This window comes from Deinococcus malanensis (assembly GCF_014647655.1).
In the GTDB taxonomy this organism is placed as follows: domain Bacteria; phylum Deinococcota; class Deinococci; order Deinococcales; family Deinococcaceae; genus Deinococcus; species Deinococcus malanensis.
This window is the reverse complement of record NZ_BMPP01000009.1, coordinates 110,501-165,399: the sequence shown is the minus strand read 5'-3', so window position 1 is coordinate 165,399 and position 54,899 is coordinate 110,501. Positions and strand designations below refer to the sequence as shown.

58 protein-coding genes, 3 tRNA genes and 1 riboswitch (1 of these 62 cut by a window edge) are annotated in these 54,899 nt (G+C 64.6%); of the genes, 39 read left to right on the top strand and 22 right to left on the bottom strand.

Annotation, left to right across the window (positions count from 1 at the left end):
• Positions 1 to 24 precede the first annotated feature (24 nt).
• The gene (locus IEY49_RS12210; RefSeq protein ID WP_189008919.1) at positions 25 to 186 is read left to right on the top strand and encodes a hypothetical protein; all 162 of its coding nucleotides are present in this window, start codon (positions 25 to 27) and stop codon (positions 184 to 186) included.
• A gap of 415 nt (positions 187 to 601) precedes the next feature.
• On the opposite strand, the gene IEY49_RS12205 is transcribed toward IEY49_RS12210, so the two are convergent.
• Positions 602 to 1,804 (bottom strand): vWA domain-containing protein, encoded by a 1,203-nt coding sequence (locus tag IEY49_RS12205; RefSeq protein WP_268239043.1) that lies wholly within the window; start codon positions 1,802 to 1,804, stop codon positions 602 to 604.
• A gap of 357 nt (positions 1,805 to 2,161) precedes the next feature.
• Here IEY49_RS12205 and IEY49_RS12200 point away from each other — a divergent pair, with 357 nt between their 5' ends.
• Positions 2,162 to 2,797, top strand: a complete 636-nt coding sequence (locus IEY49_RS12200; RefSeq protein ID WP_189008913.1) for a hypothetical protein — start codon at positions 2,162 to 2,164, stop codon at positions 2,795 to 2,797.
• A gap of 320 nt (positions 2,798 to 3,117) precedes the next feature.
• Complete coding sequence (locus tag IEY49_RS12195; RefSeq protein ID WP_189008910.1) at positions 3,118 to 4,047, top strand: YDG/SRA domain-containing protein; 930 nt, start codon at positions 3,118 to 3,120, stop codon at positions 4,045 to 4,047.
• A 234-nt stretch (positions 4,048 to 4,281) separates the two neighbouring features.
• On the opposite strand, the gene IEY49_RS12190 is transcribed toward IEY49_RS12195, so the two are convergent.
• Positions 4,282 to 5,040 (bottom strand): hypothetical protein, encoded by a 759-nt coding sequence (locus IEY49_RS12190; RefSeq protein WP_189008907.1) that lies wholly within the window; start codon positions 5,038 to 5,040, stop codon positions 4,282 to 4,284.
• A gap of 74 nt (positions 5,041 to 5,114) precedes the next feature.
• Positions 5,115 to 7,868, bottom strand: coding sequence for a COG1361 family protein (locus tag IEY49_RS12185; protein WP_189008904.1), 2,754 nt, complete (start codon positions 7,866 to 7,868; stop codon positions 5,115 to 5,117).
• A gap of 369 nt (positions 7,869 to 8,237) precedes the next feature.
• A riboswitch (cyclic di-GMP riboswitch) is annotated at positions 8,238 to 8,321 on the top strand.
• Positions 8,322 to 8,369: 48 nt separating this feature from the next.
• On the opposite strand from IEY49_RS12185, the gene IEY49_RS12180 reads away from it, so the two are divergent.
• Together IEY49_RS12180 and IEY49_RS12175 are read left to right on the top strand one after the other, a co-directional pair.
• A complete protein-coding gene (locus tag IEY49_RS12180; protein WP_189008901.1) occupies positions 8,370 to 8,936 on the top strand; it encodes a hypothetical protein in 567 nt (188 codons plus the stop codon).
• 58 nt (positions 8,937 to 8,994) lie between these two features.
• Positions 8,995 to 9,465 (top strand): hypothetical protein, encoded by a 471-nt coding sequence (locus tag IEY49_RS12175; protein WP_189008898.1) that lies wholly within the window; start codon positions 8,995 to 8,997, stop codon positions 9,463 to 9,465.
• Positions 9,466 to 9,516: 51 nt separating this feature from the next.
• Here the strand turns inward: IEY49_RS12175 and IEY49_RS12170 are convergent, their stop codons facing one another.
• From IEY49_RS12170 to IEY49_RS12155, 4 genes are all read right to left on the bottom strand, one after another.
• On the bottom strand, positions 9,517 to 10,584 hold the full coding sequence (locus tag IEY49_RS12170) for an RNA-guided endonuclease InsQ/TnpB family protein (RefSeq protein ID WP_229780773.1): 1,068 nt from the start codon (positions 10,582 to 10,584) through the stop codon (positions 9,517 to 9,519).
• Positions 10,585 to 10,950: 366 nt separating this feature from the next.
• Positions 10,951 to 11,373: a hypothetical protein gene (locus IEY49_RS12165; protein ID WP_189008895.1), complete on the bottom strand. Its 423-nt coding sequence runs from the start codon at positions 11,371 to 11,373 to the stop codon at positions 10,951 to 10,953.
• 991 nt (positions 11,374 to 12,364) lie between these two features.
• A tRNA-Gly gene (locus tag IEY49_RS12160) sits at positions 12,365 to 12,438 on the bottom strand.
• 30 nt (positions 12,439 to 12,468) lie between these two features.
• A tRNA-Pro gene (locus IEY49_RS12155) sits at positions 12,469 to 12,545 on the bottom strand.
• 77 nt (positions 12,546 to 12,622) lie between these two features.
• Between IEY49_RS12155 and mqnP the strand changes: the two genes are divergently transcribed.
• The 6 genes from mqnP to IEY49_RS12125 all read left to right on the top strand — a co-directional run bounded on the left by mqnP (position 12,623) and on the right by IEY49_RS12125 (position 17,415).
• On the top strand, positions 12,623 to 13,507 hold the full coding sequence (gene mqnP / locus IEY49_RS12150; protein ID WP_189008892.1) for a menaquinone biosynthesis prenyltransferase MqnP: 885 nt from the start codon (positions 12,623 to 12,625) through the stop codon (positions 13,505 to 13,507).
• Complete coding sequence (locus IEY49_RS12145) at positions 13,489 to 13,815, top strand: hypothetical protein (RefSeq protein WP_229780767.1); 327 nt, start codon at positions 13,489 to 13,491, stop codon at positions 13,813 to 13,815. Before mqnP ends, IEY49_RS12145 begins: the two co-directional genes overlap by 19 nt.
• Positions 13,816 to 13,837: 22 nt before the next feature.
• Positions 13,838 to 14,269, top strand: coding sequence for a hypothetical protein (locus IEY49_RS12140; RefSeq protein ID WP_229780766.1), 432 nt, complete (start codon positions 13,838 to 13,840; stop codon positions 14,267 to 14,269).
• Between the two features lie 74 nt (positions 14,270 to 14,343).
• On the top strand, positions 14,344 to 14,928 hold the full coding sequence (locus tag IEY49_RS12135) for an adenylate/guanylate cyclase domain-containing protein (RefSeq protein WP_189008885.1): 585 nt from the start codon (positions 14,344 to 14,346) through the stop codon (positions 14,926 to 14,928).
• 119 nt (positions 14,929 to 15,047) lie between these two features.
• A complete protein-coding gene (locus IEY49_RS12130; RefSeq protein WP_010887388.1) occupies positions 15,048 to 15,725 on the top strand; it encodes a response regulator transcription factor in 678 nt (225 codons plus the stop codon).
• Between the two features lie 103 nt (positions 15,726 to 15,828).
• Complete coding sequence (locus IEY49_RS12125; protein WP_189008882.1) at positions 15,829 to 17,415, top strand: sensor histidine kinase; 1,587 nt, start codon at positions 15,829 to 15,831, stop codon at positions 17,413 to 17,415.
• 78 nt (positions 17,416 to 17,493) lie between these two features.
• Here IEY49_RS12125 and argR read toward each other — a convergent pair whose 3' ends face one another.
• Both argR and coaBC read right to left on the bottom strand, forming a co-directional pair.
• Entirely contained in the window at positions 17,494 to 17,967 is a 474-nt protein-coding gene (gene argR / locus IEY49_RS12120) for an arginine repressor (RefSeq protein WP_189008879.1), read from the bottom strand.
• A gap of 31 nt (positions 17,968 to 17,998) precedes the next feature.
• Entirely contained in the window at positions 17,999 to 19,240 is a 1,242-nt protein-coding gene (gene coaBC, locus IEY49_RS12115) for a bifunctional phosphopantothenoylcysteine decarboxylase/phosphopantothenate--cysteine ligase CoaBC (RefSeq protein ID WP_268239042.1), read from the bottom strand.
• 185 nt (positions 19,241 to 19,425) lie between these two features.
• Between coaBC and hemC the strand changes: the two genes are divergently transcribed.
• The 16 genes from hemC to IEY49_RS12035 all read left to right on the top strand — a co-directional run bounded on the left by hemC (position 19,426) and on the right by IEY49_RS12035 (position 33,044).
• On the top strand, positions 19,426 to 20,361 hold the full coding sequence (gene hemC / locus IEY49_RS12110) for a hydroxymethylbilane synthase (protein ID WP_189008876.1): 936 nt from the start codon (positions 19,426 to 19,428) through the stop codon (positions 20,359 to 20,361).
• A gap of 18 nt (positions 20,362 to 20,379) precedes the next feature.
• Entirely contained in the window at positions 20,380 to 20,562 is a 183-nt protein-coding gene (locus IEY49_RS12105) for a hypothetical protein (protein ID WP_189008874.1), read from the top strand.
• 31 nt (positions 20,563 to 20,593) lie between these two features.
• The gene (locus IEY49_RS12100; RefSeq protein ID WP_189008871.1) at positions 20,594 to 21,550 is read left to right on the top strand and encodes an asparaginase; all 957 of its coding nucleotides are present in this window, start codon (positions 20,594 to 20,596) and stop codon (positions 21,548 to 21,550) included.
• A 108-nt stretch (positions 21,551 to 21,658) separates the two neighbouring features.
• Positions 21,659 to 22,120, top strand: a complete 462-nt coding sequence (locus IEY49_RS12095) for a MarR family winged helix-turn-helix transcriptional regulator (RefSeq protein ID WP_189008868.1) — start codon at positions 21,659 to 21,661, stop codon at positions 22,118 to 22,120.
• Positions 22,117 to 23,373 (top strand): cytochrome P450, encoded by a 1,257-nt coding sequence (locus tag IEY49_RS12090; RefSeq protein ID WP_189008865.1) that lies wholly within the window; start codon positions 22,117 to 22,119, stop codon positions 23,371 to 23,373. Before IEY49_RS12095 ends, IEY49_RS12090 begins: the two co-directional genes overlap by 4 nt.
• A gap of 23 nt (positions 23,374 to 23,396) precedes the next feature.
• Positions 23,397 to 23,690: a nucleoside triphosphate pyrophosphohydrolase gene (locus tag IEY49_RS12085; protein WP_189008862.1), complete on the top strand. Its 294-nt coding sequence runs from the start codon at positions 23,397 to 23,399 to the stop codon at positions 23,688 to 23,690.
• 58 nt (positions 23,691 to 23,748) lie between these two features.
• A complete protein-coding gene (locus tag IEY49_RS12080; protein ID WP_189008859.1) occupies positions 23,749 to 24,927 on the top strand; it encodes a thiolase family protein in 1,179 nt (392 codons plus the stop codon).
• 87 nt (positions 24,928 to 25,014) lie between these two features.
• Positions 25,015 to 25,329: a YciI family protein gene (locus tag IEY49_RS12075; protein WP_189008856.1), complete on the top strand. Its 315-nt coding sequence runs from the start codon at positions 25,015 to 25,017 to the stop codon at positions 25,327 to 25,329.
• 3 nt (positions 25,330 to 25,332) lie between these two features.
• The gene (locus IEY49_RS12070; protein WP_189008853.1) at positions 25,333 to 25,659 is read left to right on the top strand and encodes a hypothetical protein; all 327 of its coding nucleotides are present in this window, start codon (positions 25,333 to 25,335) and stop codon (positions 25,657 to 25,659) included.
• A 125-nt stretch (positions 25,660 to 25,784) separates the two neighbouring features.
• Entirely contained in the window at positions 25,785 to 26,621 is an 837-nt protein-coding gene (locus tag IEY49_RS12065) for a 3-hydroxyacyl-CoA dehydrogenase family protein (RefSeq protein WP_189008850.1), read from the top strand.
• Positions 26,622 to 26,732: 111 nt separating this feature from the next.
• Entirely contained in the window at positions 26,733 to 27,128 is a 396-nt protein-coding gene (locus IEY49_RS12060) for a hypothetical protein (RefSeq protein WP_189008847.1), read from the top strand.
• Positions 27,129 to 27,365: 237 nt separating this feature from the next.
• Positions 27,366 to 29,660 carry a DNA polymerase III subunit gamma/tau gene (gene dnaX, locus IEY49_RS12055; protein ID WP_189008844.1) on the top strand — a complete coding sequence of 765 codons (2,295 nt, stop codon included), beginning with the start codon at positions 27,366 to 27,368 and terminating at the stop codon, positions 29,658 to 29,660.
• A gap of 77 nt (positions 29,661 to 29,737) precedes the next feature.
• Complete coding sequence (locus tag IEY49_RS12050; RefSeq protein ID WP_189008841.1) at positions 29,738 to 31,339, top strand: family 10 glycosylhydrolase; 1,602 nt, start codon at positions 29,738 to 29,740, stop codon at positions 31,337 to 31,339.
• A 77-nt stretch (positions 31,340 to 31,416) separates the two neighbouring features.
• Entirely contained in the window at positions 31,417 to 31,902 is a 486-nt protein-coding gene (locus IEY49_RS12045) for a flavin reductase family protein (protein ID WP_189008838.1), read from the top strand.
• A gap of 52 nt (positions 31,903 to 31,954) precedes the next feature.
• Complete coding sequence (locus IEY49_RS12040) at positions 31,955 to 32,230, top strand: hypothetical protein (RefSeq protein WP_189008835.1); 276 nt, start codon at positions 31,955 to 31,957, stop codon at positions 32,228 to 32,230.
• Positions 32,231 to 32,294: 64 nt separating this feature from the next.
• Positions 32,295 to 33,044: a metallophosphoesterase family protein gene (locus IEY49_RS12035; protein WP_189008832.1), complete on the top strand. Its 750-nt coding sequence runs from the start codon at positions 32,295 to 32,297 to the stop codon at positions 33,042 to 33,044.
• A gap of 151 nt (positions 33,045 to 33,195) precedes the next feature.
• On the opposite strand, the gene IEY49_RS12030 is transcribed toward IEY49_RS12035, so the two are convergent.
• From IEY49_RS12030 to IEY49_RS12000, 7 genes are all read right to left on the bottom strand, one after another.
• Positions 33,196 to 33,993, bottom strand: coding sequence for a VC0807 family protein (locus IEY49_RS12030; protein ID WP_189008829.1), 798 nt, complete (start codon positions 33,991 to 33,993; stop codon positions 33,196 to 33,198).
• Complete coding sequence (gene prmC / locus IEY49_RS12025) at positions 33,990 to 34,844, bottom strand: peptide chain release factor N(5)-glutamine methyltransferase (RefSeq protein WP_189008826.1); 855 nt, start codon at positions 34,842 to 34,844, stop codon at positions 33,990 to 33,992. Before prmC ends, IEY49_RS12030 begins: the two co-directional genes overlap by 4 nt.
• Positions 34,845 to 34,910: 66 nt before the next feature.
• Complete coding sequence (locus IEY49_RS12020) at positions 34,911 to 35,495, bottom strand: Jag family protein (RefSeq protein ID WP_189008823.1); 585 nt, start codon at positions 35,493 to 35,495, stop codon at positions 34,911 to 34,913.
• 5 nt (positions 35,496 to 35,500) lie between these two features.
• Positions 35,501 to 36,016 carry a low molecular weight protein-tyrosine-phosphatase gene (locus IEY49_RS12015; protein WP_229780765.1) on the bottom strand — a complete coding sequence of 172 codons (516 nt, stop codon included), beginning with the start codon at positions 36,014 to 36,016 and terminating at the stop codon, positions 35,501 to 35,503.
• Positions 36,013 to 36,954, bottom strand: coding sequence for an acetyl-CoA carboxylase carboxyltransferase subunit alpha (locus IEY49_RS12010; protein WP_189008820.1), 942 nt, complete (start codon positions 36,952 to 36,954; stop codon positions 36,013 to 36,015). Before IEY49_RS12010 ends, IEY49_RS12015 begins: the two co-directional genes overlap by 4 nt.
• The gene (gene accD / locus IEY49_RS12005; RefSeq protein WP_189008817.1) at positions 36,951 to 37,841 is read right to left on the bottom strand and encodes an acetyl-CoA carboxylase, carboxyltransferase subunit beta; all 891 of its coding nucleotides are present in this window, start codon (positions 37,839 to 37,841) and stop codon (positions 36,951 to 36,953) included. Before accD ends, IEY49_RS12010 begins: the two co-directional genes overlap by 4 nt.
• A gap of 134 nt (positions 37,842 to 37,975) precedes the next feature.
• On the bottom strand, positions 37,976 to 38,419 hold the full coding sequence (locus tag IEY49_RS12000) for a LapA family protein (protein WP_189008815.1): 444 nt from the start codon (positions 38,417 to 38,419) through the stop codon (positions 37,976 to 37,978).
• Between the two features lie 115 nt (positions 38,420 to 38,534).
• Between IEY49_RS12000 and cutA the strand changes: the two genes are divergently transcribed.
• The 4 genes from cutA to IEY49_RS11980 all read left to right on the top strand — a co-directional run bounded on the left by cutA (position 38,535) and on the right by IEY49_RS11980 (position 43,124).
• The gene (gene cutA / locus IEY49_RS11995) at positions 38,535 to 38,855 is read left to right on the top strand and encodes a divalent-cation tolerance protein CutA (RefSeq protein ID WP_189008812.1); all 321 of its coding nucleotides are present in this window, start codon (positions 38,535 to 38,537) and stop codon (positions 38,853 to 38,855) included.
• A 255-nt stretch (positions 38,856 to 39,110) separates the two neighbouring features.
• On the top strand, positions 39,111 to 39,875 hold the full coding sequence (locus IEY49_RS11990; RefSeq protein ID WP_189008808.1) for an SDR family oxidoreductase: 765 nt from the start codon (positions 39,111 to 39,113) through the stop codon (positions 39,873 to 39,875).
• Between the two features lie 538 nt (positions 39,876 to 40,413).
• Positions 40,414 to 41,811, top strand: coding sequence for a S8 family peptidase (locus tag IEY49_RS11985; protein WP_189008805.1), 1,398 nt, complete (start codon positions 40,414 to 40,416; stop codon positions 41,809 to 41,811).
• A gap of 71 nt (positions 41,812 to 41,882) precedes the next feature.
• Positions 41,883 to 43,124 carry a S8 family peptidase gene (locus tag IEY49_RS11980; protein WP_229780764.1) on the top strand — a complete coding sequence of 414 codons (1,242 nt, stop codon included), beginning with the start codon at positions 41,883 to 41,885 and terminating at the stop codon, positions 43,122 to 43,124.
• 407 nt (positions 43,125 to 43,531) lie between these two features.
• Here the strand turns inward: IEY49_RS11980 and IEY49_RS11975 are convergent, their stop codons facing one another.
• The 3 genes from IEY49_RS11975 to IEY49_RS11965 all read right to left on the bottom strand — a co-directional run bounded on the left by IEY49_RS11975 (position 43,532) and on the right by IEY49_RS11965 (position 44,591).
• A complete protein-coding gene (locus IEY49_RS11975) occupies positions 43,532 to 43,879 on the bottom strand; it encodes a hypothetical protein (RefSeq protein ID WP_189008799.1) in 348 nt (115 codons plus the stop codon).
• A gap of 337 nt (positions 43,880 to 44,216) precedes the next feature.
• Positions 44,217 to 44,292 (bottom strand) — tRNA-Trp (locus tag IEY49_RS11970).
• Between the two features lie 77 nt (positions 44,293 to 44,369).
• Positions 44,370 to 44,591 (bottom strand): hypothetical protein, encoded by a 222-nt coding sequence (locus IEY49_RS11965; protein WP_189008796.1) that lies wholly within the window; start codon positions 44,589 to 44,591, stop codon positions 44,370 to 44,372.
• A gap of 107 nt (positions 44,592 to 44,698) precedes the next feature.
• Here IEY49_RS11965 and nth point away from each other — a divergent pair, with 107 nt between their 5' ends.
• The 4 genes from nth to IEY49_RS11945 all read left to right on the top strand — a co-directional run bounded on the left by nth (position 44,699) and on the right by IEY49_RS11945 (position 48,960).
• Positions 44,699 to 45,367 (top strand): endonuclease III, encoded by a 669-nt coding sequence (gene nth, locus IEY49_RS11960; protein WP_189008793.1) that lies wholly within the window; start codon positions 44,699 to 44,701, stop codon positions 45,365 to 45,367.
• Positions 45,364 to 46,581, top strand: a complete 1,218-nt coding sequence (locus tag IEY49_RS11955) for an MFS transporter (RefSeq protein ID WP_189008790.1) — start codon at positions 45,364 to 45,366, stop codon at positions 46,579 to 46,581. The genes nth and IEY49_RS11955 overlap by 4 nt, the downstream gene beginning before the upstream one ends.
• A 128-nt stretch (positions 46,582 to 46,709) precedes the next feature.
• Positions 46,710 to 47,432, top strand: coding sequence for a zinc ribbon domain-containing protein (locus IEY49_RS11950; protein WP_189008787.1), 723 nt, complete (start codon positions 46,710 to 46,712; stop codon positions 47,430 to 47,432).
• Between the two features lie 25 nt (positions 47,433 to 47,457).
• Complete coding sequence (locus IEY49_RS11945) at positions 47,458 to 48,960, top strand: Ppx/GppA phosphatase family protein (RefSeq protein ID WP_189008783.1); 1,503 nt, start codon at positions 47,458 to 47,460, stop codon at positions 48,958 to 48,960.
• Here the strand turns inward: IEY49_RS11945 and IEY49_RS11940 are convergent.
• Positions 48,947 to 50,011, bottom strand: coding sequence for a DmpA family aminopeptidase (locus tag IEY49_RS11940; protein WP_229780763.1), 1,065 nt, complete (start codon positions 50,009 to 50,011; stop codon positions 48,947 to 48,949). The two genes, IEY49_RS11945 and IEY49_RS11940, sit on opposite strands and share 14 nt — an antisense overlap.
• 136 nt (positions 50,012 to 50,147) lie before the next feature.
• Between IEY49_RS11940 and pdxY the strand changes: the two genes are divergently transcribed.
• Complete coding sequence (pdxY, locus tag IEY49_RS11935; protein ID WP_189008778.1) at positions 50,148 to 51,071, top strand: pyridoxal kinase PdxY; 924 nt, start codon at positions 50,148 to 50,150, stop codon at positions 51,069 to 51,071.
• Positions 51,072 to 51,083: 12 nt separating this feature from the next.
• Entirely contained in the window at positions 51,084 to 51,605 is a 522-nt protein-coding gene (locus IEY49_RS11930; RefSeq protein WP_189008775.1) for an ankyrin repeat domain-containing protein, read from the top strand.
• Between the two features lie 29 nt (positions 51,606 to 51,634).
• Here IEY49_RS11930 and IEY49_RS11925 read toward each other — a convergent pair whose 3' ends face one another.
• Both IEY49_RS11925 and IEY49_RS11920 read right to left on the bottom strand, forming a co-directional pair.
• Positions 51,635 to 52,069: a response regulator gene (locus tag IEY49_RS11925; protein WP_189008772.1), complete on the bottom strand. Its 435-nt coding sequence runs from the start codon at positions 52,067 to 52,069 to the stop codon at positions 51,635 to 51,637.
• On the bottom strand, positions 52,066 to 53,703 hold the full coding sequence (locus tag IEY49_RS11920; RefSeq protein ID WP_229780762.1) for a sensor histidine kinase: 1,638 nt from the start codon (positions 53,701 to 53,703) through the stop codon (positions 52,066 to 52,068). The genes IEY49_RS11925 and IEY49_RS11920 overlap by 4 nt, the downstream gene beginning before the upstream one ends.
• Before the next feature lie 138 nt (positions 53,704 to 53,841).
• On the opposite strand from IEY49_RS11920, the gene IEY49_RS11915 reads away from it, so the two are divergent.
• Both IEY49_RS11915 and IEY49_RS11910 read left to right on the top strand, forming a co-directional pair.
• Complete coding sequence (locus IEY49_RS11915) at positions 53,842 to 54,582, top strand: enoyl-CoA hydratase-related protein (protein WP_189008769.1); 741 nt, start codon at positions 53,842 to 53,844, stop codon at positions 54,580 to 54,582.
• 25 nt (positions 54,583 to 54,607) lie between these two features.
• Positions 54,608 to 54,899, top strand: the 5' end (the start) of a protein-coding gene (locus tag IEY49_RS11910; RefSeq protein ID WP_189008767.1) for an SDR family oxidoreductase. It continues 563 nt past the right edge of the window; only the first 292 of its 855 coding nucleotides appear in the window; its start codon is at positions 54,608 to 54,610; its stop codon lies beyond the right edge, outside the window.

Sequence of the window (54,899 nt, the reverse complement as noted above, 5' to 3'; positions counted from 1 at the left end):
TTCTAACACAGGATGGTAAAAGACATGAAAGTCCCAGAAAAGCTGTTTGAAAGAATCATGCAGTGGTTTGTTAAGAACGTTTGGCCGCCGGTACAGGAGAAGATCTGGCCTCGTATACAACAGCAGATCGAAGACATCATCGTCCCTGTGATAAGCAAGAAGATCGAACAATATTTGATGACCTGATCAACCGGAGAAGTCGGGCATCTGAGCGAGCAGAAGACTTTTCTAAGCGGGCAAGTGCTGCTGCCACAGAGGCTAGCGAGCCAGCTGTCTCAGAGGCTCATCTGAAAGAGTCGGCCCGATGGCATGAGGAGGCTGAAAGGCTGCGAGCAGAGGTGGACGACCTTAAAGGGCGACTGGGAAGCCTTATCGAAGAACTCAGGCGGGAAGTCAAAGCAGACCTTGAAAAGTCGAATCTGGACATCAACATGACAGTGGATGGGAAGGGTCGCATCCTTCTCGACGGTCGCCCCACGGGACCTGTCCCTCCAGTCCCCAAAGACCTGTAGGGGGCAGTTAGGGCTTGGGCTGAACATCGTTATCGAGACGATGTTCAGCCCAAGCCCTAACTGGTGTGGAGGTGTCCACTGCTCAAGTTTTAGCCTTCTCGGCCACTCTGCTTGGCGTATGACTGCTTGCGTGCCAGTTTGCTAGCAGCGCTCCGGTTGTTCTGCCGCAGGCGACGTTCCACTTCGCCCAACTGATGAAGCTCAGAGGTGAGGGAAATTGCCGACCGCAGGCTCTCGACCTGCAGGCGGTTCCTGATGCTGCTCAGTGCCAGCAGCGCTCCACTCAGATCGCCGATGTCGGCAAGTTGGGCGGCCGTACGCTGCGCTCTCGCAGCCAGCAGCCCTTCTCTCACACGGACCACCTCTGCCTGTTCCAGCTCATTAAAGCCCTGTGGAACCGCCAGGAAGGTATGCATGACATGTTCGCTGTGTCGTTCTCCCGTGGCGTCGTCCCAGGCCAGGCGGAGGGCCAGTTTCTGTTCGTCACTTACGATCAGACGGAAGACCAGATCAAGCGTGCGCCCCGCACGCAGAGGGGGCAATGCCAGCCGTCCACTGTGGACACGGCCAAAATCATTAAGAGCGTCTTTGACCTTGACTCCCCGTAGGCCCAGACTGACCCGGCGTCCTAATGTGGCTTTCAGGCTGGCCAATTCAGTTTGCAAGGTGTCTTCCAGCTCGTCAGGACGCTCTGCGAAGTGATAGTTGCCGTCACCAGTACCTGCCAGGGTCTCCAGAAGGTTCTCGTCGTAACGTACCCCAACACCGACTGTACTGGTGCTCACCCCCTGAGTCTGAGCCTGTGCAACGTGTTCCCCTATGATCAGAGGTTCCCGGAGTCCCACATTGGCCCGGCCGTCGGTAACCAGCACAATTCGGGAAAGGCGACCTTGTTCGGCTCCGTAAAGCAGGAGACGAGAGGCGGTCTGCCATCCGCCGAAAAGGTTGGTGCTGCCCCCGACCTGCAGGGTATCGATGAGGGATTCGAGCTGTGCAAGGTCTTTGACCTCCTGTAAAGGAGCCACCACTTCGACCCGGTGATCGAACGCCACCACCGCCACTCGGTCATCTGGACCAAGTTGCCCTACGACGAGCTTGGCGGCGTTTTTGGCGAGGGCTAGGGGAAGTCCTCGCATGCTCCCGCTGCGGTCGAGCACCAAGACCAAATCAAGAGGGGGCCGAGCTGCTCCTGCTTCCTGCACTGGGGTGCTGATACGGACGAGGACGTCCAGAGTGTCGGTGGTTGAGGAGGTTACCGAACGCGCGGGCAAAATGCTTACTTTAGGTCTCATAGCCCTAGTCTCTTGGGGTGAGGTTTTCTTCTTTGAAAGGAAACTGGTTATGTCGCTCTTGTAGAGGATAAAAGCCTGATCACCAACGGGTTTTCGAGTAAGTTCTATTCGAAAACCTCATACATGAGTGCAGGGCTTTAGTAGTAAAACGTGTGATTGAACGTGTGGAAGTAATCTGATTTAATTGACTCAAGTTTGTTGGCATCGAGTTGATATTCGTAACAAACGATAGGTCTATTAAACTGGACCTTTCGTCTCAGATATTCCCAGCATCTTCATAACCCATAGCCAGGCATGACTCTAGTTGTGCTTGCGTAAGGCCCTGTGGCTGTTGCCCTACTTCTGTTCGAGGAAGACATGCATCACATTCACCCCCGGCAAGGGCTCAGCGTGAGCCCTAGCTCTAATTTGCTGGCCTGGACAGCTCAGGCGCATCAACTGAAGGTGGAAGAATATCCGCACCTGGTGAGGTATATCGCCACCTATGGGCGTTTGCCCTCCTTTGCTGAACGGTGGGGGCGGGTTGATCTGATTAGCCCCCACGGATGGGCCTCCCGGCTTCTACAAGCCGTGGACGGAGACTTGGCTTCACTTCAAGGGGTCACGGTGCATTTCCCGGAAGCAACGATGAACAGACTTCCAGAAGTTCCACCTGCATGGGTGGTGCAGTGTATGCGGGGCTATCTCCACCACCTGGGACCCAGCCTGGGACGTCTGCAGGCCGAATATGGGGCCAATGGCAAGGGGTGGCATGCCCACGGAGTAGTGCATGTCGATGATGTTGTGAAACTGAGAAGAGAGGTATTTGTCTATCGTAGCCGGCCAATTAAGAATTTAAGTCAGTATAAAAAACTGCTCCGGTACGCCTCAAAGGGCATCAAAAAGAATGCCCCCGTTCCTGTGAAGCAGGCATATGCCGAATACATGCTGAGTTTGATGACGGCCATGGAGGTGAGCCGGTTGCCTGCTCTCGGAATAACCTTCGGTGTGTGACCACTCGTTACCTTCTTACCTTAGGTCACTTGCAAGCAGGTCATCCCCCCCGGTTTATGAGGAACTTTGTGTATCGGATGGGGGATGGCAATTAGCCTGACCAAGCCAGGAGACGGCGCAAAAGCTGGGCTCAAGACCCTGATATAAGTGGAAAATAAGCTACTTAGCCAAAAAAAGTAGATTGAGATCATCCCTTTCAGAACCCACAAAGGCAAAAAGTAGCAGGAGGGCTGTTAACAAGTCGGAATGAGTAGCACAGCAAAGTAGGGGTGCACTCGTGGTGATAAACGCTGCCAGGTCTGAAGTGTCAGACTGATTCCATGTCAACACGTCACTTCGGCGCCATTCCAGGGGTCCCGGAAGGCGCCACCTTCGCTTCTCGCCAAGAACTCCGTGATGCCAAAGTTCACCCACCTACGCAAGCAGGTATCAGTGGCTCTGGTTTTGAAGGTGCCGATTCGATCGTCCTCTCCGGCGGCTATGAAGACGATCATGACGAGGGAGACGTCATCGTGTACACCGGCGAAGGGGGTCGCGACCCCGCGACCGGAAAGCAGGTCGCCCATCAAGAACTGGTTCGAGGCAACCTGGCGTTGGCGCTCAACCATCGTGATGGCCTACCTCTTCGGGTGACACGGGGTAGCCGGCACCGCTCTCCGTTTTCTCCATTGACGGGGTACCAATACAGCGGGCTCTACCGTGTAGAAGATCATTGGCAAGAGCTGGGGCGGTCCGGGTATCGCATCTGGCGGTTCCGACTGGTCAAAGTGGAGGTTGAAGAATCTTTCGCAAATGAATCAGCGGAATCTGGTTCAGTGATCCGGAGAGCCACCGTTGTGCAGCGCATTATTCGTGATACCGCGGTTGCCCGGGCTATCAAGGTCCTCTATGACTACCAGTGCCAGATCTGTGGAACGCGATTGGAGACGTCTGAAGGTCCATATGCCGAGGCAGCTCATATTCGGCCTTTAGGAAGTCCGCATGATGGTCCCGATTCGGCCTCAAACTTACTGTGCCTCTGCCCGAACCATCATGTGTTATTCGATCATGGTGGACTCGCCGTACAGGATAATTTTGACCTCATCGGTTATCCAGGCCGTCTACAGATTCATGGTCGTCATCAAATCGATCTTGCCTGTGTGCAATACCACCGAGAACGTTATTCTCCGCTCATCCGGGGGAGAAGGTTCCATAACCCCACCCCCGTTTGCAGAAAGGCAATAAATGTCGCCACGAACTCTCCTCGGTAAGATGCAATGCATGGGGCGCAAGGCACCGGTACTCTGTGACTCCCCATGATTGTTAAGGACTATCTTCGCCAGCCTACCGGTGACCGATTCCAGAAAGCTGGGGATGAGGCCGAGCGACAGATGGCCCACTATCTGAAGCGTGCATTCGGGGATAACCCGAGCGTGCATGTCTTCAGGCTAGACACGAGCCCATGCGTATAAGGCTTGGGCACTTGCGGTTCCGAGGTCAGCGGGTTAGTTACGTACGATGTTGACAGTGGAGACCGCTTCGGCGCGGGTGCCGTTGGCGTACTCAGCGGTCACGAACACGGCGTATGTTCCGGCAGCCAGCGTTGGGGGTGCAGCGACCACCAGGTCCACGGTTCCCGGAAGAACCACGGACGGGAGGGTGGTTTCGGTCTTACGTCCGGCGGTGTCCTGGTAGGTCACCCGCAGCGTGAATCGTTCGTAGGCATTACCGCTATTCCGGAAGGTGACCTGGACGTTGGGAGAGCTTCCCGATTCGGTGGCAACATTCTCAATCCGGACGTCGTGGTTCATTGTCCCCGTGACTTCAAGGGCCGTCACCATGGCGTACCGCACCCGGATTCCTACCGCGTTTCCGCCTGCACTAACCGCCGGAGTCTCTGCGTCGACCCCAATGACGCCCCAGTACCCGCCGGTGGCGGTTGCAGGTACAGAAACATTGGCGCGGACCTTGACGGTCCCTTGGGCTGGAACCACATAGGCTGTCTGGTTGAACTTCATGAACCGCTCGAGACTGTGCGGCAGGCTCAGGGCCGGCGCGTGCACCATGGTGCCGTCGGGCGCCTGCGTGTAATCGTTGCTGAAGATGGTCGCGCGCACGGGTGACGTGCCTGAATTGGTCAGGGTGTACTCGATGACTTCGTTGGTGCCGGGCTTCAGGGTGAGCGTGCGTGGGCCGCTGATATACACATCCGCAGCAGCGGACGAAGCGAGGGAGAGCAGAGCAAGTAATGACAGAGTTTTCATAAGACCTCCGGAAACGGCAAGGATGTGGGAATGCTGGCTTTCGCCTGGTGGGTGTGGGCTACGGGACGGCGTGTTCATGGGGGTGAGGGGATTGTCACAATGAGGTGGGTGCTCCGACGGGCAGTGGTGCCGTTGGCAAAGTGAGCCGTGACGGTGACAGGAACGCTGCCGGTCTCCTGAGGGGTGGGCAGCGTCAGCACCCACTCGTCGTCCTGGGGCTGAGTGGCGGCGGAATAGGTCCGTGTGAGGCTGCCCACCTGGACCGTCACTTCCCTCAGGGGTGCGCCGGGGCGCAGGCGCAGCCTGGGAGCCTGGCTTGCTTGAATCACGACACTGTCCCAGATCAGGCGCAGGCTGGGAGTCACCGCGCTGCTGTCGAGCACAGTCCGCCGTGGTCCCGGCGTGGGCACAATGACCGATGCACCGGTAGCCGGCAGAGTCACGTCCACGGGAGGCTGCCCGTCAATGAACACCCGATACTGACCGGGCGCAAGATCGTGGAACTCGAACTGACCGCCAGGAAGCTGCACTGTGGTCCAGCGGGCCTCGGGACCGGTCAGGTTGACACGGACGACCTTGGATGGACCGTCAGAAACCAGCGCACCGGTATCGGGATCAGTGTAGGAGACCTGACCCTGCAGAACGGTTGCCGGCTGAGCACGGAACGTCACGGTCCCACCGGGTGCCACCTCGGCCGAGCTGTTAATCATCACCATGTGTGCTGGAAGGTCGTTGACGTTGACGGTTGCCAGACAGGCGCTGGTCGGGCCAGTCACTGTGGCTTCGCCGCGCTCATTCGTCTGGAACTGCCGGTTACACGCCGAAATACGGACATTTGCGAGGGGCTGGAGCGTTCCGTTGAGGTCCTGTACCACCCGCACAGTCCGGCGACTCGGGTCGGGTCCGGCGAGCAGTTCAGCAAGCTTATCGGTCGTGGGCAAAAACGTGGAGTAACTCAGCCCGGCCTTCAGGTGCAGAGGTCCTCCTGACAGGGGAAGCGTCGTGCCCACGAAGCCGCCCCACCCGCCCGGTGAGGCATACGTCGCCTGCGCCGAAAGCTGAAGTTGAGGACGAGTCAGAAGGGAAACCGCGTGCGCCCCGCCTTCCAGGGTCCACTGACCGCCCAGCGCCTGCGCGTATCCCACACCCTTGACCGCGAGGTCAAGGGCACCGTCGGTTGCTGCGGTCGCTTCCATTTTCACGGTCCCGGCCCCGACCGGCGTGCTTGTCTGTGCCTTCAGGGAAGAGCGGGCGACGCCATGCTGGTTCAGGTACACGGAACCGAGCAGGTTCCACTGCGTTACGCCGAACTGACCCTGACCGCTGGCTGTCGCGACGCCGCCGAGAGGGCCGCCCGGGTTGCCGTTGAGCTTCAGCTCAATGCGTCCTGTGACGGGTTTTGTGGTGTACGAGGTCCCGGCGGCGAGTTCCCACGGGCCGGCCGTCATCTGCTTGAAGGTCGCGGACGCCGGTCCGTAGGTGCCGCTGATCGTAACGGCGGACAGGGACTGCGCTGAGAAGTCGGCGCGGACCCCGAATTTAGGCCGGCCGGGCAGTTCCTTCCATTGAGTATCCAGCGCTGCCCAACTGCTCCGGCCGCCTGAGGCACTGGCCTGCACCTCGGCCGCTTCAGTGCGGTAGGTGGCGGCCGCTGTCCACGGCACACTCCGCTCAGGGGCCACAAAGAGCGACACGCTGAACGGGCCGGTACTGCCGGTGGCGCTCACCGCCGGGTCACGCAGCTGGCTGTTGACATTTGCTGTGACACTCGCGCTTGCAGTGGCCGTCATCAGGTCTGCTTTCATTCCGACGCGTGCGGCCCCCTGCTCCGGCACCGCTGCGCCTACCTCGACCTGCCGGACGATTCCTCCTGGACGCCAGCGGTGGGCCAGATACGCGCCGCGGCCGACGGTTCCCGCAGGATTGCTCGCATCGGATTCGGCAACATTCAGGCGTGTTTCGCCGTGTGTCACGCTGGCGCTTTTGAGCTTGAAGCCGGAGGCCTGACGTTCGATGTCGGCCTGAACAGCTGTAATCCGGCTGAGGCGCCCGTCAATCAGGAGTGACCCGGTGACACCTGCCGTGACGCCGGATTCTGCTTTCAGGCTGGTTCGCAAGCGGACGCCGTAGGCAGAATCCGCCCCAGCTCCCGTGTGCCCCCGGATGCGTAACGTATGGGTGACGGGTCTGAGGCCGCCTTTGAACGTGACGGTCGCAGTCTGCTGGCTGAGAGCAGCCGGGAGCACGAGCAGCACGGTGCGCTGCTCCCCTGGCATGAGACGCAGGTAGGGGGACTCGATGGTGCCTGAATCGGCGGTGACGGTGACGTCGGCCGCGCCGGTGCCTGTGTTGCGAACCTGGAGCGGAATGCGGGCAGGCGCGTCAGGAAGAACGGCGGCCTCAGCCGGACCCTGAACCACCAGTTGCGCATACTCCGGCCAGCGCACCGGCACTTCGAGATGCTGGACTCCCTGCGGAGTGGTGACGCTGAAAGTCATGACGAAGTTAGCCAGCAAGTTGCCTGGGGTATCGACGCGAAGGGAAAGGGGCAGCAGCGGCGTGGGGCTTGCCGGAAGCTTCCGGGGGTACGTGACGTGAATGCCTGGCGGCAGGTCGCCGATAAGGTTCAGTTCGAGCGGGAGATTGTGTAACTCCGCAGGCAGGTGCATGACCGCCAGCGCCTCGCCGGTCGTGGACAGTGTGACCGCCGGGAGTGCCTTCGTCGGGGAATCCGCCGTGAGTCCGGGCGCCATCGACAGCAGCAAGGCTGCAGTCAGTGACGCCACGCGGGTAAACGCGCGGACAACAGGGCGAGACGAAGGGGCCATCAGCATGAAATCTAGGCGCAGCCCTGTCACACGGGCATGACCCGGGCGTGGCTGAATGCTGCGGTGCCGTGATTGGTGCGCTATGAAGCTGCCGATTGTGTTCTGGTGAGAATCCACGGGGTGGGACAGGGTGGCTGAAGACATTCGGAGCCTTGCTGGTTCAGTTCTTCCGGCCGGGCACTGCCTGGAGGTTCCTTCTTCGTCCTGTTCCCTGTCATGCATCTCGAAGGCTGAAGGCGGGTCAAGGGGGAATGACCGTCACGCCAAGTGTTCTGACATTCACGGCCTTCACGAGCGAGGGATGAGCCTGACGTAAGGAGGAGGTAAGAAAGCCGCCACTACGGTGTGTACATCCATCAGGACCTCCTGCTTGGGTTGGAAAGCAATGAAGCACATTCCGTAACCGGGCACCTGGAATGTGTGGAGCAAGTGGTGCGACCGATCCGGCCTTGCTGAACCATCGTTGTCTCAGCGCTGCCGACTGCTGTTCTAGGAGTCGAAATGAACAACCGTACCCCCCTGTTCGCCGTTCCCTTCCGTACCGCGCTGCTCGCCCTGACCAGCTTGAGCCTGGCTTCCGGCGCCCTCGCGAACACGGGCACCGACACCGTCACCGCCACCGGCACCGTGCCCGCCCCCACCGTCAGCGTCGTGCTCATGACTGATGCGGCCACGCCGGCGGACTTCGGCACCGGCTACGCCCTTAATCAGCTGAACAACAGCACCTTCGCTTACGGCAGCAACTTTCTGATCAAACTTACCTACGCAAACGTCACCACCAACGTCTCTCTGGCCCTCTCCGGCAGCCAAGCGAACTACCTCCTCGCGTACCGCCACACCCCGAGCGGCGGCACCCTCACCTCGGACGTGCCGTTCTCCACCAGCGTCGGCACCGCCACGGCCAGCGGCACAGCGACCGACACGTACGCGAGCGGTGCCACCACCACCGCCTTCAACGCTTTTGGCACTTCGACAGGTGCGACGCGCTTCGCGATCGGCGCAAAATCCACCACCGCCGCCGTCACCAGCCTCAGCACCACCATCACCCTGACCGCCACCGCCAACTAAACCTGAGACTTTTAAGCCGGGCAGAAGGGTACTTCTGTCCGGCTTATGCTGGAGGCCCATGCGACGCCGCTATCTTGCTGTCTGTTTATTGCTGCTTTCCTGCGCCTCGGCGCAGACGGTCAGCGTGCAGATTCTTACGGACGCGAGCCTGCCCGCTGATTTCGGGGTCAATTATCCGCTTGGCCAGACCCGCAACGACGCGTATGTGTACGGAGCGAACTTCATCATAGGCGTGTCGTACGACCTGCCAAGCAGTTCATCTCTGACCTTGAGCCTGTCGGGATCACAAGCGAATTATTTTCTGGCATGGACGGTCGCGGGCAGCGGGATCGACCAGGCGATGGGTACGGCTCTTGGAACGGCCGTAAGCGGGGTGAGCGGGTCCCAGTCCAATGTGTATTACCGGCAGGACGGAACCCTGCATTTGCTGGCGGGCGAAGCGACGCGCTACAGGATCGGAGCGCGGGCAACTCCCGCCGCCACGGCAGACCTGAATACCGTTATCACGCTGACCCTGACCAGCAATTAAGGTGTCTGGGCGCTCTTCAGTGACCTACCAACGGATGAATCCTTTGGCTTTTCAGGCAACGCTTGCGTTCACTACCGCTACGTTGATGCCTGATGGGACGGCCCGCCCCAGGATGTTCCGCGCTGCGTTCAGGTCGGCATTGTCCATATGACCGCAGGCGACACACCGAAAGCGCGACTGACTCGCTCGGTTCTCCCGGCAGGTGTGCCCGCAGGCGTTGCACCGCTGAGAGGTGTACCGGGGGTCTACGCGCACCACTTTCCGAGCGGCCCATTCTGCCTTCTGGGAAAGGAGAGAAAAGAACTGACCCCAGCCCACATCGTGAATGCTGCGGGCCAGGTTGCCCCGTCCCATCGCACCGACGCCTAAGTCTTCGTGGGCTATCAAATCGTTCTCTCGGACGAGTTTGAGAGCGGTCTTGTGGTGGAAGTCGAGTCGCTGCCGTGCGACCTTCCGATGCAGTTTTGCGACCTGTTGGACGGCCTTTCTGCGCCTGTTGCTCCGCTTGTTCCGCTTGCGACTGACCGCACGCTGAGCCACCCGCAGCTTCTTCAGACCCCCCTGAAAGTGACGGGGGTTCTCCACAAACTCCCCATCGGAGGTGATGCAAAACCATGTCGTTCCCACGTCCACACCCACCGAGCTTCCCGAAACGGGAAGCGGCTGGGCTTCCACCTCGCACACGTAGCTGACGTACCATTCTCCGCAGTCCCGCGTGATGGTGGCCGTCTTGACCTTGCCTTCCAACGGGCGGTGCAGCCGGATTCGGATGTTCCCGATTTTGGAGAAGAAAGCGGTCTTGTCCGACACGCTGAATCCCGACTGCGGGTAGCAGATGGAATCGAACCTGTCCCGCCCCTGGAAACGGGGATAGCCGGGCTTGGAGCCTTCCTTGACCCTGCGGAAGAACGCCTTGAATGCCTTGTCCAGGCGCTTGAGAACGTCCTGAAGCACCTGCGAGTAGACCCCGGCGTATTCCGGCAGGGCCGCCTTGATTTCCGTCAGGTACTTCATCTGGTCGTACCCGGTCACGGTCTTCTTTGCCTTGCGGTAGGCGTCCCGGCGTTCCTGTAAGGCCGCGTTGTACAGGTTGCGGCAAAGCCGGAGCTGTTCGGTCAGCGCAGCTTCCTGCGCCTTCGTGGGACGCAGACGGTAGCGGAATGCCTTGAGGTGGGTGGTAGTCTGGATGTGCGTTCACCTCCCTGTAAGGTGTCGCCGTCCCCGCGCCTGACTCCCCAGAAAGGCGGCGGGTTTTTGCTGTTCCAGCATACCACGCGGCGGCGCTTTCGCCTCAGACATAAGCATCAGCACTCCGCCCTTCGGGCGGCTGGGTTATCCATCCCACCCTCGAAAGGGTGGGATGGATAACCCAGCCCCTTCTCAGTAAAGACCGTCGGGGCTGTGGTGGCGGGCTGGTCTCAGCCAAGCTCCATGGCTAAGAATGATCGCTTTAGCGGGCGCCCCGGGCAACTCCTGATGCCCCGCTCAAGAGCGTTCCCGCAAGCGGTGCTGACTGCCTTCACGCAGCCGGTTGTAGACCCGGATTAAGCTCTGCGCAACTGGCATCAGCTCGGAGCGTTCTTCCGGCGTGAGCGTGCTTGGTTTCAGGGTTGCTGCAACACGGAGCCCTTCAGCGAGGATGAGGTACGCGAGGTTCTCCGGAGTCAACGGGTGCAGCCAGAATTCTTTAGTGTCAAACAGAGGCCGGCCCGTGGCCGTGTCATAGCTGTACCCGCCCGCTGTAGTGATGCTCAAGGGGGTAATGGTGGTGATGGTATCGATACGCCAGGGTTGGTTGCGACGTTCGATACAGACGAGACCGCCTATGAAAGGACCCGCAACAACTTCAAGGTTTTCTTGCAGTGCGAGCAGGTCGTACGTGCGAGCAAGAGCTGCTTTTGAAGGCATAACTCCATCCTGATTGAAAGTTGTTATGAGCGCCAGCCTCAGGCCCACCCTATGTTGTTAATAAGTCGAGAGGATTAGCAGGGACCTGGAATTATCCGGGCTTTCTAGTCCCGGCGGTTGGGTGGGACTAGAGTACGGCGCCATGTGGTCATCACTAACTGCTAGGGTCAGCACTCATTAAACCCCATCACTGATGTTGATGTATACGAGGAAGTCGCCCCGCATTTCCCACGCAGATGGGAGTGTGGCAACCTAGTAGTAAAAGTTAGTATTGTTCCTCTGCAACGAGGTTTTCTGATGGCTGGCGTTGGCCAAACGTCGGCCATTGCTCCGGCAAAGCTCTGATCTGCCTAAAATCGATCAATACGGGCCCGGCGGTTTTTATACTGTAAAGAATTACTACTAAAACATGTACTGGACGATCACTGCAGTGTTTTCACAGTATTGAAAAGAACGTGCCGAAGAACCAAAAAAAGGACAGAGGTCCCGCTTAGAAGGCGGTTGCTCTATCCAACTGAGCTAAGGGCGCACGTGGGATTTTGGCCGTGTTGAACGTCCCTTTCGGCCTGAGAAATATAACACGCCAGACCTGGGCTGCACTGCGCCAAACTGCCCAGAGTAAAAAACATCCGTAACCAGGCTTTGCCTGCTAGTGAACAAGACTTCATGCAGCATCGGAAGGACAAGCGTCAGGTCAGGACTCTTCTTCCTTATGGGTCCTGAGGTACGGTGGGGCAGGTGAAGACCCGGCTCAGCTTGCAGGTGAAAGTGCGTCTGACTACTGATCTGAGCGTAAGTCGGTAGCAGTCCTGACGCCGAAAGTATCCCTCTGAGGGGAGCTTTTTGACCGTCGCCGATACGGATCAACGCACAGATCAGCAACTTTGACCCTCCCCAGGATTTCGTGTGCGCTGGCGGTTGATGAAGCCCCTCCAGACACTATTGACCGTCAACAAAAAAAGACCTCCTTTGGGGAGGTCTTTCTTATTCCTGGAGCGGGATCACGGATTCGAACCGAGGCCAGAAGCTTGGAAGGCTGCTGTGCTACCACTACACCAATCCCGCTAATGCGCGTGCGCTGCCCATGGGGCAATCTGGTCGAGGCGACAGGATTCGAACCTGCGACCCCTTGGTCCCAAACCAAGTGCGCTACCGGCCTGCGCTACGCCTCGTCTACACACGCGCGTCCGGAACTATAGCAGACTTCCAGGGCAGTCGCCTAGGTGATCAGGCGTATGCTGGCCCATTGATGAGTGCCGCCCCGAGTTTGAAAACTTATCTGGATCTGGTGAAGTTCGAACACACCGTGTTTGCGCTGCCGTTCGCCTACGCCGGAATGCTGCTGGCCAGCATGCAAAGCAGCGGAAACGGCTGGCCAGGCTGGCACACGCTGCTGTGGGTCACGCTGGCCATGGCCGCTGCCCGCACTGCTGCAATGGGCGCCAACCGGGTCATTGACCGCTATATCGATGCAAGAAATCCCCGCACGGCAGGGCGGGAAGTGCCTGCTGGCAAAGTGAGCCCAGCGCAGGCCTGGGTGCTGGTCGGGGTGAGCCTGGTGGTGATGGCTCTGGCGGCCGCGCAGCTTAATCCGCTCTGTCTGGCCCTGATGCCCCTGGCGGTCGTCTTCCTGATCGGCTACCCGTACACCAAGCGCTTCACGTGGCTATGTCATGCCTGGCTGGGCATCACCGACGGTGCAGCGGCGGCCGGGGGCTGGATCGCCGTGACCGGCGAGTTCGCCCCTGGGGCCTGGGCTTTATGGGCTGTGGTGATCTTCTGGATGATCGGCCTGGACGTGATCTACGCGACCATGGACCACGATTTCGATGTCAGGAATGGGATCAGAAGCATTCCGGTCCGCTTTGGGATCGCGCGCGCCCTGCAGATCGCGGCGGCCAGCCATGCATTGACCTTTGCGCTGCTGCTGCTGGTGGGCGTGGTGACTGGCGCCAGCGCCTGGTACTTCCTAGCGGCCCTGGCTATGGGGGCCATCCTGCTGTACGAGCACCGCATCGTGAACCCGCAGGACCTGACCCGCGCAAATGTGGCTTTTTTCGACGCCAACATGTGGCTGGCACTGACCATGCTGGCCGGGGTGATCGTGGATGTGGCGTGGCGGACGCTGACCTGAGGTATCTGCCGGACCTCAGGGCCCTGGTGCCGGCTGAGGCCATGGAGGCGTTTACCCTGGGCGACGAGCGGTGGGCCGCGACCCTGCTGGCCCGTGCCCGGGACGGCCATCAGCCCGGCAGCCTGGCCTGGGCCGTCCTGGAACGTCTGCTGGGCCTGACCCTGATTCATGTGCTGCGGGAGGTAGAAGGCACCTTTGCCCTGGAGCGGGCCGATCCGGTGCTGGACGCTGCGGGAGTACCGCGCCCCACCCTGGCTTGGCTGGGGACGGACATACTGGGCGATGATGGACCGCTAGAATCCCCATGATGCGCGCGTGTGGAGGGCTGGCTTGACACTGGAAAATTCCGAAGGCGAGTTCACGGCGCGTTTTGCGGAATATGCCGCTCAGGGAACGCTATACCCCCAGCGCGAGGGCAGCCCCTTGATGGAGTTTGCCGCCGGCGGCCGGGTCCTGTACCTGTTCGACCGTAACGGCCCCTACGCCGCCAAAGCTGGACCTGCACAGGTCATCGTGCACGGCGTGCTGGAGTCCGGCGCCCTGGTGGCGCTGCCCGGGAACCAGGAGGAAAAGCTTGTCTTGCTGGGGGTCTCTGCGCTGGAAGGACAAGGCCAGGTGGTGACCGTGTCGCGGCAGGTGTGCGTGGTGCAGGCCCGTATACCGCTGGTCCTGGCCGCCTTCGCGCCCCTGCCCGAACTGCAGCCCGGGGACTGGGTCAGTTTCCGTACTACAGCTCCACTTCATGGTTTCCTACTCGACTGAAAACCGAGGAATGCCGGTAACGACGGTAAGCAGAGTTTTATTTGTCTCTGGATTCAGATAAGATAAAGGTATCCATGCGTGAACTGCTGCTGCCCCTCCCTGCACCCCAGGAACTGGAAAGTATTCAGGCCTGCCTGGTGATGGTGGATCTGGTTGGCAGTACGGTCATCGCGCACCGTTTGCCCCTATCGCATTACATGGCCCTGATGACCGAATTCGTGCAGGTGATGATTCTCAGTTTCGAGGCCTCAGGCGGCGAGGTGCTGCAACATCAGGGTGACGCCGTGCTGGCGCTCTGGCCGGCTGACCGGACCGCCCATGCGGCCCGGGCGGCGCTGCAGGCCCATGAACGTGCAGCCCGGATCGGTCTGGCCGAAATGCTGGGATTGCCGCTGCAGTTGCGGGCCGGCGTAGCGGTGGGGGAAGTGATTACCGGCGTCGTGGGAGGGCAGCCCAGTGCCTACGGCCTACCGGTCAACTATGCGCGCCGCCTGTGCGAAGCCAGCCAACCTGGGGAAACGCTGGCCTGTGGCGGTGTGCTGCGGCGTCTTGAGCCCGCACAGCAGGGCGGAGCGCAGCGCAGGCTGGAATTACAGGGCTTCGGGCAGGATTGCATGGCCCATACCCTGATTCCTCTGCCTGCCCGCCGCACCGCCTGAGCGGCCGGTTTTTCTGAAGCGACTTGAGGGCCCAGAAGGTTTGCGGCACATGACGGCCATGAATTTGGATTAAGCCCCGCGGACGGCTTCTCATGAGAACGCTTCATACACTGGCGGTCATGGAACGCAAACCGCTCGTTCTCGTTATTGAGGATGAAAAAGACATTGCCCGCTTTATCGAGCTGGAACTTGCCGCCGAAGGCTACGCCACGGAGGTGGCCTTCGATGGTGTGACCGGCCTGTCGAAATTTCGTGAAGTCAACCCCGATCTGGTCATTCTGGACCTGATGCTGCCTGTGCTCGATGGTCTGGAAGTGGCGCGCCGTATCCGCAAGACCAGCAACACCCCGATCATCATTCTGACTGCTAAGGACGGCATTCAGGACAAGGTCGAGGGCCTGGACTCCGGTGCCGACGATTACCTGATCAAGCCGTTTTCCATCGAAGAACTGCTGGCCCGCGTGCGCGCCCACCTGAGGCGCGTGAACCCGGCTGTGACCGGTGAGGTCCGTGTGGCCGACCTGGTCATGAACCTCGACGGCCGCGAGATCTTCCGTGGAGGCCGCCGCGTGGAACTGTCGGCCAAGGAGTTCGAGCTGCTGGAACTGCTGGCCCGCAACCCGGGCAAGGTGTTCTCGCGGTTTGAGATCGAGGAAAAAGTCTGGCCGGAGTACACTGGGGGCAGCAACGTGGTGGACGTGTATATCGGGTACCTGCGCCGCAAGCTCGAAGAGGGCGGGGAGCGCCGCCTGATCCATACGGTCCGTGGTGTCGGGTACGTGCTGCGCGAAGAATAAGCATGAGGCTCCGGTGGGTCCTGCCCTGTAAGCACTCAGGGCGGGACCATGTGCGCCGCGCTGCGCCTGAAAGCACTATCTTCTCGCACATGCTGGAGTTGTCGTGGTAAGCCTGCGCTGGCGCCTGACGCTGTTCTATACAGCGCTGCTGGCGGTGCTGCTGACCGTGGTGGCCGTCGCGGCGCTGTATATGATGCGCACCAGCTTGATCCGGGGCCTGGACCGCGAGTTGCAGGACACCTACAGCAGCTTCACGGCGGTGGCCTCGGCCCTGAACCTGGGCAATGCCGACGCTCCGGTGGTCCGGGACGCCAGCGGCCAGCCCATCATTCTGCGCTACCAGTTTCCATCCTCGTCCATTCAGGTCGAGGAACTGTCGTTCTACGATCTGCAGGGCCTGACCACCGAGTTGCAGGTGGCGCGCACGGCCCCGGAGCGCACCCGGTTGCTGAACTTTCTGCGGGCCCTGATGAATGCCAGCCGCCAAGTCATTGCCATTGACCCCATGCAGCCCATCCGCCTGGACGATCAGGCGCTCACCCGGCTGATCGAGGCCCCGGACAGGCGGCTGCTGATGAACCTGCAGGTCAAGGAGACGTTCAAGAAAGCCCCGACCCTGATGCGGGTTCTGGTACGGCTGGAGCCGGTTCAGTTGCATCCGGCGCCGCTGGGCAGTCCAGAGGACAGCAGCCAGACGCTGGCGGTGACCTATGTCGGCCGGAGCCTCGACGAGATCACCGATACCCTGGCCCAGCTCCGCAGCGTGATCATGCTGCTGTTCCTGGCTGGACTGGCCTCGGCCGGCACCGGAGCCTACCTGCTGGCCGGGCAGGCCCTGAGTCCCCTGAGGCAGGTTCAGCGCGCGGCGGAACGGATCGGTGGTCAGAACCTCGGCGAGCGGGTTCCGGAACCGCAGACCGACGATGAGGTCCAGGCCCTGGCGCAGGCGCTCAACGGGATGCTGGGCCGCCTGGAGCAGAGCTTCGAATCGCAGCGGCGCTTTACCAGCGACGCCAGCCATGAGCTGCGTACGCCGGTGACCGCCATCAGCGGCCACGCGAGTTATCTGCTGCGGCGCACCAACCCCACGGGGCAGCAGGCCGAAAGCCTCCGGATTATCCAGAGCGAATCCGAGCGCCTGACCAACCTGATCGCCAGCCTGTTGCAGCTGGCCCGCTCGGACAGTGGAGCCCTGGTGCTGAACAGGGCGCCTATTTTCTCCAGCCTGTTTCTTGGTGAGATCTCCCGGGAACTGGCTCCGCTGGCGCAGGCGCAGCAGACCACCCTGGAAGTGGCTGGCCAGGACGTGCCCTTCGAGGGAGATCCGGACCGGCTAAGGCAGGTGGTCATCAATCTGGTCGGCAACGCGCTGAAAGCCGGGGCGCGGACCGTGACGCTGCGCAGCAGTCTGGAGGAGGACGGAGCCCAGGTTCATCTGCGGGTACAGGACGATGGCCCGGGCATTCCAGAGGATCAACTGGAGCGTCTCTTCGACCGCTTCTACCGCCTGGAGGACAGCCGCAGCCGCGATCAGGGCGGCGCCGGGCTGGGGCTGAGCATTGCCAAGGGCATCGTGGACGCCCACGGTGGGCGCATCTGGCTGGAAAGCACCCTGGGCCAGGGCACCACGGCGCACGTGGTGCTGCCGGTCGGCAACGTGCCAGTGCTGGACGAGGACGACGTCCCGTAACAGGCGCCTGTACCCACCGTCTGAACCAACAGTGCAGGCCGCGGGAGAGGGTTTCCGGCGGCCTGCTCACATCCCGGCCTATCCGAGCATCAGGGCGTGGAATTCCTCCATCAGGGCTTCAGCTTCCAGGGTGGTGCGCGCCACCACGAAAATGGTGTCCTCGCCGGCCAGGGTGCCCACGATATCGTCACGGCGCAGGCGGTCGAGCAGCAGGGCCACACCGGTGGCGTGCCCGTCGGCCGTGCGGATGACCAGCATGTTCTCACCACGGTCCACATCGTGCACGAAATTCTGGAACAGGCGCCCGAGCTCCTCTTCGACGTCGGTGTGGCCCGTCATCTGGGCCAGGGCGTAGCGGTGACGGCCCTTGCCGATAGGCAGGCGCACCAGCCTAAGTTCGTTGATGTCGCGGCTGATGGTGGCCTGCGTGACCTGGATGTTGTCGGCACGCAGGCGCTCGACAAGCTCGCCCTGGGTGCTGATGCTCTCCCGGGCGATAATGTCCTGAATACGTTTCTGCCGCTGCTCTTTGCTGAGTTCCTTGCTGACCACCTTCCAATATTATGTATATGCAGTGAATAATTCAATGACTGAGGACGGGAAGCAGTGGCCGAGCCTCGTCCAGAAGCCGCCGGGCCACCTCCCGCTTGCTCAGGCGGGGCCAGGCCTGTGAGGTGCCGTCGGGGCGCACCAGCGTGACTTCATTGTTGTCGCCGCCAAACGCGGTGCCCGCGCGGGTGGGGTAATTGAGCAGGATGAAATTCGCATTCTTGCGCTGCGCCTTCAGGGCTGCCCGCTCGACCCCGGCATGCGTCTCCATGGCAAAGCCGATCAGGACACGCCTGCCCTTGTCGCGGCCCAGCTCGGCCAGGATGTCCGGGTTGGGAGTCAGGTGAATGGTCACGTCGCCCGCCACCTTGGCCTGTTTCTCGGTGGCCGCGCTGGCTGCCCGGTAGTCGGCCACAGCGGCGGTCATGACCACGAGGTCTGCCTCACCTGCCGCCCTCACGACAGCGTCACGCAGTTCCAGAGCGCTTTCGATGCGCACCACGTCCATCCCCACAGGATCGGGAAGGGCGACCGGACCGGTCACGAGGGTCACCTGCGCGCCACGGTCCCGGGCTTCCTCGGCCACAGCAAAGCCCATCTTGCCGCTGCTGGGATTGCTGATAAAGCGCACCGGGTCAAGGTATTCGCGGGTGGGTCCGGCAGAGACCACGACCTTGACACCTGCCAGGTCCTGTCTGGCCGCCCGGGGAGGGGCGAGCAGGGCCAGGGTGGCTGCAGCGATGTCTTCAGGTTCCGCCATGCGGCCCACCCCACTGCCCTCCCCACGCGTTCCGAAAGCACCCGTCTCTGGGCCAAGGAAGTGGTGGCCCCATTCGCGCAGACGGTCGGCATTGCCCTGCACCGCCGGGTGGCGCCACATCCGTTCGTTCATGGCCGGAACCCACAGCACCGCCCCCGTCACACTGAGCAGGGTGGCCAGCGCCAGGTCGGCGGCGTGCCCGCCCGCCGCCCCAGCCATCAGCTCGGCGGACGCGCCCACGATCACCACGGCGTCGGCCCGGGCAAGTGTGAGGTGCTGGGCGTCCGGGCGCGCGGCAAACCAGGTCTGATCGGTGGCCACGGGCCCATCGGCCGCAGTGGCCAGGCTGAGCTCAGTGATAAAGGCCAGCGAGGCGCGGGTGGCAATCACCTGCACCTGAACGCCCCCTTCCCGCAGTCGGCGCAGCACGGAAGGCGCCTTCACCGCTGCCATGCTGCCTCCCACGATTACCAGCACGGTCTTTATGGCCGGGGCCTGAGCTTGCTCAAGAGTCACCCGGACAGTGTAAGACGGCCTCGCACAGACGCCGTGATCCGGCCCGGTACTCCTTCATGCTTCCGGCTGCGGGACACGCTCAAATCCGCGCAACGCTGTGCTGCAAGCGTTGCAGGGTGTGGTGACCCGGTACGGGAAAAGCGTCCGCGTGCCTCAGCCCTCTGCACAGGTATACTGCGCGGGTTATGCGTACGGTGACGGTAGGGACGCGCGGTTCGACTCTCGCGCTCGCTCAGACCCGGTGGGTGGTCGCCCGCCTGAAGGAGGAATGGCCCGACACGGACTTCCGGATTCAGACCATCAGCACAAAAGGCGACCGAAACCGCGAAAGTCTGGAAACAATGGCTCAGAAGGGTGACAAGGGGTTCTGGGTCAAGGAGATCGAGGACGCCCTGCTGCAGAAACGGATTGACATCGCCGTACACAGCCTCAAGGATCTTCCGACCGAGCAGCCCGAGGGGCTGGAGGTGGCCAGCATTCCCAAGCGCGTGGACGCCCGCGACGTCCTGATCGGCAAGGAAGGCATGAAGCGCCTCGCGGACCTGCCGCAGGGCGCCCGGGTGGGCACCAGCAGCGTGCGCCGCAAGGCCTTCCTGCGGGCCTACCGCCCGGACCTGCAGGTGATCGATCTGCGTGGCAACATCGACACCCGGCTTGCGGCCCTGGCCGGCGACGAGTACGACGCAATCATCCTGGCGGCGGCCGGGCTGATCCGCACCGAGATGCGCCACCGTATTGACGAGTTTGTCGAGCCTGACATCCTGCTGCCGGCTCCCGGACAGGGAGCCCTGGCGCTGGAGACCCGTTCTGGTCCCGAGAACGACCTGACCATCGAGGTGGCCTACGCCATTCACGACCACGGCACCGACGACCGCATCACCGCCGAGCGCGAGTTTCTGGCGGGACTGGGCGCCGGGTGCATGGCCCCGGTAGGCGCGCACGCCAGCATCAAGGGCGGCGTGCTGACCCTGGAAGGCTGGGTGGGTGCCCTGGACGGCAGCAAGGTCATCCGCGCCACCAGCATTGGCGACCCCACGGAATGCGCCGATATTGGCGCGGAACTGGCCGGCGACATGCTGGGCCAGGGGGCCCAGGCGCTGATCGACGCGGCGCGCGAATGACAACCAGGTAGCTGCACGATGAAACTGACCTGGCGTCACATCGCCCGGGCCCTGCTGGCCACCGCGCTGTGGGTGGGAATCGGACTTTACAAGCGGACCCAGGATGGGCAGCCCCTGGTGGAAGCCACCTGGGCCGAACTGCCCCTGGGTGCGGTGGTGTTTGCGGTGTCGCTGGTGTGGGTCTCCCGCCGGCGGCGCTGAAGGCCTGTCGCCGGGCCGGGGGACGGGGGAGATGAAGCGACTTGCGGTGATTCATACGGGCGGCACGATTGCCAGCCGGCGGAATCCGAATGGTCCGGGGTTCACCCCGCAGACGCCGCCCACCGTGCCCGGCCTGCCGGGCGTTCAGGTCACCGACCACCAGCCGTTCACCCTGCCCAGCCCGCATGTGACGCCGGCGCACATGCTGACGCTGGCTCAGCTGATCGAGTCGCTGGCGCCCACCCATGACGCCGTGGTGGTCACGCACGGCACCGATACGCTGGAAGAGACTGCCTTTGCCCTGCACCTGCTGCTTCGGACCAAGGCCCCCGTGGTGCTGACCGGCAGCATGCGTCACGCCGGGGCCGTCTCTTGGGACGGCCCGGGCAACCTGCTCGACGCCGCACAGGTCGCGCTGCACCCGGCCACCGCCGGGCGCGGCCCGCTGGTGGTGTTCGGCGGGGATGTCTTTGACGCCCGCACGGTGACCAAGGTCCACAGCACGGCGGTGGACGCTTTCGGGGGCTACCCCGGCCCCATCGGGCGCATCGACCGGGTGGGGGAGACGCCTCAGGTCCGTTTCTTCGCCAGCCCAGAGCCGCGTCAGGCGTTTACGCCCACGCAACTGGGTGCGCGGGTTGACATTCTGTATGCCTACGCCGGCTGGACCGGGGAAGGCTACGCAGAGGCGGCTGCGCGGGCCGACGGGCTGGTCATTGCTGCGCTGGGCACTGGGAACCTGCCGGGCGAACTGCTGCCCCTGATCGAGGCCACCAACAAACCCGTGGTGATTGCCACCCGCACGCACGCCGGGCCGGTGATTCCGGTGTATGGCTACGCCGGCGGCGGCGCGACCCTGGTCGAGGCAGGCGCCATCCCGGCCAGCTTTCTCAACGCCCACAAGGCGCGCATTCTGCTGCTGGTGCTGCTGAGTCTGGGACTTGACCGGGAAGCGATCCGGCGCGTGTTTGTGGACGACCCCTTCTGAGCACAAGGTCCGGCTGTTCTCATTCAGCACAACCAGACCCACTCCAGTCCCAGGCAAAATTAATTGCAGATTGCAATTAATCTGGATGAAGTGTGGCAGGATCAAGCGATGACTCCCGCTTCGGACGCCTCACCTATGGCCTTCCTGCAGGCCTTCTGGGAGGTCTGGCAGACGCTGGCGGCCCGGGTAGAAGCGGCGCTGAGCAGCCGGCATGGCCTGGATCTGCGCGCTTTTATCACGCTGGCCTATGTTCAGAGCAATGAGCCCGGAGCAGACCAGCCGGCTGCCTTGGCGCGCCTGACCGGTGTGCCACGGTATGAAATGAGCCGGATTCTCTCCCGGCTGGAGACGGGCGGGGCTGTCACCCGACAAAGCACCCATTCCGACGCCCGGCGGGTCACGGTGAGCGCCACCCCGGAGGGCCGCCTCCTTTACGCCGAGGCCGAGCAGACCGTTCTGGAAGTGGTGGCCCCACTGCTTTCTCAATTGGGAGAACCGGCCACGGCCGGGCTGACCACCAAGCTGCGGCAGCTTGCCCAGGCCGCCGGCACTCAAGGAGACCAGTCATGACCAGCGATTTCCACGCCTCTGAACCTGCCCGCTGCCCCTTTACCGGCCAGAGTGCCGAGCCTGCCACGGCCAGCCGGACCCGCCGCCCGGGACCCATGCCCACCGGGTCGGTCGAGCGCGATGCCCGCGGCGTCTACCGGATCCACTCGTTCCAGGCTGCCCGCGACATCCTGCGCAGCGAGGACGTCCGTCAGGCCGGATTCATGGCCGAGGCCGCCGGGGAAATGGGCAGCCGCACGCCCCTGATGACGCGGATGCCGGTCCTGTTTGCCGAGGGAGAGGAGCATCACGACATGCGCCGCGCCACGGCCCGGTATTTCACGCCAGCTGCCGTCGGCGCGTACCAGCCCATGATCGCCGCGCTGGCCGACAACCTGATCGCTGATCTGGCCGGCCAGGGTGAAATTAGCCTGGACGACCTGAGTCTGCGTCTGGGTGTCAACGTGGCGGCGCAGGTCGTGGGGCTGACCAGCAGCCGGCTGCCGGGCCTGGAAAAACGCATCACGGCGTTTGTGGAAGGCCAGGGTGACAGTGAACCGGGAGCCGCCCAGCCTCAGGGGCGCCTGGACCATTTCCGGCAGCAGGCTCACCTGGGCCTGTTTTACCTGCTGGACGTCAAGCCGGCGATTCAGGCCCGGCGCAGGTCGCGCCGTGACGACCTGATCAGCTACCTGGTGGAGCGCGGTTACAACGATCTGGAGATCATGACCGAGTGCCTGACCTATGGCACTGCCGGGATGGTCACCACCCGAGAATTCATCACGGTGGCCGCCTGGCACCTGCTGAAGAACGCGGAGTTGCGCGCCGATTACGTGCACGGCACCGAAAAGCAGCGGCATGACATCCTGCACGAGATCCTGCGGCTCGAGCCGGTCGTGAACACGCTGTACCGCCGCGCCCAGGCAGAACTGACCGTGGACGGCGTAACCATCCCGCAGGGCAGCCTGATGGCCCTAAACGTCCAGTACGCCAATCTGGACCCCCAGACGGTGGGTGCTGATCCCGGGCAGCTGTGCCCGGCGCGTCCACTGCCCCGCGGGGTGCAGCCTCCGGTGCTGTCGTTCGGGGACGGTCACCACCGCTGCCCGGGGGCCTTTCTGGCCATCAGGGAGAGCGACATCTTCCTGCGCCGCCTGCTGCTATGGCGCGACCTCGAACTTGTGCAGGAGCCGCAGGTGTCCTACAACGAGGTCGTCAAGGGCTTTGAACTGCGCGGCCTGCGGGTGCGGCTGGGCAGCCGGGCTCGGGCCTGAGCGGACTGAACCTAGACTGCTGCATGGGCAAACTGGTCCGCGACCGCATTCCGGAACTTTTTGGTGGGCCGGACAGTGTTTACGTTTCTCTCAGCACCCCCGGGTACCGCGTGGCTCTGCGCAACAAGTTGCTGGAAGAGGCGCGGGAATATCTGGAATCCGGCGAGACGCTCGAGCTGGCCGACGTGCTGGAGGTGGTTTACGCCCTGGCGGCACTGGACGGCGTCAGCCGGGCTGAACTGGAAGAGCTGCGCGCCACAAAGGCCCGGGAACGCGGTAGTTTCGCTGACCGGGTGTGGTGGGAGGACGCGCCCTGACCACCCTGGCCGGACACCTTCCTAACGAGCGTTAGGTTCCGCTTGCTAGACTGGCGGTATGTCAAAAGCTGTGATCGTGGCGGCCTCGCGCACGCCGACCGGCAAGTTCATGGGAACTCTGGCTGATGTGGGCGCCGTTGACCTGGGAGCTCTCACCCTGGCCGAAACGCTCAGGCGCAGTGGTCTCCCCGCTGGATTGATTGAGGACGTCATCATGGGCCAGGTCGTGCAGGCCGGCAGTGGACAGAACCCCGCCCGGCAGGCCGCCCTGAAAGCGGGTCTGAGCCATGAGGTGGGTGCCCTGACCATCAACAAGGTGTGCGGCAGCGGTCTGAAAGCCGTGATCCTGGCCGCGCAGAGCATCCGCGCAGGTGATCAGCAGGCGGTGCTGGCCGGCGGCATGGAAAGCATGAGCAATGCTCCGCATTTGCTGCCGCAGGCCCGCAAGGGCTACCGCCTGGGCCATGCTCAGGTGCTTGACGCCAATACCCACGACGGCCTGTGGTGCTCGATCAACAACGAGGGCATGGGCCTGACCGGCGAGCGCGTGGCCGAGAAGTACGCCATCGGCCGCGAGGAGCAGGACGCCTTCGCCACCTCCAGCCACCAGAAGGCCGTCGCCGCTACCCAGGAAGGCCGATTCCGTGACGAGATCGTGCCGGTGACGGTCAAGGGCCGCAAGGGTGACGTGGTGGTGGACACCGATGAGGGACCGCGCGCTGATACCAGCGCCGAGACGCTGGGCAGGCTCAAGCCCGCCTTCAAGCAGGACGGCAGCGTGACCGCCGGAAACGCCCCGGGCCTCAACGACGGCGCCGCCAGTCTGCTGGTCATGAGCGAGGAGGCCGCCCAGACCCACGGCCTGACCCCCCTGGCCGAGATCATTGATTACGCCACCGGCGGTCTCGCCCCCGAGTGGGTCATGATGACCCCGGTGCCCGCCACCCAGAAGCTGCTGCAGAAGCTGGGAATGAATGCTGACGACGTGGACCTCTGGGAACTGAACGAGGCCTTCAGCGTGCAGAGTCTGGCGGTCAGCCGTGAACTGGGCCTGGATCCCGCGCGGGTGAATGTGAATGGCGGTGCCGTGGCCCTGGGCCATCCCATCGGTGCGTCGGGCGCGCGCATTCTGGTGACCCTGCTGCACGCCCTGAAGCAGCAGGACAAGGAAACCGGCGTAGCCACCCTGTGCATGGGTGGCGGCAACGGACTGGCCATGGCGGTCCGGCGGTTGTGAGGACACATAGGACGAAGCACGATAAGCGTAGGGCCGCCCCTGAGCCTGTGGCCCCGTCCGGAGGCTGCAAAGGCTTAGGCTGAAAGCATGAGCCAACCGACCCTCTGGATTATCGAGAGCACGTACCTCAAGACGGGTGACGAACTGGCGGCCGTCACGCCCCGCCACCGTGAGTGGCTCGACCAACACTATGTCAGTGGGGTCTTTCTGACCAGTGGGCGCAAACTGGACGGCACTGGCGGCGTGCTTGTCGCCCTGGCCGGGAGCCGAGAGCAACTTGAAGCCATTTTTCAGGACGATCCCTTCGTGAAGGAGGGATGCAGCACCTACCGCTACACCGCCTTTACCCCAGTCAAGCGCGGCCGCAGCCTGGAGCTCAGCGGCGTGCCGCTGGTGGAATGACCGATGCAGCTGTCGTTTAGTGGACCCGACTTCGACCCGCCGGAAAGCGAGCAGTACCTGAATATCGCCATGGGGCGGCAGGTGGCCGGACTGGATACGTGGCTCAGGGATCAGGGCTGGTTCGGTCCGCTGGGCAGCGCCACACTGCTGACAGCCGAGGAGGTCCGGCAGCAGTGCGCCCGATTTCTGGCGTTGCCCCTGGACGCCCCTCAGCTGGATATCAGCTGGATCGAACGCGGCTGGTGCCTGAAGGACGAAGCTTCTGACGCGACGTTTTTTGGGGTCGGGCAGGGCCGCTGGCTGGCCTGGAACTGGTTTACGACCGCTTAGAGCCCTGGTTCGCACGGGCTGCAGGCCGGGCACGGCGGCAATCTGCGAGGTCGACCGCATGGGGGCGCAGGCGTGACCATGTCGTCATTCAGGAGCCGGTGGTGCGCCCCATAGAAGGAGAACACATGAAATTTGGAGTCATCGGAGCAGGCCAGATGGGCGGCGGTATCGCCCAGGTCGCAGCACAGAGCGGATTCGACGTGGTCGTGCAGGATGTTCAGCAGGCTTTTCTTGACCGGGGCCGGGGCGTCATCGAAAAGAGCCTTGCCAAGCTGCACGAGAAGGGAAAGCTGACCGGCACGCCGGAGGAGATCCTGGGCCGCATCCGCTTCACGACCGAGCTGTCGGACTTCGCGGACTGCGATCTGGTGGTGGAAGCCATCGTGGAGAACGAGGCGGTCAAGGCCGAGCTGTTCCGGAAGCTGGGGGAGATCGTCCAGCCCGAAGGGATCCTGGCCAGCAACACCAGCTCGATTCCGATCACGGCTCTGGCCAGCGCCTCAGGCCGTCCGGAGCGCTTTATCGGGATGCACTTCATGAATCCGGTGCCGCTGATGGCGCTGGTGGAAGTGATCCGGGGCTACAGCACCAGCGATGAGACGACCCGGATCGTTACCGAGACCGCTCAGAAGATGGGCAAGACCCCGCTGTCCTGCAACGACTTCCCCGGATTTGTCAGCAACCGCATCCTGATGCCCATGCTGAACGAGGCCATTCAGTGCGTTATGGAAGGCGTGGCGGAGCCCGAGGCCATCGACGGCATTATGAAACTGGGCATGAACCACCCCATGGGACCGCTCACGCTGGCTGACTTCATCGGACTGGATACTTGCCTGGCCATCATGGAGGTGCTCCATCAGGGACTGGGAGACGACAAATACCGTCCCAGCCCACTGCTGCGCAAGATGGTGCAGGCCGGGCTGCTGGGGCGCAAGAGCGGGCAGGGCTTCTACAAGTACTGAGCCGAGGGCCGGGCGGCTGGGCCCATCAATGTGAGGAGGGCCGCCTTTCTGCTTCGGCCCTCTCAGGCTGGACTGAGGTTCTTCATGTCGTCCCCTGGTACAACCCCCGGGATGAGACGAATCCTGCCTGCCCTGACCGTGTCCGCTGCCCTGCTGGGAGGCGCTGCATTTGCCGCTGCACCTGCCGCCGTACCCGCCGCCGGCTGTACTCCCGCCCAGGACCAGGAGGCCGCCCGCGTGGCGGCCATCAGCACTGCCCGCGGCAGGCTTGACGTCGCGGCCTTCTTCTACCGGCTGCAGTACAACGATGTGGCCTACGACGTGAAGGTCCAGGACGCTGAGGTTGCCGGCAACAGTGCCACGGTGCGCGGGCTGCTGACCCTGCGGGCCACCCAGCGCCGTGACGGTAAGGCTATCGGCGCCACCTATCAGGGGGTGGTGTACCTCAAGCGCACCGGTCCTTGCGGCTGGACTGCCACCGGCTACAAGCAGGAAGGCGCCCAGTAGAGCCTCGGACACTGCGTAAAGACCGGACACTGCGAGGTGCGCCCCCTGTGGGGGAGTGCAAAGTGAATCACCGCGCTGCCCCTGTCTGCACGACTAGACTGAAGGGGTGAAGAGCCCAGGCGACAGCAGGAAGTGGTCAGTGGAGGATATGCCGCTCTGCAGGCAGGTTTTCCGGCAGGCCACTTCCTGCTGTGCGGCCGCTGGGTACGGGGGCGCCGCTGCTGTGCAGGTGCACCTGTGAGCGCCATCTATCAGCGTGCCCGGCCTATCCGCTGGGACGAGGTGGTGGGCCAGGAGCACGTCAAAGACGTGTTGCGTGCCGCGTTGGAGCAGGGGCGGGTGGGCCACGCGTACCTGTTTTCCGGGCCGCGCGGCGTCGGTAAGACGACCACCGCGCGCCTGATCGCCATGACCGCCAACTGCACCGGACCGCTGCCCAGGCCTTGCGGAGACTGCGAGAGCTGCCTGTCGGTGCGCGCCGGGTCCCATCCGGACGTTCTGGAAATCGACGCGGCCAGCAACAACAGCGTCGACGACGTCCGTGACCTGCGGGAAAAGGTCTCGCTGGCGGCCATGCGCGGCGGCAAGAAGATCTACATTCTGGACGAGGCGCACATGATGTCGCGAGCGGCCTTCAACGCGCTGCTCAAGACGCTGGAAGAGCCACCCTCGCACGTAATTTTCATCCTGGCGACCACCGAGCCCGAAAAGATCATCCCGACCATTCTGTCGCGCTGCCAGCACTACCGCTTCCGCCGCCTGACCGCCGAGGAGATTGCCGGCAAGCTCACTGGGCTGGCCGCGAAGGAGGGGGTACGCGCCGAGCCCGACGCCCTGCAGCTGATCGGCCGCCTCGCCGACGGCGCCATGCGCGACGGCGAGAGCCTGCTGGAACGCATGCTGGCCGCCGGAACGGCCGTCACCCGCGTCGGGGTCGAAGAAGCGCTGGGCTTGCCTCCGGGTGAACGGGTGCGCGGCATCGCCGGCGCCCTGGTATTGGGTGACGCCGGGAGTGCCCTGCAGGGCGCGGCGCAGCTGTACCGCGACGGCTTCGCGGCGCGCACGGTGGTCGAGGGGCTGGTCTCAGCGGTGGGCACGGCGCTGCACGCCGAACTGGGCCTCAGCGGCGAGCGGCTCGAGGGGGCCGATGTTCCCCGGCTGCTCAGGCTGCAGGCCGCCCTGGACGAGCAGGAGGCCCGCTTTGTCCGCAGTGCCGACCAGCAGAGCCTGGAACTGGCCCTGACCCACGCCCTGCTGGCGGCCGATGGTGGTGCAGGCAGTACAGCTGCATCGTCAAATGCACCGGCAGCCAGCATTCCCGCAGATCTGGCACAACGGCTCAACCGTCTGGAGAAGGAAGTAAGCTCACTGCGGGCCGGTGGGGCATCGGGCGTTCAGGCCCCTGCGGCACCCGTGGCTGACTTCGACCCGGGGGCACGCAGGGGTCCGGCTCCGGTGCGCGAAGTGGCGGCGCAGGCGCTGGGCCAGGTGGCTCCAGCGGCCGCGCCAGCGGCGGTTCAGGGCAGCTGGGTGGACGTGGTCCGGCAGGCCAGCATGCAGCTCAAGGCCTTTCTGAAGCCTGCGCGCATGCACGCCGAGCCGGGCTATGTCAGCCTCAGCTATGACGACAAGAACGCCTTTCATGCCAAGCAGATCGCGGGTAAGTTTGATGATGTGGCCAAACTGGTCCTGAAGGTGTTCGGGCCGGTCACCTTCGAGCTGATCGCGCCCGAAGGGAGCCGCAAGCTCAGTCTGGGTGGGGCGGCCAGCCATGTCGGCCCGGCGGAAGCCCCAGCTGCCCCAGTCCAGTCACCCTCCCTCCCCACACCGGGCGGGGCCACGCGAACTGAACCGGCCGCGGCCACACCCGAAATCGCGCCTTTTGATCCTGCGCCCCGGCGCACCAGCAGCCGTGGTCCGGCCTTCGAGCCGGTGGAGGCCGGCCCCCAGGCGTCGGCCCAGCGCCCTGCATCCCGGCCTGCCGCTGTGGCCACGCTGGACGCCCCACCACCACGCCCACAGGTGGTCGAGCGTTCCCAGACAGAGCAGCGGGTGCCGCCGGCCAGTCCGGACGATGTGGCGCGCTCACCACTGCCTGTCCACTCGCCCGCGCCCTGGGATACGGGACATGTCGCCGACGGGCCGCAGGCTCCTGCCGACGCCCAGGGAGGGGACCAGTTGCCTGCGGGCGGGCAGAGCCGTGATCTGTATGTCGTCGAGCCCATCACCGAAGAGCCCGACTGGGGCCAGATCGGCGGTCAGTTTGCCGGCGAGGTTCCACCCGACCTGGGCGATTCACCGTTTACCGAGTATGTGCCTCAGCGGCCCCGCCCGGCCGCCCCACCGGCTCCTGCGGCCGCCGAGCCCAGCGCTCCGGCCACGGCCGGCCGGCCGGCTGACATCCGTGCCCACCCGATGTATGAGGACATCAAGAGCCGCTTTAATGGCCGGGTCCGTGAAATCGGCAAGAACCGCAACGTTCCCGCTGTGACGCCGGAAAGTGACGTGGACGACGAGGACGCTGAAGTCTGAGGCTGGGCTGACCGCCACAGAAACTCAGGAGCCTCACCTGCCAGATGCAGGCGTGCGCTAGCCTGCCGCCTGACCCCATGAGCATCTCCTTTCGCCGCTTGGCGTTGTTTTCCCTGTCTCTGACGCTTGGTGCCGCACAGGCACAGGGCCCCGCTCCTGTGGCTGCTGTTCCTCCGCCGGCGGTGGCGGCTCCCGGCTCTGCCCTGCGGGGCCTGTGGGTGGACGCCTTCGGCCCCGGCCTGAAGACCCGCGCGCAGGTCCGCCAGACCGTGGATGACGCGGTAAAGCTGGGCGTGAACACGCTGTTTGTCCAGGCGATCCGGCGGGGCGACTGCCTGTGCCTGAAAAGCACCCTTCCCGTGGTCACGGACGCGGATCTGGAGAAAAACTTTGATCCGCTGGCCCTGGTGACGGAGCTGGCCCATGCCCGTGGAATAAAGGTGATCGCCTGGGCCAGCGTGACGGGGATCTCCAACACCGCGGCTCCCAACAGCAACCCCCGGCACGTCACCCGCGCGCATGGCCCGCAAAGTGGCAAGGCCTCCTGGATGGCGCGGCGGCCGGACAACAGCTGGCTCGAAGGCCGGGACGGCTGGCTGGACGCGGGCATTCCTGAGGCAGCCGAGTACATGGCCGCCGGGGTCGTCAGTCTGGTCAGGAACTACCCGGTTGACGGCGTGCAGCTTGACCGCATCCGCTACCCGGACGGTGGCGTGTGGGGCTATGACCCGAAGGTACTGGCCCGCTACCGCGCCGAGACGGGTGCCAAAGGCGTTCCTGCCGGCAACGACGCGCGCTGGCAGCAGTGGAAGCGCGACCAGATCACCGGACTGGTGCGGCGCATCGCCCTGGAGGTCAAGACCCTGAAACCGGACGCCTGGGTCAGCGCTGCCACCATCACCTACGTGCGGCCACCCGCACCAGGGGACCGCGCCGGGTTCCGGCGTACCCGGACCTATCTGGAAGTCATGCAGGACTGGCTGGGCTGGATGAACGAGGGACTGATCGACCTGAACGTCCTGATGAATTACAAGCGCGACGGAGTCAACGATCAGACCGCCTGGTTCGACGGCTGGAATGCCTTTGCCCACAGCGTCCGCTCCCGTCAGGACGGCCAGGGTGCCGCCGTGGCCTCGGGCACGGCCATGTACCTCAATACGCCTGAGGTAACCGCGTCTCAGGCCGCGCGCAGCGTGCGTGCGGGCCTGGGCTGGGTGGGCTACTCCTACCGCACGCCGACCCTGAATGTCTTCAATGCCAGAGAAAGTGGCGCGCAGGGGCTGACAGCGGTGCGTGAGGCCCTGACTGCGCCAGGCGCCGCCCTGGCCACTCCGGTCCGCTGGACCGATACCGCTCCGACCTCGCGCGGGCTGATGGGCCGCATCACCGGCACGGCGGTGCCAGGACACCACCAGGTGACGGTGTGGCAGGGTGGCCGGCAGATCGCCCAGAGCCTGACCGACGGCAACGGTTACTACGGCTTTCTCACCCTGGAACCCGGCCGCTACGAGGTGCGGGTCAGCGGCCAACGCTGGGTGGACACCGTCCCTGCGCGTGGCATCGTGCGCCTGCCGGATCTGCTGGTGCGGCTGCCTAAGCCCGTGGCCATGCCGGTGCAGGCCCCCGCGCCCCTGCCCGATCCGGTCCGCGAGACCGATAAGCTGCCTGCCCCACCTTAAGGCCGGGGCCGCAAATACGCTGCCGCTGGACCGGCACCACGGCGGCCAGAGGCAGGGTGGGCAGGTAGACTCCAGACATGACCACGCCAGATGTCGGCATTCCTCCGTTCGAATTCAGGCAGACGCTGGGACGTTTTGCCAGCGGCGTGACGGTGATCACGGCCAGAGACGGCCACGAAAGGCGCGGCATGACCGCCAGTGCATTTGTCTCGGTCAGCCTGACGCCGCCGCTCATTCTGGTCAGTGTAGATGACCGAGCCCAGATGCACGCCCTGCTGTCCGAAGACCGGGTCACGCACTTCGGGGTCAATATCCTGAGCGCCACCCAGGCGCACCTCAGCGATCACTTTGCCGGCCGCCCGGGAGCCGAGGAGCAGGTTTCCTGGTTCGAGCACGAGGGTCTGCCGCTGATCGGCGGCGCGATTGCGCAGCTCGTGTGCCGCAAGCATCAGGTCATTGCGGCCGGTGACCACACGCTGTACCTGGGCTTCGTCGAATACAGCCGCTACACCGACGATGACCCCTTGGTGTATTTCCGCGGCCAGTACCACGAGCTGGGCTGAACTTCAGCCCCGTCTCTTGAAGCAGCAGCGTGCGGCATGCTCTGCTGCGGGTGTGCCGCCCTATCTGCCGCAACTGCTGCTTGCCTTTGTGCTCGTGGCCCTGACCTTCAGCGTGTCCTATCCGGTCACCCTCGGCGGACAGACACAGGTCGATGCCCTGGACGCCGCGTTGCTGATGCTGGCGCTGGTCAACCTGCGACTGGGCTGGAGCGGCGCACGTCATGCACACGGGGGCCGTGCGCCACTGACCGTGAATCTGGCCGGTCTGATCGCTGCTGCGCTGGTGACCTGGCGCATGCTGGTGGCCCTGAGTCCCCTCTCCGGCTGAGAGGAGGTTTAGGCGAATTTCAAGTTCCGGGGGCGAAAGGGAGGGGCTGGGCTAGACTTCCCTCATGATTCGCCTCGCCATTCTCGCGGACCTGCACGCCAACCTGGCGGCAACGCTCGCGGTTCATGCCGACTTGCAGCGGCGCGGGGTCACGGAAATCTGGGTATTGGGCGATCTGGTGGGCAAGGGACCTCGGCCCAGGGAAGTCGTGGAATGGACGCAGGCGCATGCCACGCGCGTCATCCAGGGCAACTGGGACGCCCGGGTCGCCGGGGCCACACACCGCCCACAGGACCTGTGGCCCCGCAGCAAACTTACTGCCGCGCAGCTGACCTACCTTGAGGAGCTCCCGTACGGCATCGAGGAACAGTTCGGAGGCGCGTGGTGGCGCTTTGTGCATGCCAGCAGTCACGGCCTCTTTCACCGCCTTTACCCGCACAGCAGTCTGGCCGAGCAGCTCGACGCCTTCCGGCCCAATCCGCAGTATGCGCTGCGCGAGCATGCCGACGCCCTGGTTTACGCCGACGTGCACGAGGCCCTGATGCTCGACGTGGAAGGCCGTCCGCTGATCAACTGCGGCAGCGTGGGCAATCCGCTGGACAGCACGCTTCCCTGTTACCTGCTGCTGGAATTTCAGCCGGACAACCCTTCGCACAGCGCGACGTTCGTGCGCCTGACCTATGACCGCGACTCGGAGATCTCGGCGGCCGAGGCGAGCGGCATGCCCTTTACCCGCGAGTACATCGCCGAGCTGCTGACCGGCGCCTACCAGAAACGCCGCGCCCGCACCGGAGAAAGCCCGGAACCTGCCTGAAATCAGGGATGGACAGGGTAAAGGACCTCCCGGACGGACCGGAAAGGTCTTTTGCTGCGTGCCAGGTACAGGCAGGCGATGGTGGTGATACGCAGGCCGGGTTTCCTGAGCCCATCCGTTTGCCGCCAGACCGCCGTCCGGGCGGAAGTGCTCAGGATTTGAGGGTCGGAGTCTCCCCCCGCTGCTTCTGGGCCAGCTTGGCCGGCTCAAAAATGCTGGCGTCCGCACCGTAGCGCGCTTTCACGGCCCGCTGCACAAACCAGATCGCCGCGAAGACCCCCAGGAAACTGACGATCATTCCTGGCACACGCATGATGGCGTTGACTTCCGCCACCTGGGCGTTGAAAGCGTCGCTGCCGAAGCGGGCCACCACACGCTGATAGTTCACGACGCTGTTGATGACTCCGCCGATCAGGTCTACCACCGCGAAGACCACAGTTCCCAGTACCAGCCCGCGGTGCACGCCGGGGTCGCGCAGGGCCTGCTGGGTGGCGGCGCGGTCTTCGGGGCTTTCCGTGATGGTCGTGGCGTCCAGGAAGATCCGGAACAGCGGCACGCTGGTCGCGGCGCTGATCAGAAACAGGATTCCCGTGAGGTACATGCGGGCACTGTCCTTGATGGCGTACCAGAAGCCGTCCACGTACCAGAACGCCAGCGCGCCGGAGACGATGGCGCCAGCCCCACCGAACAGCGCCACCGGACTGACATTCTTATTTTTCAGGATGTCCCACAGCACGTAAGCCACCGGAATCAGCGCGGCCAGCAGGTAGGCGCGGATGTTGCCGGTCTGCCCGCCGCCCAGCAGGCTGGCCACCCCGATGCCCTCTCCGAGCACGTTGGGGGTCAGGATCAGAATGGGAATCAGCAGCGTGAAGACCAGATCCCATATGGTCTTCGGAATCTTAGTGCGGGCTTTCTTGGGAGCAGGGCGGGCGGCCGGTTCGGTCATACGCCCGGCATTCTCTCATGGCCGGGTGAGGCCCGGACAAACCGCTCCCGCCCGGTCAGGTCAGCATGAACGGTGGTGTTCCAGCCACCGGAATGCAGTTCGGCGGCAAAAACGCTGGCATTGCGGGGGTCGAGTTCCAACCACAGCGGCGCGCCCGGTGCTAGGGCCACAGCCGCCTGGACCGCCAGCGGCCGGGCCAGCTCCAGCCCATCCGCGCCGGCATACAGGGCCAGAGGGGGGTCGTGCTGCACCTCCGGGTCGGCCTCAAGGCGGTCGTCCTCCGGCAGGTATGGCGGGTTGCTGACAATCAGGTCAAACGGTCCGGCCAGACCGGCCAGCAGGCTGCCCTGTACAAGGGTCACGTCCAGGGCGCAGCTGGCTGCATTCTCCTGGGCCAGCGTCAACGCCTCAGGACTGATGTCGGTGGCCCAGACATGGGCGTCGGGGCGGGCGGCTTTGAGCCCCAGGGCCAGGGCGCCGCTTCCGGTACCCACATCGAGCACGCGGGGAGAGGACACGGCGCAGAGCTCCTGCACGATCAGGTGAAGCAGCCACTCGGTCTCGGGGCGGGGAACCAGGGCCCGCGCGTCGCTGCGCAGCCGCATCCCGCCCCACTCCACCTCACCCAGCAGGTGTTGCAGCGGGACGCGGGCCGCACGCCGCTCCAGCACTGTTGCCAGCCGGGCCGCGTCCTCCGAGGAAACCTCCCCGGTACCGCGCAGCAACAGGTCGGTGGGGGAGAGGCCCAGGGTATGCTCCACGAGCGCCCGGGCGTCCACGGCAGGAGAGGACACGCCCGCTTCTGCCAGCTGCTGCGTTGCCGCCTGGAACCATTCACGCACCGTCGCCATGTTTCTCCTGAAAAAGCAGAGGAACGGAGCCGGAGGAACACGCCTCCGGCCCCCGCGCCACCAGTCCTAGCCGTGCCGGGGTTTGATGATCAGCCGCCGGGAAGCCCCTTCGCCTACCGACTCGGTCATCACGTCAGGATGCTCCTTAAGGGTAATGTGCAGGATGCGCCGCTCGGCGGCTGGCATGGGCTGCAGTTCGTGGGGCTCACCACTTTTGGCGACCTGCACTGCCAGCCTCTCGGCCAGCTTGGACAGTGTGTCGGCCTGCCGCTTGCGGTAGCCACCGATGTCCACCCGCACGCGCTGTTCGCTGCGGCCTTCCAGCTTGGCCAGCACCGTGTAGGCCAGCACCTCCAGGGCACCCAGGGTCCGCCCGTCACGTCCGGCAAGGCGCGCAGCCTGCTCACCGGTGATCTCGGCTTCCAGGGCGTCTTCACCCTGGGTGACCGTCACGCTGAGTTCGGGGTCAATCCGGGCAACCACACCGCGCAGAAAGCGTTCCAGAACCACACGGGGATCCTCAAGCGCGGCACCCAGGGTGGGCGCCATGGCGGGCGCGGCGTCCGGCGCGGGTGGCGGCGGTGCGCTCTCGTCCGCGTCGCTGATGCCCAGTCCCGCGAGGTAGTCGTCGAGGTTCGTGCGGTTGTCCATAATCCTCAGTCTACCCTGCCGTTCTCACCTGTTTCCCACAGGTGCCCTTCACCGGCCCGCGCGGCAAAAGTGCGGGCACTGCGTTCCAGCATGCGGTAAACCGTCTCAAAGCCTTCCGGACCAGTGGTGTAGGGGTCCGGCACGTCGGCGCCGGGCACTTCAGGGTCGAAGTCACGCATCAGACGAATCCGGGCTTCCGCGTTCGGTGGGCTCAGGCGCCGGGCGTCGCTGAGATTCATGGCGTCCATAGCCAGGATCATGTCCTGCTCGTAGAAGTCGGCGAGGTCCAGCTGCCGCGCCCGGCCGCCCAGATCCAGGCCGTGGCGGCGGGCCACTTCACGGCTGCAGGGGTCGGCCGGGCGCCCAGCATGCCACGGTGCCGTGCCGGCGCTGTCCACTACGGCCGGCACACCTGCCGCCTGCAGCTCACGGCGCAGCAAAGCCTCGGCCAGCGGGCTGCGGCAGATGTTGCCCAGGCACAGTGCCAGGACCCGCAGTGGCCGCTGGAGACAGGGGTTCACACCTCAGTGAAGGCACCCAGGGCCCGGAACCGTTCGTGCCGTTGGTGCACCAGCGCGGTGGGGTCCAGGCTGGACAGTTCCCGCAGGTGCCGGCTGACCGCCTCGCCCACCCGCGCAGCCGCAGCGTCGGCGTCCAGATGGGCGCCTCCGGCAGGTTCGGCAATCACTTCCTCCACGATGCGCATCTCCAGCAGGTCCGGCGCCGTCAGCTTGAGGGCCTCGGCAGCCAGCGGGGCCTTGGCAGCGTCCTTCCAGATGATGCTGGCCGCACCTTCGGGGGAGATTACGCTGTACCAGGCATTTTCCTGGATCAGCACGCGGTTGCCCACCCCGACCGCCAGCGCACCGCCGGAACCCCCCTCACCGATGACCACACTGATGGCCGGCACCCGCAGGTTCAACATGCGGCGAATGCTTTCGGCAATGGCCCAGCCCTGTCCACGTTCCTCGGCCTCCAGGCCCGGGTAGGCGCCCTGGGTGTCTACCAGTGAGACCACCGGAAGCCCGAATTTGTCCGCCATGTCCATCAGGCGCACGGCCTTGCGGTAGCCCTCGGGGTTGGCGCTGCCAAAACGGCGCTTGATCTTGCTTTTGGTGTCCCGGCCCTTCTGCTGCAGCAGCAGCATGACCGGCACCCCCTGCCAGCGTGCCGGGCCACCGATCAGGGCGGGGTCGTCGCCATAGCGGCGGTCGCCGTGCAGTTCGGTGAATTCGGTGCACAGCCGGTCCACGTAATCCAGGGCGGTGGGGCGGCCTGGGGCGCGTGCGAGCTGCACCCGTTCCCAGCGACTCATGTCCTGCTGTTTCTGCTCGCGCAGGCGCTGCACCTCGCCGCGCAGGGGGCTCAGGGCCGCGTCGAGATTCTGGCCGGTGCGGTGGGCAGTGTCTTCCAGGTCGCGCACGCGGGCTTCAAGTTCACGCAGGGTATCGGTGGTCATACGCCTACCTCCCCCGCAGGCAGCTCCAGCGTAGGCGCTTGGGCCGGGCAACGCAGCAGCACGCGCAGCAGCCGGGCCAGATACTCCCGGTGCTCGCGGCGGTCCACCACGTCGTCCACCATGCCGTGCGTCAGCAGGAACTCGGCGCGCTGAAAGCCCTCGGGCAGGTGCTGACGGATGGTCTGCTGAATCACGCGCGGGCCGGCAAAGCCGATCAGGGCGTCGGGCTCGGCCACAATGACATCGGCTACGGTGGCGAAGCTGGCGGTCACGCCCCCGGTGGTGGGGTCGGTCAGGACACTCACGTAGGGCAGGCCCTTTTCGGTCAGGCGTTCGAGCGCCACGGTGGTCTTGGCCATCTGCATCAGGGACAGGGCACTTTCCTGCATGCGCGCCCCCCCACTGGCCGTCACGATGATCAGTGGCAGATCATGTGAAGCGGCATGTTCGGCGGCGCGGGCGATCTCCTCGCCCACCACGCTGCCCATGCTGCCGCCACTGAAGGCAAAGTCCATCACAGCCAGCGTGACACTCAGCCCCTCGATCCGGCCGGTCCCGGTCAGGATCGCGTCGGGCCGGCCGGCCTTGCGCTGCGCACGCTTCAGACGGTCGGTGTAGGCCTCGGTATCCACGAAGCCCAGCTGGTCGGTGGGGTGTACTGCGCCTGAAAGCTGGACGAAGCTGCCCTCGTCCAGCAGGACTTCTACGCGTTTCTGTGCGTCCAGGCGCAAGTGGTGTCCACATCTGGGACAGACATGGGCATTCTGTTCCAGTTCACGGTTGTAAAGCCCCTCCTTGCACCTGGGGCATTTCGTCCACAAATCGGGCAGGTCCGCGCCGCTCTGCTGCTGTGGCCGGCGCCGCCGGAAAAAACGATCTAGGGCCATGTACTCGACTCTCCTTAAGAACGCATTCTAGTCGCGCTTTCCGCTCCAGGTTGCACCGGGTTCAGAAGCGGACTTCTGCCGGACCATGCGGCCAGAATGGACCAGACATCCTGGTCTGTGCCGCAGGAGCAGGCTCAGCCCAGCCGACGCTTGAGGTAATCGTCGAGCTGCGCGAGTTGCAGCGTTACGTCACGCTGCAGGGCGTCGATACGGGCATTGACGTCGGTCATGTCGTGCTGTCCCCGTCCGTCTCCGAGCGCGTCCATACGGCTGTCGAGGTGCGTCTGCAACTGCGCGAAGCGGCTGCTTTCCTGCGCATCCAGGCTGTGACGTAGGGCTTCCATGTCACGCAGCAGTTTGGCACTGTCTGCCTGGGCGCGCAGGCTGGACAATCCTGCCCAGAAATAGAACAGCAGCGCCAGGGCGACGGCCAGGATCAGCAGAATCAGTCCCATTGGCACCCCGCTGTAGGTCACGAACCCCAGGCTCAGGGTATGGGGGAACATCAGCGCATTGGTGTTCAAAACCGCAAAAAGCCCCAGCAGCACGACAATCACGATCAGGACGGCGGTCCGCATATCCTGCAGCGTAACATCAGCCTGTCAGGGGTTGGACCGGAACGTAGTTGTGGGAACATTTACAAACGCAACCGCGCCGCTCCGGCGCGCCCAGCCGGCGTATCCTGGGGGTGTTATGTCACTTGTGGTTCTGGTTACCGTGCCTCCTGAACGCGCCCACGAACTCGCGCGGATCCTCGTGTCGGAGCGGCTGGCTGGCTGCGTGAATATCGTGGGCGGGGTGCAGAGCATCTACCGCTGGCATGGCGACGTCGCCGAGGACCCGGAGAGCCTGTTGCTGATCAAGACCACCGGCGACGTCTATCCGGATCTTGAACAGCGCATCAAGGAACTGCATTCCTATGAGGTTCCGGAGATTGTCGCGCTTCCGTTTGACCGGGCCAGCAGTGAATTTCAGGCCTGGCTGCGCGAAAGTCTGGCACCTGAGCGGGCCTGAGAGGCACGGTCCTGGCGCCAGGACCGTGCGCATTCGAAGTCGGCCTGGTTCCGCGACCCCCTGGGCCAGACGGGGTTCAGGCCTGGAATTCGGGTCAGGGCTCTGTCCTGCAACCAGCTGTGAGGCGCGGCGGGCCAGAAGACCCTCGTGATTCCCCTGGAAGTTGCGGCATCACCTGGCGCAGAGGACAGTAGGCAAAGCCATCGGCCGGGCCCGGCTGTTCCAGCCAGAGACAGGTTTTCAGGAGGGCAGAGAATGGACGCTGTGCTGGTAACGGGGGGATCGGGGCAGTTGGGGCGTCGGGTCATCGGCGAACTGCTGGAGCAGGGCAGAGCGGTCCAGGCCATCAGCCGGCGCCCTGGGCCGCAGGCGGCGGGACTGACCTGGGTCACGGGCGACCTCAACAGTGCAGCGACCCTGCAGCGGGGACTGGACGGGGTCAGCCGGGTCGTGCACCTCGCGACCCAGCCGCTCAGGCCGGGCAAGGATCTGCAGATGACCAGTGCCCTGCTCGGTGCAGTGCAGGACCGCCACATAGAGCATTTCGTCTATATGAGTATCAGTGGTCTCGAACGCATGCAGGGGGCACCCTACTACCGCGAGAAGCTGGAGATTGAGCGCCGGCTCAGGACGAGCGGCCTGCGCCTGACTATCCAGCGGTCCACCCAGTTTCACAAGTTTGTCGCGGACCTCCTGGGAAAACTCACCCTGGGCCCTGTCACGCTGGTGCCAACAGGCGTCACGTTGCAGCCGGTAGAAGTCAGTGCTGTGGCCCGGTGTCTGGCACAGGTGGTGCAGGGTGCGCCAGCGGGGCAGCGGCGCGACCTGAGCGGCCCTGCACCAGAGGCCATCGAACTTCTGGCCCGGCAGTGGCACCGGCACCGGGCACGTACAGGACGGGTGGCCAGTGCTCCGATTCCACTGCCTCTTTTTCGTGCCTGGCAACACTCGGCAGCGGTACCTGAGGAGGCTGAGCCCGTGGGCCGCCCCTGGATCCGCTGGTTACAGGAAACGGCCTAAAGCACAGGGAGAGGCGGCAGAGGGCCAGCGAGGCAACGGCGCTGAGTCCTGACCGGGATGCCGTTCGCCCGCGCCGGGCAACCCCAGCGTCTCAGGCGGGCTGTGCCATGCGGGCGTTGTCGGCCCGTTCACTGCCCCTCTCGGTACGAACGGGAAGAGGGTTTTCCGATGCACAGAGCACTGAGGCCCTGTCAGAGTCACTGACAGGACGTGCGGCTCAACGCGATCCACCGTCTCTAACACGGGTAGTTGCAACGTGCAAGCAGATATTGCCGGCGGACGAGCAATCGTGGCTGCAGCCATGAGACCTCCTCATATTTTGGGCGACCTCCAGGTAAGCTCTCTGACGTCCTGATCGCTATTCTGACTGACTTTCATACTTTCTTCACTTTTTGAGATATCTGAGTTTTTGTGAAGTTTTTCAATGTTGAAATGATGGCGAGGCGGCAGCATGTCCGGGAGCAACACAAATCAATAGGTGCACCCAGTGTCGGACACGATCCAGACGCTTAAATTCAGGTGCTCTATCTGGAGACTTATGGCACAGATTGCCCGTCCTGCTCTATTGCTTCCTGGACTCCTCCTGACCGCATTGCTTGCAGCCTGCGGACAGGATGCCCCGACCAGTGCCAGTTCCGCACTGTCTTCGCAGGTTGTTTCAGCGTCGCCTGCCGCGGTGGCCGGGGAAGTCCTGGTGCAATTCACCCGTGCGGCGGGCAGTCAGGGTCTGCGTGACGTCGAGCGCCAGGGTCTGCGCGTGGCCGAGCAGGTGGCCGTGACTGATGGAGCCCCGCTTTACCGCATGCAGATCACCAACGGGCAGGCTGTGGACGCCATTGTGCGCGCACTGAGCCGCAACCCCAACGTGCGCTTTGCGGAGCCGAACTGGATCTACATGCACGCAGCGACCAGCAACGACCCGTACTACACCGACGGCACCCTGTGGGGCATGTACGGCGACGCGACCAGCCCCGCCAACGGGTTCGGCAGCCAAGCGGGCGAGGCCTGGGCTGCCAACCACACCGGCAGCAAGAACGTCTACATCGGCGTGATCGACGAGGGCATTCAGTTTACCCATCCTGATCTGGCTGCCAACATCTGGCTTAACCCCTTTGACGCTGCAGACGGGGTGGACAATGACGGCAACGGCTACGTGGACGACACGCGTGGCTGGGACTTTGCCAACGGCAACAACACCATCTATGACGGTAACAAGCGCGAAGGCACCGACGAGCACGGCACCCACGTGGCCGGCACCATCGGTGGGGTCGGTGGAAACGGTGTCGGCGTCGCGGGTGTCAACTGGAACGTCACCATGATCAGCGGCAAGTTCCTCGGCTCGCGGGGCGGTTCGCTGGCCGACGCCATCAAGGCGGTGGACTACTTCACTGACCTGAAAACGCGGCATAAGTTAAACATCGTGGCGACCAGCAACTCCTGGGGCGGGGGTGGCTTCTCGCAGGGCCTGCTCGACGCCATCAACCGTGGTGGTGACGCCGGCATCCTGTTCATCGCCGCAGCGGGCAACGGCGGCAGCGACGGTGTGGGCGACAACAACGACACCACCGCCAACTACCCCAGCAACTACGAGTGCACCAACGCCGGCACGCGCGGCTGGGACTGCGTGATCGCGGTCGCCGCCATCGACAAGACCGGCGCCCTGGCACGCTTCTCCAACTACGGCGCCAAGACCGTGGATATCGGTGCGCCCGGTGTCGCCGTAATGTCGACCCTGCCCACCAACACCTATGGTTCGTACAACGGCACCAGCATGGCCACGCCGCACGTCTCGGGCGGCGCAGCCCTGTACGCCAGCACGAACACCACTGCCACGGCCCAGCAGATCAAGGAGGCCATCATGAGCAGCGCTGCTGCCACCGCCAGCCTGAACCTCAAGACCGTCACGAACGGCCGCCTGAACGTCAGCACCTTCTAAGCCCAGCCCAGACACCTGCTGTCTCTTAAGTTCTCTGATCCGCTTTACTTCCAGGAGGAAGATTCATGCGCATGATGAAAGTTGCTGTTGGCCTGACCCTTGCCCTTGCCCTCGCAGCCTGCGGAAACACCACCCCCGGTGCCACGACCAGTGAGAACGCTGCCGAAACTGTGGTCCAGAGTGCTGCCGCAGCGCCGGGCTCACTCACCGAACAGGCCGTGGGGCGCGCCGCACCTGCCCCCCGCAACGTCATCCCCGGCCAGTACATCGTGGTGCTCAAGGAAGGTGTCGAACCCCGCGGGCTTGCCCAGGCTGCTGGCGTGACCCCCAAGTTCGTCTACAGCATCGTTAACGGCTTCGCGGGCAGCCTGAACGAGGGACAGCTCAATGCCCTCAGGAACAACCCGAATGTCGCCTACATCGAGCCTGACCAGGTGTACAACGCCACCGTGGATCAGGCTATGGACGGCAATGGCGACCCCTGGGGCCTGGACCGCATCAACCAGCGTGACCTGCCGTTGGACCGCAAGTACAGCTATGGCTACACTGGCAGCGGTGTGCGCGCCTACATCATCGACACCGGCCTCGACGCTGCCCATGCGGACTTCGAGAGCCGCGCGCAGAACGTGTACGACGCTTTTGGTGGCAACGGCAACGACTGCAACGGCCACGGCACGCACGTGGGTGGCACGGTCGGCGGCAAGACGTACGGTGTAGCCAAGCAGGCCCTGCTGCGTGGCGTGAAGGTGCTGGATTGCAACGGGTCGGGCAGCACCTCGGGCATCATCGCCGCCGTGGACTGGGTGCGGACCAACCATGTCAAACCCGCCGTGGCCAACATGAGCCTGGGCGGAGGTTACTCCAGCACCCTCAACAATGCCGTGGTCAACCTGTCCAACGCCGGGGTGTTCGTGGCGGTCGCAGCTGGCAACGAGAACCAGGACGCCTGCAACGTGTCCCCCGCCAGCGCCGGATACAACACGTCTGTGACCACCGTGAACGCCTCGGATAAGACCGATACCCGCGCGACCTTCTCCAACTACGGCACCTGCACTGACCTGTATGCACCGGGCGTCGCCATCAAGGCTCCCTGGATCGGCAGCGGCACGACCGAGACCAACACCATCAGTGGAACCAGCATGGCCTCGCCGCACGTGGCTGGCGTGAGCGCGCTGGTCAAGCACCGCTACGGTGACATCTCCTCCGCCTCGGTCTGGAGCTACATCTCGGGCGCAGCCAGCACCGGCAAGATCAAGAGCAACCCCTCCGGCACGCCCAACGTGCTGCTGTACAAGTACATCACCGCCTGGTAAAGCAGACAGAACAGCAATAGAGGAACCGGCCCGGCATCAAAGGGGCCGGTTCTTTTTGCCGTCATTTCACGCGGGGCAGTGGCCAGCGCTAGCGGGTGGCCGGCGAAACCATGATGAAGAACGTTCTGGAGACCAGCAGCCTGCTAGCGCACCGCCGAACGGCTGGGAAACCCACATGGGATGGACCTGCTGCCAGGATAAAAATGGAGAGGATGACGAGTCAGTCAAGGCCGCCTCAGTTCAACAGGTGCCTGCCTCGTGCGGTTCTTCTCTTTTCCGTACAGATTCAGACCGCCCCAGGACGCGCCATCAGGCTTCTGTAGCCAGGCTGGTGCGCTGACCTTCTGGTGTCCAGCCTGAAGTGGAGGGGTGCGGGCAGGGAGACAGGCATGAGGCGCCGCAGCCACTCAACGGTGGCGATACCTGGCGGCCGCCTGGGCCATGTACGCCCGGTACTCATTGATCATGCCTGAGGTGAAGGTGGCGTCAATGCGTGGTGACCAGCCGGCCGGCCGGATCCAGATGGTGGCCTGATCAACCGTCTGATTCACCGTGTTGGTGGTCTCTGCTTCCAGCAGGAGCAGGGTCCTGTTGGCGGTCTTCAGCGTGTATCCTCTCGTGCTCAGGAAGGCGAGCGACTGGTCGTAGAGGTACTCTGACGGGACGTGGTCCCAGGTGATGATCCGCACGTTCACCGGGGCACAGGACGCGATGAGCAGTCCGGTCGCAACGAACAGGAACGGGTGATGTTTCATGGCTTACTGTCACCCCTGGAAGCCTGGCTTTTCAGTGGTTGCCGCACGTACGTCGTCCACGGGGCTTCTTGGCTCGAATGTACCCAACAGGTTGTGGACTTGGAAGCGGTATCGGAGGTCTTGGGCCTGCGCGGGTGTCGATCATGCTGGTTGGGTACCGTCATGTTCTGGACAACGAGCGGCGGGCCACGGTGGTAGACCTGTTCAATGCGGTGCCGGCTGCGCCTGTGGACATGCCCGCGTCCCTCAATTAGGGCCTACTACACTGACTTGCCCAAAAAACGAGAATATTCATTCGCAGGATAAAGAAAAACCCCGCGCTAGGCGGGGAAATCTGTGGCGGGCCCTGCAGGACTTGAACCTACGACCTACGGTTTTGGAGACCGCCGCTCTACCAACTGAGCTAAGGACCCATATGCTGTGCCGGAACACAGGCCTATGTAAATTAGCAGAGGGCCACGGAACGTGCAAGAAGGCTGCAAGTCAGGCCTTACAGCACTCCACCGCCCAGCGACAGCCTCAGCAGGGCGATGGCAATCACCACGGCGTTTAAGGTCATGGCGCCGCGGTCACGGGCCAGGACACCGAAGATCAGGCCCAGCACTGCGGGCGGCAGCACCACCAGCCAGTTGAGCCAGCCAAAGAGCGGGAGCAGGCCCAGCAGCAGCCCCAGCGCCGCCAGCACACCAAGGATCAGGGAGAGGGTTCTCATACCTCTCTGTACGCTTCAGCCGGGGGAGAGGTTCCCTGGCCAGCCCAGCGGGACTAGGCCGGACGGCCTACTGTCTCCCGAACGACAGCAGGGGTAGGCTGCGGCGCGTGACCCGCAAGCCCCAGCCCGCTCGCCTTCCTGCCGGCGCAAAAACCCGCGCTCCCCAGGTGCTCTCGGCCCTGGAGGTCCTGTACCCGGACGCCCGGACCGAGCTGGACTTCCGCACCCCTTTTGAACTGCTGGTGGCGACCGTCCTTAGCGCGCAGGCCACCGACGTCAGCGTGAACGCCGCCACTCCTGCCCTGTTTGCCGCCTACCCGGACGCCCACGCCATGAGCCACGCCGAGCCCGAAGATCTGGAGCCGCTGATCCGCCGCATTGGGCTGTACCGGGCCAAGGCCCGCAACCTCGCCGCACTGGCCCGGCTGCTGGTCGAGCGCCATGACGGCGAGGTCCCCAACGACTTCGATGCCGTGGTGGCCCTGCCCGGTGCGGGGCGCAAGACCGCCAATGTCGTACTGAGCAACGCTTACGGCTACCCAGCCATTGCCGTGGATACGCACGTCGGTCGCCTCGCGCGCCGGTTGGGCCTGAGCACCCAGACCAATCCCGACAAGGTGGAGGGGGACCTGCAGCGCGTCTTTCCCCGGGAGCGCTGGGTGTTTCTGCACCACGGCCTGATCCTGCACGGGCGGCGCATCTGCATTGCCCGGCGGCCCCTGTGTGAGAGCTGCCTCATGGCACCGTTCTGTCCCAAAGTGGGTGTGACGCCTTGAACTGGAAGTTCTCCCGGCAGGTCTGGCTGTATCTGGCCTCGGTGTTCAGCTTTGGGCTGGCACAGGCGTTTGCGGCACTGTTTCTGAATTTCTACCTGCGGGCGCTGGGCCTGGGAGCCGAGTGGCAGGGCCTGCTCAACGCGCTGCCGGCCCTGACCCTGGCGGCCCTGAGCCTGCCGGCAGTGGCGCTGGCCCGGCGCATCAGCAATGCCCATACCCTGAAAATCGGTGCGGGGCTGAGCCTGGTAGGCACGCTGCTGCTCGCCAGTGCCCATGGCCCAGCAATGGCCATCGTGGGCGCGCTGGTCCAGGGTGCGGGCGCGGCGCTGTCCATCGTCGCCGGCTCGCCGTTCATGGCCAACAACAGCGATGAGCGCAACCGGGTAACGCTGTTCAGCGTCCAGAACGCCCTGATGACCGGAGCCGGCTTCCTCGGCAACCTGCTGGGTGGACGGGTGCCCGAAACCTACGCCGGGCTGACCGCCACCGAACCGGACGGCGTGGGCGCACTGCGCGCGGCCCTGCTGGTTGCTTCGGCCTTCCAGCTGCTGGGGCTGCTGCCGGTGCTGCGGCTGCGTCCCAGTGGAAAACCAGCCCGCGAAGGCCGCAGTTTCGCGGTCCGGGACAAGCGGACCATGGCCCGGCTGGTGCTGCCCAATGTCCTGGTGGGTCTGGGCGCGGGAGCCACCATTCCCTTCCTGAACGTCTTTATCGAGGGCAAGTTCCAGGTGAGCTACGCCTCCCTGGGGATGCTCTTTGCCTGGACCAGCCTGGCGACCGCTGCGACTGCCCTGCTGCAACCGCTGCTGGTGCGCCGGATGGGACAGTTGCAGGCCGTCTTGCTGGTCCAGGCCTGCAGCCTGCCGTTTCTGGCAGTGCTGGGCTTCGCGCCGCACCTGTGGATGGTGGCTGCGGCGCTGTTCACGCGCGGCGCCCTGATGAACGCCGCCGGACCGGTGTACAGCGCCTACGCCATGTCGGCCCTGCCCGAGGAGGACCGCCCGATGTACTCGGCGGTCAACGTGATCGCCTGGGACGTGGGTTGGGCAGTCAGCAGCCTGCTGGGGGGCGTGGTGAGGGCCGGACTGCCGTTTCACACAGCCTTCAACCTGCTGTTTGGCTGGACCCTGCTGCTGTATGCCTCGAGTGTCCTGGCGATCTACCTGGGGCTGTACCGGCCGGCGCAACGGCTGGTCCAGCCGGTGAGGTCCTGACCCGCGCCTAAGGGACGCTCAATACCGGGGCGGAATCCGCTCCAGGACAGCCTGAACGCCGGAGGGCGAAGGTGGTGTGCGACACACACAGGGCCCCGGCATGCCTGGGGGGCGGTAGACTGCCCCTGATGAGCGACACCGGATCTTTACAGCGCCTGCACCGCGTTCAGCAACTTGACCTGAACCTCGACACACTGCGCGCCGAGGAAGGCAACATTCCGGATGCCCTGCGTGACGCCCGCGCTCAGCAGTCTCAGCTGAACAATGACCTTGAGGACACCGAGATCACCCTGGAGGACGTGGAAAAGCGTCTGCGTCAGCAGGAGCAGGACCTGGCCACCACCCGTGAGCAGATTGTGCGGGCCAGGGAAGAGCAGGAGAAAAACGCCTTCGACGCTCGGGCCCAGAGCCAGTACGGCAGCCGCATCCAGATGCTGGGGGAGCGGGCCGACGAGATGGAAGAGGACCTCGTGCCGCTGCGCGAGCGCCGCCGCGAGCTCTCCGAGCGGGCCTCACAGCTGCGCGAGCAGCACCGCGCCCTGCGCCCCACCCTCAATGACCTTGAAACGCAGGACGACACCCGCATTCAGGGCCTGCGCGACCAGGGGGAGGCGGACCGTCAGGAACGTGCCGGGCTGGTGGCCGACCTCGACACCCGCACGGTGCGCGAATACGACATGATCCGCAAGGCCAAGAAGGGCCTGGGGGTTGTGGAGATCCGGGCGGGACGCTGCACCGGCTGTAACGTGGTGCTGCCGGTTAACGTGCAGCAGCGTGCGGCCCTGGGCAAGCTGCCCCCGGTGAAGTGCCCCTCGTGCGGGCGCTTCCTGATCCGCCTCGACCTCGGCTGAGAAACCGGGTAACCACGAACAGGCCATGAAAGTTGCTGTTGCCGATGTCGGCACCAACTCCAGCCACCTGCTGCTGGCCGAGGCCAGCAGCGGGGACTACCGGGTAATCGACAGCCTGAAGGACCGCACGCGCCTGGGAGAATGCCTGGACGCGCGCGGCCACCTGACCCCCGAGGGCGAGGACCGGCTGGCCAGCGCCCTGCTGCGCTTCCGTGAACTGAGCAGCGCCGCCGGTATTCCGGAGGTGCGGGTGTATGCCACGAGCGCCCTGCGCGAAGCGCCCAACGGGCCGGAGGTTGCTGCGCGCATGCGTGAGCGCACCGGGGTGTATCCCGCCATCATCAGTGGCGAGCGCGAGGGCCAGCTGACCTACCTGGGGGCAGCCGACAGCGTGGAGTTCGGAGCCGACAATGTGCTGCTCGACCTGGGGGGCGGCAGTCTGGAGTTTGCCCGGGGGGGTCCTCAGGCGGCGGCCGACGTGCTGAGTCTGCCACTGGGGGCCATCCGAATGACCCGGGCCTTCCTCGCTGAAGAGCCGCCCGGACGCAAGGCTGTGAGGGCTGTCCAGGAGCATGTGCGGAATCTGCTGTTCCCCTTTGCGGCACGCTTCCAGGTGGGGCCCGGCACGCGCGTGATCCTCTCGAGTGGCACGGCCGAAGCCGCCGCGATGGCCATCAGTGCGGGCCGGGGGCACGGTGGGGGCCATATCAACGGGGTGAGCTTCACCGTGGCGGAGCTTGAGGCGCTGCTCGAACAGGCCCGCAGCAGCCGACCGGCCGCACGGGCCCGGATTCCCGGCTTCGAGCGACGGGGAAACACCATCGTCGCCGGGCTGGCAGTTCTGCACGCGGCGCTAGGGCTGCTGGGCGCCCACGAAGTCACGGTCAGCGAGGGTGCCCTGCGCGAGGGCATGCTGATCGAGGAACTTGCGCAGCTGGAGTCGTACTCGAGAACCCTGAGCGTGCGTCAGCGCAGTGTGCTGGCCACCGCCGAGCGCTTCGGGGCCAACCTGGCCCACGCCGGGCAGGTGGCAACCCTGTCACGTGGACTGCTCGACGCACTCACGCACCTGAATGAGCGCTTTCCCGAGGAGGCCCGCGCCCTGCTCACGGCGGCGGCGGCCCTGCACGAGGCTGGTCTGATCGTGTCGCAGAGCAGCCACCACAAGCACAGCGCCTACCTGATCCGCCACGCGGACCTGCGCGGCTTCAGTTCCCGCGACCAGGAGCTGATTGCCCAGATCGCGCGGTATCACCGCCGCAGCCCGCCCAAGCCCTCGCACATCGAGTACATGGCCCTGCCCCCCGCCGACCGGACGCTGGTCTTCCGGCTGGCCGCCGTGCTGCGGGTCGCCGACGGTCTGGACCGCGCCCACGCCGGCGGCACCCGGCTGGGCGATCTGAGCCGGGACGGTAAAGGATGGATCCTGCGCCTGAGCGGCGCCACCCCGCTGGATCTGCTGGGAGCCCGCGAGAAAGCAGACCTGTGGGCCAGGGTCTATGGCCCGCTGACCTTCAGCCCGGGATAACGCCGGCCCGCCGCAGCTGCTGCAGGGTGGGCTCCAGAGGCAGGGCCTCCACCGTCCGTCCAGCATGGCCACGCACCGTACTGGCCATGAACAGGGAGTTCAGGACCGCTTCCTCGGTGGCTTCCACCACCGCCTGAAACAGGGGTGAGGTCAGCTCGTTGGCGAGGTCCGCAACCGGCGGCGCCTGTGGATTGCGGTGCATGGACGTGCGCCGGACCTGCGGGTGGGTGCTGAAGGCCACGGCATAGTCGCCGGAACCGTTGGCCAGAAAACCCCCGGTGCGCGCAATTCCCAGAAAAGCTCGCCGGGCCAGCCGGGTCAGGTTGCGGTCGCTCAGCGGGGCGTCGGTGGCCACCAGGATCATGACCGAGCCGTCAGGGGCAGGGGAGGGTGCGGCGGCAAGATCGAGCGGGACGCCACACACGGTCAGCTGACCGCCGTAGTTGCTCTGGACCAGCACCCCCACGGTCCACTCTCCGGCGCGGCGCGAACTGGTGCCGATTCCGCCTTTCCAACCAAAAGCCACCGTGCCGGTGCCCGCCCCTACGGCGCCTTCCGGTACCGGTCCACTGACGGCGTTCTCCAGCGCTGAAAGCACGTGTCCGGGTGTGACGGCCCGGCTGCGGATGTCGTTGAGCAGCCCGTCATTGGTCTCGCCGACGACCGCATTGACGCTGCGTACCGTCTCATTGCCCGGCTGATGCAGGGTCCAGTCGATCAGACCGTCGAGGCCACGGGAGACGCACAGCGTGTTGGTCAGGACAACCGGTGTTTCCAGCTCGCCGAGTTCTTGCACCTGGGTCACGCCGGCCAGCTTGCCAAAGCCGTTGCCGACCGACACCCCCGCCGGGACCCGGTCCTGATACAGGTTGCCGCTGTGAGGGCGCACGGCTGTGACGCCAGTACGGGTGTCCTCGCCTTCTATCAGGGTGACGTGGCCGACCAGTACACCGGTCACGTCGGTGATGGCGTTGAGCGGGCCGCAGGGCAGCTGACCCGGCCGGATTGCAAAGTCGCGCACCCGGCCGCGTGCCGGTTCTCCCTGTGTCATGACTCTCAGCATGGCGCACAGGTGCCGTACAGATCCATCCGGCCGTGGAGGATTCCTGGCCAGTGGTGTGACACCCCGGTCACCCGCACCGAAGTTTCCATCCCGCTGTTCCGCACAACTGGTCTATCCTCTGCGCATGACCGGGCACCCCGCTTCCCCTGCCGCGCCTCACCCGGCGCCCACGCCCCCACGCAACATCCTGAGCATCCAGTCGTGGGTCAGTTACGGGCATGTGGGCAACGCCGCAGCGATGTTCCCGCTGCAGCGTCTGGGCTTCGAGGTCTGGGCCGTCAACACGGTGCAGTTTTCCAACCACACCGGCTATGGCGTCTGGACCGGCAGTGTCTTTCCGCCGGAACTGGTGGCCGAACTGCTCGACGGCATCGAAGCGCGCGGAGCCCTGCCCGACTGCCACGCCGTACTCAGCGGCTATATGGGCTCGGAGGGCACCGTGGCAGCAGTGGTTGACGCCGTGCGCCGGGTACGGGAAACCAATCCGCAGGCCCTGTACTGCTGTGATCCGGTGATGGGGGACGTGGGGCGCGGCGTCTTTGTTCGCCCGGAACTGCCGGAGCAGATCGCGGCGAAGGCCATTCCGGCGGCTGACATCGTGACCCCAAACCAGTTCGAGCTGGAACTGCTGACCGGACAGCAGATAGACACCCTGGAGCATGCCCTTCAGGCGGCCCATGCGCTGCGTGACCGGCTGCGTCCGGAGGGCCCGCGCATCGTGCTGCTGACCAGTCTGGTGCGCCAGGACGCGCCGGAAGGCAGTATCGAAACGCTGGCCGTGACCGGTGAGGGCGCGTGGCTTTGCCGCACCCCCCTGATCCCCCTGGACCCCCCGCGAAACGGTACCGGTGACGCCATCGCCGCGCTGTTTTTCGGCCATTATCTGCAAAGCGGCAGCCCGGCTCAGGCGCTGAGCCTGTCAATGAGTGCCCTGTATGGCCTGCTGGACCTCACGCACCGCACCGGCACCCGCGAGATTCAGCTGGTGGCGGCCCAGAACGAGTTTGCGCAGCCCACGCAGGTGTTTGGCGCGCAGCAGGTGGAGTGAGAAGGCCTTCGCATGAGTGACGCCCCCACCCCGGACGACGGCGCGCTGGACCGTGAGATTCTGGCGTTCCTGCAAGACGCTTTCGAGCATGTGCGCAATGGCGACGCTGCGCAGCTCCGGCAGATGCTGGAGCGCGGCTTGCCGCCCAATATCCGCAACAGTCAGGGTGACTCCCTGCTGATGCTGGCCAGCTACCACGGCCACCACGCGGCGGCCCGCAGCCTGCTGGAAGTCGGCGCGGACCATGAACTCCGCAACGACCGGGGCCAGAGCCCCCTGGAGGCTGCCGCCTTCAAAGGAGACCAGACCATGGCCGAACTGCTGCTGGAGTTTGGGGCCGATCCGAATGCCCGCAGCGCGGCGGGGAAAACCCCGCTGATGATGGCAGCCATGTTCGGCCGCACCGGCATCGTGGAGGTGCTGCTATCAAGCGGCGCAGACCCGGCGGCACGTGATGAAGGTGGCATGTCCGCGCTGGACGCCGCCCGGCTGATGGGCGCGGCCAGCACGGCCGCGCAACTCGAAGCGCTCTGAGGCTGGACGGGATCAGCAGAGGTTGGGACTCAGCTACGGTTAGGCGGCAGCGCCACTTTGGTAAACCAGAAATTTCCGAACGAGCGGATGACCTCCACAAATTCACTCACACTCACCGGCTTGGGAATGTAGGCGTTGGCGTGCAGGTTATAGCTGCGCCAGATGTCGTTCTCCGCCCGCGAGGTGGTCAGCACGATCACCGGAATGCTGCGCAGCGCCTCGTCTTCCTTGAGGATATCCAGCACTTCCAGCCCGCCCATGCGCGGCATGTTCAGGTCCATCAGGATGACGTCCGGGCGCGGCGCCCCCGCGTGGGGGCCCTCGCGGCGCAGGAAGGCCAGTGCATCGACCCCGTCCTTGGCTACGTGCAGCCGGTGTTCGAAATCTGCCTCCTCGAAGGCTTCCTCGGTCAGCATGATGTCGGCGGGGTTGTCCTCGACCAGCAGAATGTCAATGGATTTCATGGCTCTACAGTCTCCTGAAGCGGGTGGGGGCGCGGAATGGCGCCGTGGTCGGGGACGCTGAAATGGAAGGTGGAGCCCTGGCCGGGTCTGGAGCCCAGCCAGAGCTCGCCACCGTGCTGCTCGACGGCGCTGCGAGTAACGGCCAGGCCGATGCCGCTCCCGCTGTACTCGCCCACGCCGTGCAGCCGCTGGAACACACCAAAAATACGATCAAAATACTGCTCCTCGATGCCGATGCCGTTGTCCTGTACATGAAAGACCCAGCGCTCGCGGTCCTCCTCGCGGGTGGCACTGACGGCAACCTGCAGCGTGCGGTCAGGCGAGCGGAATTTCAGCGCGTTGCCGATCAGGTTATGGAAAGCGTGCCGCAGCAGGTCTAAGTTGCCCTGAACCTGCGGCAGGCCGGGCGCCACCTGCACCTGAGCGCCGCTTTCCCGCACCTGCTCATCCAGGTGCTCAAGCACCTCGCGGACAAGCACCTCGGTATCCACTGCGGTGAAGGTCCGCTGGCCCTGGCGCACCCGTGAAAAGGCCAGCAGGTCCTGGATCAGGGTTTTCATGCGCCGGGTCGCCTCGATGGTAAAGGCAATGTACTGGTCGGCGCGCGCGTCGAGCTGGCCCTGGTAGCGCCGCGCGAGCAGTTCAGTGTAGCTGCCGATGGTCCGCAGGGGTTCTTGCAGGTCGTGGCTCGCCACATACGCAAACTGTTCGAGCTCGCGGTTGCTGTGGGCCAGCTGCTCATTGCTGGCCTGCAGCGCCTGGGCACTGTCTGCCAGCGCCTGTTCGCGTTCACGCACGGCGCGGGCCATCTCCTGGAACTGCTCGCCCAGTTCGTCGATCTCCTGCACCCCCGAATGCGGCAGCCGTCGGTCGTACTGGCCGGCCGAGATCTCCTGGGCGCCTGCAGTCAGCTGCGAGAGATGACGCGCCACCGTGCGGGCCATTCGCAGCGCCGCGAACAGCAGCAGCAGCAGGGTCAGCAGCAGCCCGGCCACCGTGATCTGACGTACGGTCCGCAGGGTCTGAGCGCTGGACTGCACCGCCGCAGTCAGGCGGGCGTCCTCGCGCTCACGCATGGTGGTCAACGTGGCCCGGACGTCATCAAGCTGCCGGCGGCCGGTGCTGACCAGCCGCGCAGCCTGCTCCAGCGAGGTGCGGCGGGCGCGGATCTGCGGGTCTCCTGCTGTGCGGCGCCAGCGCGCGAGCTGCCCGGCGGCCCGGTTCAGGTTGTTCAGTTGCAAAGGCGTCGCTGGGCGGGCTCGCAACTGTGCGGCGTGCTCGTTAAAAGCGATCAGGCCGTCGAGGTAAGGCTTGAGAAAGTCGGCCTGTCCGGTGATGACGTACCCACGCTGCCCGGTCTCCAGATCCGAGATGTCACGCAACAGCGAGTTGATCAGCAGCAGCCGGCCCTGCGCCTCGGTGACCTGCCGCGTGGCCTGCGCGTTGCGTTCCACGCCGGCGATCACCGACACGCCGACCACGCCCAGGAGCACAAACGGCACCACGAAGGGGCGCAGCAACAGCGAGCTCAGGGTGGTGCGTGGCCAGACAGCCTGAAGGCGTGAACCGGCTGAGCCTGGAGGAGACGCCGGCATGGAGGATGCCTGCGGCGCAGGTGAAACAGAGTCAGGCATCGTGGGCCGATTGTAGACCAGGACCCTGAGAGCAGCCATGGAAAAATGACGCATTGAACGGCGTCGGGTCCAGGCCTGAATACCATTTGCCACAGCAAAAATTGAACCCGGTTCAGGATGACGCGCTACACTGCGGTCATGACGTTGCAAAGCGTGAGCCTCACCCGGCGGGGTGAGACGGCCACCCTGACCCTGGTGACCAAGAAAGGTACCCTGGGGCCGACCTTCTGGCGTGAAATGCCGGCGGTGCTTGAGGAGCTCTCCCGGTCCAGGGTGGTCGTTGTGCGCGGCCAGGACCTGTTCAGCGCCGGTCTGGACCTGCATGCCAGCGGCGCCCAGATTCTGCCGGTGCTGGGTGATCCGGCCGCCTTCAAGGCTGTGGTCGATGAGATGCACGCCGCCATCGAGGGGCTGGCCGCGCTGCCCGTTCCTGTTATTGCGGCTGTTCACGGTTGGTGCATCGGCGCTGGTCTGGAGCTGATTGCCGCCGCCGACCTGCGGCTGTGCAGCCAGGACGCCCGGTTCAGTCTGCCGGAGGTGAAACTGGGGATTACGGCCGACCTTGGCGGGCTGCAGCGGCTGCCTCACCTGATCGGCCGCGGGCGCACGGCCCATCTGGCCCTGACCGCCGATCCGATTGACGCGACCACTGCTGAACGCTGGGGCCTGGTGACGGAGGTTCATGCCAGCCCCGAAGCGCTGTTTGCCCGCGCAGATGCGCTGGCCGATCAGCTGGCTGCCCTGCCTCCCAAAGCCCTGGAAGGCACCAAGCGTACCCTGAACGACGGCCTGCCCCACCGACAGAGCCTGGACGGTGCTGTGGCCTGGAATGCTCGGCACATGACGGCCGAAGCCCTGCTGGGCGCACTGCGTAAATAAGCCCTGCTGTTCCCAAGGAGCCCCCATGACCCTACCCGCTGGTACCCCCGAAAGCACCTTCCGCCCCGACCTGCTTGCCGGCAAACACGCCCTGATCACGGGAGGCGGGAGCGGCATCAACCTGGGCATCGCCCGCAGCTTTGCTGCACACGGCTGCGCCGTGACCCTGCTGGGACGCAATCTGGAAAAGGCCCAGGCGGCGGCGGCCGGAATTCAGGCCGAGGGAGGCCAGGCCCTGGGCGTCAGCGCGGACGTGCGTGACTTTGCCGCCCTGCAGGCCGCTGCCTCGCAGGCCACCGCCGAGTTCGGGCCACTGG

Excerpts from the sequence above, each read along its gene's own strand:
- IEY49_RS12210 (WP_189008919.1), top strand. The coding sequence starts at position 25 with ATGAAAGTCCCAGAAAAGCTGTTTGAAAGAATCATGCAGTGGTTTGTT.
- IEY49_RS12205 (WP_268239043.1), bottom strand. The coding sequence starts at position 1,804 with ATGAGACCTAAAGTAAGCATTTTGCCCGCGCGTTCGGTAACCTCCTCA.
- IEY49_RS12200 (WP_189008913.1), top strand. The coding sequence starts at position 2,162 with ATGCATCACATTCACCCCCGGCAAGGGCTCAGCGTGAGCCCTAGCTCT.
- IEY49_RS12195 (WP_189008910.1), top strand. The coding sequence starts at position 3,118 with ATGTCAACACGTCACTTCGGCGCCATTCCAGGGGTCCCGGAAGGCGCC.
- IEY49_RS12190 (WP_189008907.1), bottom strand. The coding sequence starts at position 5,040 with ATGAAAACTCTGTCATTACTTGCTCTGCTCTCCCTCGCTTCGTCCGCT.
- IEY49_RS12185 (WP_189008904.1), bottom strand. The coding sequence starts at position 7,868 with ATGGCCCCTTCGTCTCGCCCTGTTGTCCGCGCGTTTACCCGCGTGGCG.
- IEY49_RS12180 (WP_189008901.1), top strand. The coding sequence starts at position 8,370 with ATGAACAACCGTACCCCCCTGTTCGCCGTTCCCTTCCGTACCGCGCTG.
- IEY49_RS12175 (WP_189008898.1), top strand. The coding sequence starts at position 8,995 with ATGCGACGCCGCTATCTTGCTGTCTGTTTATTGCTGCTTTCCTGCGCC.
- IEY49_RS12165 (WP_189008895.1), bottom strand. The coding sequence starts at position 11,373 with ATGCCTTCAAAAGCAGCTCTTGCTCGCACGTACGACCTGCTCGCACTG.
- mqnP (WP_189008892.1), top strand. The coding sequence starts at position 12,623 with ATGAGTGCCGCCCCGAGTTTGAAAACTTATCTGGATCTGGTGAAGTTC.
- IEY49_RS12135 (WP_189008885.1), top strand. The coding sequence starts at position 14,344 with ATGCGTGAACTGCTGCTGCCCCTCCCTGCACCCCAGGAACTGGAAAGT.
- IEY49_RS12130 (WP_010887388.1), top strand. The coding sequence starts at position 15,048 with ATGGAACGCAAACCGCTCGTTCTCGTTATTGAGGATGAAAAAGACATT.
- hemC (WP_189008876.1), top strand. The coding sequence starts at position 19,426 with ATGCGTACGGTGACGGTAGGGACGCGCGGTTCGACTCTCGCGCTCGCT.
- IEY49_RS12105 (WP_189008874.1), top strand. The coding sequence starts at position 20,380 with ATGAAACTGACCTGGCGTCACATCGCCCGGGCCCTGCTGGCCACCGCG.
- IEY49_RS12100 (WP_189008871.1), top strand. The coding sequence starts at position 20,594 with ATGAAGCGACTTGCGGTGATTCATACGGGCGGCACGATTGCCAGCCGG.
- IEY49_RS12095 (WP_189008868.1), top strand. The coding sequence starts at position 21,659 with ATGACTCCCGCTTCGGACGCCTCACCTATGGCCTTCCTGCAGGCCTTC.
- IEY49_RS12090 (WP_189008865.1), top strand. The coding sequence starts at position 22,117 with ATGACCAGCGATTTCCACGCCTCTGAACCTGCCCGCTGCCCCTTTACC.
- IEY49_RS12085 (WP_189008862.1), top strand. The coding sequence starts at position 23,397 with ATGGGCAAACTGGTCCGCGACCGCATTCCGGAACTTTTTGGTGGGCCG.
- IEY49_RS12080 (WP_189008859.1), top strand. The coding sequence starts at position 23,749 with ATGTCAAAAGCTGTGATCGTGGCGGCCTCGCGCACGCCGACCGGCAAG.
- IEY49_RS12075 (WP_189008856.1), top strand. The coding sequence starts at position 25,015 with ATGAGCCAACCGACCCTCTGGATTATCGAGAGCACGTACCTCAAGACG.
- IEY49_RS12070 (WP_189008853.1), top strand. The coding sequence starts at position 25,333 with ATGCAGCTGTCGTTTAGTGGACCCGACTTCGACCCGCCGGAAAGCGAG.
- IEY49_RS12065 (WP_189008850.1), top strand. The coding sequence starts at position 25,785 with ATGAAATTTGGAGTCATCGGAGCAGGCCAGATGGGCGGCGGTATCGCC.
- IEY49_RS12060 (WP_189008847.1), top strand. The coding sequence starts at position 26,733 with ATGAGACGAATCCTGCCTGCCCTGACCGTGTCCGCTGCCCTGCTGGGA.
- IEY49_RS12050 (WP_189008841.1), top strand. The coding sequence starts at position 29,738 with ATGAGCATCTCCTTTCGCCGCTTGGCGTTGTTTTCCCTGTCTCTGACG.
- IEY49_RS12045 (WP_189008838.1), top strand. The coding sequence starts at position 31,417 with ATGACCACGCCAGATGTCGGCATTCCTCCGTTCGAATTCAGGCAGACG.
- IEY49_RS12035 (WP_189008832.1), top strand. The coding sequence starts at position 32,295 with ATGATTCGCCTCGCCATTCTCGCGGACCTGCACGCCAACCTGGCGGCA.
- IEY49_RS12030 (WP_189008829.1), bottom strand. The coding sequence starts at position 33,993 with ATGACCGAACCGGCCGCCCGCCCTGCTCCCAAGAAAGCCCGCACTAAG.
- prmC (WP_189008826.1), bottom strand. The coding sequence starts at position 34,844 with ATGGCGACGGTGCGTGAATGGTTCCAGGCGGCAACGCAGCAGCTGGCA.
- IEY49_RS12020 (WP_189008823.1), bottom strand. The coding sequence starts at position 35,495 with ATGGACAACCGCACGAACCTCGACGACTACCTCGCGGGACTGGGCATC.
- IEY49_RS12010 (WP_189008820.1), bottom strand. The coding sequence starts at position 36,954 with ATGACCACCGATACCCTGCGTGAACTTGAAGCCCGCGTGCGCGACCTG.
- accD (WP_189008817.1), bottom strand. The coding sequence starts at position 37,841 with ATGGCCCTAGATCGTTTTTTCCGGCGGCGCCGGCCACAGCAGCAGAGC.
- IEY49_RS12000 (WP_189008815.1), bottom strand. The coding sequence starts at position 38,419 with ATGCGGACCGCCGTCCTGATCGTGATTGTCGTGCTGCTGGGGCTTTTT.
- cutA (WP_189008812.1), top strand. The coding sequence starts at position 38,535 with ATGTCACTTGTGGTTCTGGTTACCGTGCCTCCTGAACGCGCCCACGAA.
- IEY49_RS11990 (WP_189008808.1), top strand. The coding sequence starts at position 39,111 with ATGGACGCTGTGCTGGTAACGGGGGGATCGGGGCAGTTGGGGCGTCGG.
- IEY49_RS11985 (WP_189008805.1), top strand. The coding sequence starts at position 40,414 with ATGGCACAGATTGCCCGTCCTGCTCTATTGCTTCCTGGACTCCTCCTG.
- IEY49_RS11980 (WP_229780764.1), top strand. The coding sequence starts at position 41,883 with ATGATGAAAGTTGCTGTTGGCCTGACCCTTGCCCTTGCCCTCGCAGCC.
- IEY49_RS11975 (WP_189008799.1), bottom strand. The coding sequence starts at position 43,879 with ATGAAACATCACCCGTTCCTGTTCGTTGCGACCGGACTGCTCATCGCG.
- IEY49_RS11965 (WP_189008796.1), bottom strand. The coding sequence starts at position 44,591 with ATGAGAACCCTCTCCCTGATCCTTGGTGTGCTGGCGGCGCTGGGGCTG.
- IEY49_RS11950 (WP_189008787.1), top strand. The coding sequence starts at position 46,710 with ATGAGCGACACCGGATCTTTACAGCGCCTGCACCGCGTTCAGCAACTT.
- IEY49_RS11945 (WP_189008783.1), top strand. The coding sequence starts at position 47,458 with ATGAAAGTTGCTGTTGCCGATGTCGGCACCAACTCCAGCCACCTGCTG.
- IEY49_RS11940 (WP_229780763.1), bottom strand. The coding sequence starts at position 50,011 with ATGACACAGGGAGAACCGGCACGCGGCCGGGTGCGCGACTTTGCAATC.
- pdxY (WP_189008778.1), top strand. The coding sequence starts at position 50,148 with ATGACCGGGCACCCCGCTTCCCCTGCCGCGCCTCACCCGGCGCCCACG.
- IEY49_RS11930 (WP_189008775.1), top strand. The coding sequence starts at position 51,084 with ATGAGTGACGCCCCCACCCCGGACGACGGCGCGCTGGACCGTGAGATT.
- IEY49_RS11925 (WP_189008772.1), bottom strand. The coding sequence starts at position 52,069 with ATGAAATCCATTGACATTCTGCTGGTCGAGGACAACCCCGCCGACATC.
- IEY49_RS11920 (WP_229780762.1), bottom strand. The coding sequence starts at position 53,703 with ATGCCTGACTCTGTTTCACCTGCGCCGCAGGCATCCTCCATGCCGGCG.
- IEY49_RS11915 (WP_189008769.1), top strand. The coding sequence starts at position 53,842 with ATGACGTTGCAAAGCGTGAGCCTCACCCGGCGGGGTGAGACGGCCACC.